Annotated in this window: 36 protein-coding genes and 2 pseudogenes; 19 read left to right on the top strand and 19 right to left on the bottom strand. The window is 73.6% G+C overall.

Annotated elements, in window-relative coordinates; all coding sequences use genetic code 11:
- From ADK60_RS34430 to ADK60_RS34385, 10 genes are all read right to left on the bottom strand, one after another.
- Positions 1-480: hypothetical protein (locus tag ADK60_RS34430; protein WP_053650833.1), on the bottom strand; the 480-nt coding region annotated here is incomplete at its 3' end.
- Positions 477-2,534 (bottom strand): hypothetical protein, encoded by a 2,058-nt coding sequence (locus ADK60_RS34425; RefSeq protein ID WP_053650832.1) that lies wholly within the window; start codon positions 2,532-2,534, stop codon positions 477-479. The genes ADK60_RS34425 and ADK60_RS34430, both read right to left, overlap by 4 nt.
- 5 nt (positions 2,535-2,539) lie before the next feature.
- Positions 2,540-3,364 carry a polysaccharide deacetylase family protein gene (locus ADK60_RS34420; RefSeq protein WP_053650831.1) on the bottom strand — a complete coding sequence of 275 codons (825 nt, stop codon included), beginning with the start codon at positions 3,362-3,364 and terminating at the stop codon, positions 2,540-2,542.
- Positions 3,361-4,401: a glycosyltransferase family 2 protein gene (locus tag ADK60_RS34415; protein WP_063783353.1), complete on the bottom strand. Its 1,041-nt coding sequence runs from the start codon at positions 4,399-4,401 to the stop codon at positions 3,361-3,363. The genes ADK60_RS34420 and ADK60_RS34415 overlap by 4 nt, the downstream gene beginning before the upstream one ends.
- The gene (locus ADK60_RS34410) at positions 4,398-5,909 is read right to left on the bottom strand and encodes a lipopolysaccharide biosynthesis protein (protein WP_053650830.1); all 1,512 of its coding nucleotides are present in this window, start codon (positions 5,907-5,909) and stop codon (positions 4,398-4,400) included. Before ADK60_RS34410 ends, ADK60_RS34415 begins: the two co-directional genes overlap by 4 nt.
- The gene (locus ADK60_RS34405; RefSeq protein ID WP_079008930.1) at positions 5,909-7,207 is read right to left on the bottom strand and encodes a glycosyltransferase family 2 protein; all 1,299 of its coding nucleotides are present in this window, start codon (positions 7,205-7,207) and stop codon (positions 5,909-5,911) included. Before ADK60_RS34405 ends, ADK60_RS34410 begins: the two co-directional genes overlap by 1 nt.
- Complete coding sequence (locus tag ADK60_RS34400; RefSeq protein WP_053650829.1) at positions 7,204-8,529, bottom strand: glycosyltransferase family 2 protein; 1,326 nt, start codon at positions 8,527-8,529, stop codon at positions 7,204-7,206. The genes ADK60_RS34405 and ADK60_RS34400 overlap by 4 nt, the downstream gene beginning before the upstream one ends.
- On the bottom strand, positions 8,526-9,425 hold the full coding sequence (locus ADK60_RS34395; RefSeq protein WP_234371430.1) for a glycosyltransferase family 2 protein: 900 nt from the start codon (positions 9,423-9,425) through the stop codon (positions 8,526-8,528). The genes ADK60_RS34400 and ADK60_RS34395 overlap by 4 nt, the downstream gene beginning before the upstream one ends.
- Positions 9,426-9,819: 394 nt before the next feature.
- Positions 9,820-11,964: a putative bifunctional diguanylate cyclase/phosphodiesterase gene (locus tag ADK60_RS34390; RefSeq protein WP_052709067.1), complete on the bottom strand. Its 2,145-nt coding sequence runs from the start codon at positions 11,962-11,964 to the stop codon at positions 9,820-9,822.
- Complete coding sequence (locus tag ADK60_RS34385; protein ID WP_053650828.1) at positions 11,961-12,767, bottom strand: SAM-dependent methyltransferase; 807 nt, start codon at positions 12,765-12,767, stop codon at positions 11,961-11,963. Before ADK60_RS34385 ends, ADK60_RS34390 begins: the two co-directional genes overlap by 4 nt.
- Positions 12,768-13,022: 255 nt before the next feature.
- On the opposite strand from ADK60_RS34385, the gene ADK60_RS34380 reads away from it, so the two are divergent.
- From ADK60_RS34380 to ADK60_RS34345, 8 genes are all read left to right on the top strand, one after another.
- The gene (locus ADK60_RS34380) at positions 13,023-14,807 is read left to right on the top strand and encodes a glycoside hydrolase family 15 protein (protein ID WP_053650838.1); all 1,785 of its coding nucleotides are present in this window, start codon (positions 13,023-13,025) and stop codon (positions 14,805-14,807) included.
- A gap of 66 nt (positions 14,808-14,873) precedes the next feature.
- Complete coding sequence (locus ADK60_RS34375) at positions 14,874-15,323, top strand: SRPBCC family protein (RefSeq protein WP_045940001.1); 450 nt, start codon at positions 14,874-14,876, stop codon at positions 15,321-15,323.
- Between the two features lie 234 nt (positions 15,324-15,557).
- Positions 15,558-16,856, top strand: coding sequence for an ergothioneine biosynthesis glutamate--cysteine ligase EgtA (egtA, locus tag ADK60_RS34370; protein WP_045940016.1), 1,299 nt, complete (start codon positions 15,558-15,560; stop codon positions 16,854-16,856).
- Positions 16,853-18,298, top strand: coding sequence for an ergothioneine biosynthesis protein EgtB (gene egtB / locus ADK60_RS34365; RefSeq protein WP_079008929.1), 1,446 nt, complete (start codon positions 16,853-16,855; stop codon positions 18,296-18,298). The genes egtA and egtB overlap by 4 nt, the downstream gene beginning before the upstream one ends.
- Positions 18,298-19,035 carry an ergothioneine biosynthesis protein EgtC gene (gene egtC, locus ADK60_RS34360; RefSeq protein ID WP_053650827.1) on the top strand — a complete coding sequence of 246 codons (738 nt, stop codon included), beginning with the start codon at positions 18,298-18,300 and terminating at the stop codon, positions 19,033-19,035. Before egtB ends, egtC begins: the two co-directional genes overlap by 1 nt.
- A gap of 98 nt (positions 19,036-19,133) precedes the next feature.
- A complete protein-coding gene (egtD, locus tag ADK60_RS34355; RefSeq protein WP_053650826.1) occupies positions 19,134-20,105 on the top strand; it encodes an L-histidine N(alpha)-methyltransferase in 972 nt (323 codons plus the stop codon).
- Between the two features lie 145 nt (positions 20,106-20,250).
- Positions 20,251-21,696, top strand: coding sequence for a sugar porter family MFS transporter (locus tag ADK60_RS34350; RefSeq protein ID WP_079008928.1), 1,446 nt, complete (start codon positions 20,251-20,253; stop codon positions 21,694-21,696).
- Positions 21,697-21,813: 117 nt separating this feature from the next.
- Positions 21,814-23,109: a nitric oxide synthase oxygenase gene (locus ADK60_RS34345; protein ID WP_079008927.1), complete on the top strand. Its 1,296-nt coding sequence runs from the start codon at positions 21,814-21,816 to the stop codon at positions 23,107-23,109.
- A gap of 77 nt (positions 23,110-23,186) precedes the next feature.
- Here ADK60_RS34345 and ADK60_RS34340 read toward each other — a convergent pair.
- Positions 23,187-23,813 (bottom strand): annotated as a pseudogene (locus ADK60_RS34340) (TetR/AcrR family transcriptional regulator); the annotation flags it as partial.
- A 206-nt stretch (positions 23,814-24,019) separates the two neighbouring features.
- Here ADK60_RS34340 and ADK60_RS34335 point away from each other — a divergent pair.
- The 4 genes from ADK60_RS34335 (at position 24,020) to ADK60_RS34320 (ending at position 28,843) form a co-directional block, all read left to right on the top strand.
- The gene (locus ADK60_RS34335; protein ID WP_053650825.1) at positions 24,020-25,174 is read left to right on the top strand and encodes an acyl-CoA dehydrogenase family protein; all 1,155 of its coding nucleotides are present in this window, start codon (positions 24,020-24,022) and stop codon (positions 25,172-25,174) included.
- Positions 25,175-25,264: 90 nt separating this feature from the next.
- Positions 25,265-26,452: a thiolase family protein gene (locus ADK60_RS34330; RefSeq protein WP_053650824.1), complete on the top strand. Its 1,188-nt coding sequence runs from the start codon at positions 25,265-25,267 to the stop codon at positions 26,450-26,452.
- A gap of 45 nt (positions 26,453-26,497) precedes the next feature.
- Positions 26,498-27,256 (top strand): beta-ketoacyl-ACP reductase, encoded by a 759-nt coding sequence (locus ADK60_RS34325; RefSeq protein WP_053650823.1) that lies wholly within the window; start codon positions 26,498-26,500, stop codon positions 27,254-27,256.
- A 204-nt stretch (positions 27,257-27,460) separates the two neighbouring features.
- Positions 27,461-28,843 carry a S53 family peptidase gene (locus tag ADK60_RS34320; RefSeq protein WP_053650822.1) on the top strand — a complete coding sequence of 461 codons (1,383 nt, stop codon included), beginning with the start codon at positions 27,461-27,463 and terminating at the stop codon, positions 28,841-28,843.
- A 63-nt stretch (positions 28,844-28,906) separates the two neighbouring features.
- Here ADK60_RS34320 and ADK60_RS34315 read toward each other — a convergent pair whose 3' ends face one another.
- The 3 genes from ADK60_RS34315 to ADK60_RS34305 are packed head-to-tail and all read right to left on the bottom strand — an operon-like array spanning position 28,907 to position 30,200.
- Positions 28,907-29,140, bottom strand: coding sequence for a DUF397 domain-containing protein (locus ADK60_RS34315; protein ID WP_053650821.1), 234 nt, complete (start codon positions 29,138-29,140; stop codon positions 28,907-28,909).
- Entirely contained in the window at positions 29,137-29,322 is a 186-nt protein-coding gene (locus ADK60_RS34310; protein ID WP_053650820.1) for a DUF397 domain-containing protein, read from the bottom strand. Before ADK60_RS34310 ends, ADK60_RS34315 begins: the two co-directional genes overlap by 4 nt.
- Positions 29,319-30,200: a helix-turn-helix domain-containing protein gene (locus ADK60_RS34305; RefSeq protein WP_053650819.1), complete on the bottom strand. Its 882-nt coding sequence runs from the start codon at positions 30,198-30,200 to the stop codon at positions 29,319-29,321. The genes ADK60_RS34310 and ADK60_RS34305 overlap by 4 nt, the downstream gene beginning before the upstream one ends.
- A gap of 505 nt (positions 30,201-30,705) precedes the next feature.
- On the opposite strand from ADK60_RS34305, the gene ADK60_RS34300 reads away from it, so the two are divergent.
- The 3 genes and pseudogenes from ADK60_RS34300 (at position 30,706) to ADK60_RS34295 (ending at position 32,281) form a co-directional block, all read left to right on the top strand.
- Entirely contained in the window at positions 30,706-31,251 is a 546-nt protein-coding gene (locus ADK60_RS34300; RefSeq protein WP_079008925.1) for a DUF6879 family protein, read from the top strand.
- 25 nt (positions 31,252-31,276) lie between these two features.
- A pseudogene (locus ADK60_RS44130) lies at positions 31,277-31,654 on the top strand (transposase family protein); the annotation flags it as partial.
- Between the two features lie 120 nt (positions 31,655-31,774).
- On the top strand, positions 31,775-32,281 hold the full coding sequence (locus tag ADK60_RS34295) for a DUF6624 domain-containing protein (RefSeq protein WP_053650818.1): 507 nt from the start codon (positions 31,775-31,777) through the stop codon (positions 32,279-32,281).
- 477 nt (positions 32,282-32,758) lie between these two features.
- Here ADK60_RS34295 and ADK60_RS34290 read toward each other — a convergent pair whose 3' ends face one another.
- Positions 32,759-33,517: a DeoR/GlpR family DNA-binding transcription regulator gene (locus ADK60_RS34290; RefSeq protein WP_053650817.1), complete on the bottom strand. Its 759-nt coding sequence runs from the start codon at positions 33,515-33,517 to the stop codon at positions 32,759-32,761.
- A 49-nt stretch (positions 33,518-33,566) separates the two neighbouring features.
- Between ADK60_RS34290 and ADK60_RS34285 the strand changes: the two genes are divergently transcribed.
- Positions 33,567-33,950, top strand: coding sequence for an NUDIX hydrolase (locus tag ADK60_RS34285; RefSeq protein ID WP_053650816.1), 384 nt, complete (start codon positions 33,567-33,569; stop codon positions 33,948-33,950).
- Positions 33,947-34,621: an NUDIX domain-containing protein gene (locus ADK60_RS34280; protein WP_053650815.1), complete on the top strand. Its 675-nt coding sequence runs from the start codon at positions 33,947-33,949 to the stop codon at positions 34,619-34,621. The genes ADK60_RS34285 and ADK60_RS34280 overlap by 4 nt, the downstream gene beginning before the upstream one ends.
- Before the next feature lie 33 nt (positions 34,622-34,654).
- Here ADK60_RS34280 and ADK60_RS34275 read toward each other — a convergent pair whose 3' ends face one another.
- On the bottom strand, positions 34,655-35,557 hold the full coding sequence (locus tag ADK60_RS34275; protein WP_053650814.1) for a LysR family transcriptional regulator: 903 nt from the start codon (positions 35,555-35,557) through the stop codon (positions 34,655-34,657).
- Positions 35,558-35,690: 133 nt separating this feature from the next.
- Here ADK60_RS34275 and ADK60_RS34270 point away from each other — a divergent pair, with 133 nt between their 5' ends.
- Both ADK60_RS34270 and ADK60_RS34265 read left to right on the top strand, forming a co-directional pair.
- Positions 35,691-35,984 carry a DUF1330 domain-containing protein gene (locus ADK60_RS34270; protein WP_030392098.1) on the top strand — a complete coding sequence of 98 codons (294 nt, stop codon included), beginning with the start codon at positions 35,691-35,693 and terminating at the stop codon, positions 35,982-35,984.
- 176 nt (positions 35,985-36,160) lie between these two features.
- Positions 36,161-36,649: a hypothetical protein gene (locus ADK60_RS34265; protein WP_053650813.1), complete on the top strand. Its 489-nt coding sequence runs from the start codon at positions 36,161-36,163 to the stop codon at positions 36,647-36,649.
- 114 nt (positions 36,650-36,763) lie between these two features.
- Here ADK60_RS34265 and ADK60_RS34260 read toward each other — a convergent pair whose 3' ends face one another.
- From ADK60_RS34260 to ADK60_RS34250, 3 genes are all read right to left on the bottom strand, one after another.
- Positions 36,764-37,933 carry a DUF6183 family protein gene (locus tag ADK60_RS34260; RefSeq protein ID WP_053650812.1) on the bottom strand — a complete coding sequence of 390 codons (1,170 nt, stop codon included), beginning with the start codon at positions 37,931-37,933 and terminating at the stop codon, positions 36,764-36,766.
- Between the two features lie 269 nt (positions 37,934-38,202).
- Entirely contained in the window at positions 38,203-38,865 is a 663-nt protein-coding gene (locus tag ADK60_RS34255) for a hypothetical protein (RefSeq protein WP_234371431.1), read from the bottom strand.
- A 209-nt stretch (positions 38,866-39,074) separates the two neighbouring features.
- A complete protein-coding gene (locus ADK60_RS34250; protein ID WP_053650811.1) occupies positions 39,075-41,057 on the bottom strand; it encodes a hypothetical protein in 1,983 nt (660 codons plus the stop codon).
- Positions 41,058-41,250 lie beyond the last annotated feature (193 nt).

The raw sequence follows: 41,250 nt of genomic DNA, 5'->3' as shown, positions 1-41,250 counted from the left end.
CGGCGGGCGCCCGCCCGGCCGGCCGTCCCGGCCCGGGCGCGAACGGTGCAGGCGGTGCAGGCGGTGCAGACGCGAACGGTGCGGGCGGCGCGGGAGGTGCTGCGGGAGGTGTCGCGGCAGCAGCGTCAGCACCGTGGTGAGCACCGCGAGCACCAGCACCGCGCGGGCCGCGCCGAAGGAGCCGGTGAAGAACAGCGCCTCCGCGGTCAGCACCGCGAACGCCAGACTCAGCGCGACCACCAGTCCGGCGGCGCTCAGCCGGTCCGGCCCCCGCACCGGCCGGGGTACCGGCCGGGGTACCGGCCGGGGTACCGGCCGGGCCCAGTCCGCGGCCGCCGCGCCCGGGCCGGCCAGCAGGAAGGCGGCCACCACGACGGCCCGCAGCGGCAGGCCGACCGGGAGCAGCTGCGCCGCGACGGCGCACCAGCCGCCCAGCACCGGGAGGAGGCGGGAGAGGGCCCACGGTCGGACGGAGGTCATGGCGTGCTCCCTCCGGCGGGGACGGCCGCGCCGCCCCCGGCGTCGGAATCGGTGTACTGGTAGACCACGGCGTCCTCGTTGGCGTAGACGCGCCGCAGCATGGGTTCGGCCGCCGCCGCGGCCGCCAGGCCCTGGACGGCGGAGGCCGGCAGCAGACCGGTCAGCTCGCAGTCGAGCACCTGGGCCCTGGTGAGGATCAGGTAGGTGGGGCCGCCGGCCGCGTTGGGGGTGGCCAGCGCGCTGCGCAGGGTGTCTCCCGGGGCGGCCGCCAGGTGCCGCAGGTCCTCGCCCGCGGCGTCGCCGAGCACCAGCCGGTCGTGGGTGTCGTAGTTCAGTTCGCCGCCCGGCTCGTTGGCGGTCAGCGAGATGATCCGGGAACCCGCGGGGGTCTCGGCGACGTAGCGCACCGCCGCGACCTCCTGCGGCGTGAAGTAGTTCATCGCCTCCTTGCTGTAGTACCCGAAGAGGGTGCCGCCGAGGAGGCCGAGCAGCAGGACGGCGCAGACGCCGGTCCGCAGCGGGCCGCCGGGCCGGGTGACCGGCCGGGGCGGGGTGCCGGGCGGGAGGGCGCCCTCCGCGGGGGTGCCCGCGCGGTTGCCCCAGAGCAGTGCGGCGGCGAGGAAGGCGGCGGCCGGGAGGGCGAACAGGTAGGCGCGGAACAGCATCTCGCCGTCGTAGGCGTTGGCCAGCAGGACGGCGATCGGCGCCACCAGCAGCGGCAGCAGGCCGACCCGCCGCACCCACCGGTGGCGCAGGGCGCCGGCCAGGGCCAGCAGCAGGACAGCCGCGGTCAGGCCGCGGTCGGCCCAGGAGGCGAGGATCTGGCCGAAGGGTGCCTCGCCGAGCCGGGCGAGGCCCGCGACCGCGTTGTGGTCCGGGGAGCCGAGGGCGGAGATCAGGCCGCTCAGGTTCGCGGACACGAACGGCCGGGCGACGGTGGCGTCCCAGAGGACGGTGAGGCCGACCACGGCGGCCAGCACCGGCAGGACGGTGCGGCGGTTGCGGCGGCCCAGGGCCAGCAGGAGCAGGCTCGCGGCCAGCATGACCGGGGTGAGCTGGTGGGAGGAGACGATCGCGGCGATCAGGACCAGCAGCAGCGCGAACGGTGCCGCCCGCCAGCCGGCCCGCGAGGACGCGTCCAGGACCGTCCCGAGGGCCCGGGCACCCGTGGGTCCGGCAGGTCCGGCGGGGCGGGAGGGTCCGGCGGAACTCGCGGGACCGGCGGCCTCGGACCCGCCCTCGCCCTCCGCCTCGGCCCGGGCCTCCCGGCGCCGCACCGCCAGCCGGTGCACGACCAGGGCGATCACGGTGAGGTGGAGCAGGTAGGCGAGGGCCTGCGGGGAGAAGTAGTCCTGGCCCACCCAGGCGGTCGCGTAGTAGAGCCAGATCCCGCCCCAGACCAGCCGCCGGTCGGTGGTGAAGCTCCGGTAGAGCAGCAGCAGCGGTCCGAGCAGCAGGACGTTGGTGATCACGGGGTACCAGGAGGCGTACCCGAGCACGGAGTCCAGGCCGGTGGCGCGCAGGACCAGCGCGTGCAGCTCGAAGAAGCCGGGCCACTGGTTGTAGACGTCCAGCTTGCCCGCGCCCGGCACCGTCCCGCCGTGCCGCAGCACGGCGTCGATGATCGCGACGTGCTTCCAGGCCCAGGCGTAGCGCAGGGTCGGGTAGAGCAGGCCCGGCGTCGCGTGGATCACCAGGATCAGGGCCAGCACATAGGCGCCCGCCCATCGGTGGCGGACCACCGGGGAGCGCAGCACGGCCACGAAGCCGACGGTGAGCAGGACCGGGGCGGCGAACCAGAGCGGGGGCAGTGCCTGCAGCAGACCGAGGTCGCCCATCCGGGAGAGCCTGGCCTTCGGCAGCGCCAGCAGCCAGAGGGCCAGCGCGGTGGGCAGGGCGCCCAGGGCCACCCAGCCGGACGGCCCGGACGGGGCCGCGGCCAGGGCCGCGCGCAGTGCGCGGGCCCGCCGGGCGGGGGCGGGGCGGACGGTGGTTCGGGGGGCCGGTGTCCGCGGGTCGGGTCGGACGTCTGCACGTTCCGGGGCGTCGGTCACGGCGATCACTCCTGACCGGGGCTCTTCGGCGGCCCGCCGACCGGGCGGCCGAGGGCCGCGCACAGGCGGCGGTAGCCGCGCCACGCCTTGGTGGCGGCGCTCTCGCGGTGGGGCGCGGTCGGGGCGCCCCGGAGCCTGGTCCAGTCGTCGAACACCCGTGGCGGGGTGTCGGCCCGCACCATCAGCCGGGCGATCCGCAGCGGGTCGTCGGCCGGGGAGCTGAAGAGGTTCCCGACCGCGGTGGCGGAGGTGTAGCCGGCCTGGGCGACCTTGCGGCGGACCTCCGCCCCCGAGTAGCCGTGCGGGTAGGCGAAGGAGGCGACCTCGTGGCCCAGCACGTCCTCCAGCTGGCGCTTGCAGCCGACGACCTCGTCGGTGAGCCGGCGGCCGTGGACGGTGTCCATCGGGACATGGGTCCGGGAGTGGGCCCCGATCTCGACGCCGAGGGCGTCGAGGTTGCCGAGCTGGCGCCAGTTCAGCATCGGCGCCGCCGGGAGCAGGCTGCCGCTGCCCCGGCCCCCGGGCGGGTGGAGGGCGCCGGTGGTGACGTACAGGGTGGCGGGCAGGCCCAGGTCGGAGAGGATCGGGGCGACCGTCCAGTAGAAGTCCGCGTAGCCGTCGTCGAAGGTCAGGACGGCCACGCCGGGCGGCAGCGGCGGTCCGCCGCGCAGGGCGGTGACCAGTCGGCGCAGCGGCACCACCCGCAGGCCGCTGTCCCGGATGCGGGCCAGCTGGGCGCGGAACGCGGCGGGGGTGACGGTGTACGGGGCGAGCCAGGACGGCGGGTCCTCGGACACCGCGTGGTAGAGGAAGACCGGGACGGCGTTCACGGGGTGCCCCCGCGGAGGTCGGGGCGCGGCCCGCCGCAGCCGGGAGCGGTGCCCTTGGCGGAGGCGCGGGCCGCGATCCGGGCGACCCGGCCGCGGACCGCCCCGGTGAGGTAGCCGGTGGCGGTGAGGGCGACGCCCGCGCAGAGCGCGCCCGCCGTGGCGGGCCGGCGCCGGGCAAGGCTGCGCAGCAGCGCGGCGGGCACGGTGTGCCGCAGGTAGGCCCGCTCGCTGGCCAGGCCGGCGGCGGCGCCGTCGTACCGGACGACGGCCGCCTTGGAGCACCCCTCCGCCCAGCAGCGGGCGGCGAAGTAGCGGAAGGTGGCGCGGGCCGCCGGCACCCGGTGACGGACGGCCGCGGCCGGCTCGTAGCGCAGGACGGCGCCGGGGTGCTGGGCGGCCAGACGGATGCAGAGGTCGGTCTCCTCGCAGCCGAGCGGGCGGCGCCCGACCCGGCCGAGGTCGGTCCGGAAGCCGCCGGCGGCCAGCACCTCGGCCCGCCGGAAGGACATGTTGGCGCCGATGAGGTTGCGGACCGGGGCCGACCGGACCGGCAGGCCCCGGTAGGAGCAGCCGACCACCCAGTCGAACTCGGGCGGGAACCAGTCGGGGCGGCCGGTCCGCCACCACGGCCGGACGAGGCCGCCGACGCCGAGCACGTCCGGGTCCCGGTAGCCCGCGAGCAGGTGCTCGGTCCAGTCGGGGTCGGCGGCGGCGTCGTCGTCGAGGAAGGCGACCAGGGCGCCCCGGGCCTCGGCCAGGGCGGTGTTGCGGGCGCCGGACAGGCCGCGCCGCTGCCGGTTGGCGAGGATCCGCAGGCCGGTCAGGTGCTCCTGGGCGAGGCGGAGGAGTTCGGGGCAGTGGTCGACGACCAGCAGCAGTTCCTCGGGCGGGCGGCGCTGGGCGTGGACCGAGGCGACGGCGGCGCTGAGGTCGTCCCAGCGCTCGACGGTGTAGGCGCAGATCACCACGGTGAGGTCCGGTGCGGGGCTTTCGGGGGCGCGGGTCCCCTGCCGCGGGCGGATCCGGTCCGGGGTCATGCCGGTTCGCCTCCGTCCGTCAGTTCCGTGTCCGGCCGGTCCGTGTCCGGCCGGTCCGTCGTGCGCAGCCAGCCTCGCAGCACCAGCAGCAGGCCCGCCGCCAGCACGTACTCGGCGATCAGCCAGGCGAGGCCGACGCCGGTCAGTCCGTAGCGGGGCAGCAGGAAGGCGACCAGCGTGATGACCATCGCGCTGGAGGCGACCCTGACCCCGATCATCCAGGGGAGCGCCCGGCGGACCCGGGCCATCTGGATGACCACATTGATCACCGCGACCGGCAGCGCGCACAGCGCCATCAGGCGCAGCACCGTCGTCCCGTGCTCGGCGTAGCCGGGGCCGAAGACGCCGAGGATCCAGCGGGCGCCGACCAGGATGACCAGGACGGCCCCGGCCAGCAGCAGCCCGGTGTGGCGCAGCATCCGCCGGGCGTACTCGGCGAGCCGCCGCGGGTCGCGGGCGCCCTCGACCACCAGCGAGTGGCCCATGCTGAACGTCGCGACGAACAGGGTCTCGGCGATGACGAACGCCAGCGAGTAGTAGGCGCTGCCCTCCGGTCCGAGCTGCGCCAGCACCATCAGCGGAACGACGCTGTAGGCCGCGAAGCTGAAGAGGTTCCCGAGGTAGTCCGCGCCGGCCCAGCGCAGCACCCGCTGCGGGGGTTCGGCGTCGGCGGGCCCGGCCGCCTGGTGGGCGGGCACCGCCCGGCGGAACAGGACGATGTTGGCCAGCCCGATCGAGATCAGCATCGCGGCCGCCCAGGCGAGCATGATGCCGCTGCTGACGGCCAGCACGGCGCAGGCGGCGAGCAGTACGGCCTTGGTGACGGCGAAGACGGCGTTCTCGCCGAGCACCCAGCCGGTCCGGCGGGTGCCGGTGAGCGCGCCGTCCTGGAGCACGAAGACCGAGTAGCCGGCGGTGGCGGCGACGAACGCGACGGCGAGCACCGGTCCGCGCAGGAAGACCAGGTCGGGGGCGATCACCGGGACGAGGAGCAGGAAGCCGACCGCGACCGCGGCGCTGAAGCCGATGCTGATCACGTAGCACCGCAGCACCAGGCTCCTGGTGTGCCGCCCGGCGGCGGGCACGAAGCGGACCAGGGCGTCCCCCAGGTTGAGGCTGCCGAGGGTGGACAGGAACATCGCGGCCGACAGTGCGGCGTAGCTGCGGCCGACCGTCTCGACCGCGTAGTAGCGGGTGGCGAGCAGCCAGAAGAACCCGCCGAGCCCGGCCGCGACGATCGAACTCGCGGCCAGGACGTGCCCGTTGCGCATCAGCGCGTCGGAGCGCGGCCGGCCGTCCGCCGGGCGGAGCGCGGCGCGGGCGCGGGCCGGGAGGGCGCGGGCCGGGAGGGCGCCGCCGGGGAGGGCCGCGCGGACGGCCCGGACCCGGGCCCGCAGCAGGGCGCGGAAGCTGCAGCCGCAGGGCATGGCGACCGGGCACGGGCAGGTCCCGGCCATCGGCCGGCGGCGGCGCGGCCGGGGGCGGGGGTGCTCGACGAGGGAGGCCATCACGGCCTCGGCGCGGTGTCGGCCCGGCGCTGCCGCCGGACACTGCGCAGGTAGCAGAGCGGCCCGTAGAGCAGGCCGAGCAGTTCGAGCCGCCCGAGGTGCGCCATCAGCGGGTCGCGGCGGCCGCCGGCGGGGGTACCCCGGCGCAGGGTCTGCCGGACGCCGCGCGGCACGCGGGCGAGCAGGGCGGCCAGCAGTTCCGGCTGGTGGCGGACCGCGGCGGTCAGGTAGGCGCCGAAGCCGACGCCGAAGCCGAAGACCTGGGTGCTCAGCGCCTCCATCGACCGGCGGTGCGGGTGCCAGACCAGCGCGTCCGGCCGGTAGACGACGGTGCGGCCGGCGATCAGGACCTGGAGGAAGGCGAGCAGGTCCTCGCCGCCGCGGGCGGGGGTGCCGGTGCTGGTCGCCGGGTCGAAGCCGCCGATCTCCCGCAGCAGGTCGGTGCGGAACGCCATGTTGGCGCCGGTGCCCAGCCGCCCGGTGGCGAAGGGGAAGAGCGGGTCCTCGGACGGGTCGAGCAGCGACCAGCTGCGGGCGGTGAAGCCCTTGGCGTAGCCGCAGTACCGTTCCAGCGCGAGCTGGGCGCGGGTGTCGAGTTCGGCGGGCAGCACCAGGCCGGTGACGCAGCCCGCCCGCGGGTCGGTGCGGAAGCCGTCGACCAGCGCGGCGGCCCAGTCCGGGTCTATCAGCAGGTCGTCGTCGGCGAAGGCGCAGATCTCGCCGCGGGCGACCGCGAGGCCGCGGTTGCGGGCCCGGGCCAGGCCGGGCACCGGCTCGTACAGGTAGCGGACCCGGTCGGGGTAGCGCCGTCGGCAGAGCGTCTCGGTGGCCCGGTCGGAGGGGGCGTTGTCGACCACGACCACCTCGGTGTGCCGGTAGCTGCCGGCCAGGACGGCGTCCAGGGAGCGCGGCAGCAGGTCGGTCCGGTCGTGGGTGCAGACGACCACCGTCAGCGGCGGGCCGTCGGCCGGATTGCGGGCCGGCGGGCCGGGGCGGTCCTCCGGGTCGAGGTCACGGGTGACCGCGTCGACCAGCGCGCGGTACGCCGCACCGGGCGCGCCGTCGGCGGCCGGCTCCCCGGTGACCAGGCCGAGCGGGCGGCCGTGGTCGCGGACCAGGGCCAGCACCCGGCCGTCCGGGGTGAACACCCCGCCGCGGCCGGGGCGGCGCAGCACCTCGGGATGCTCCAGGTCGAGTTCGGCGATCGCGACCGGTACGGACGGCAGGACGGTCCGCGCGGACGCGGGGCCGGAGGCAGCGGAGGAGGCGGGAGCAGCGGGGGCGGTCGGGGTGGTCATGAGGATCGGCCTCCGGTCCTGGTGCGGCGTTGCTGCCGGACGGTGCGCAGGTAGCAGAACGGTCCGCGGAGCAGGCCGCGGCGCTCCGTCCGCCGCAGCTCCCGCAGCACCTCGTCGGCCACCCCGTAGCGGGGCCGCGCCGCGGGCCGGTGGGTGCGGTGCCAGCGCCAGAGGCCGTAGGGCAGCAGCCGGAGGATCCCGGCGAGCAGACGCGGCCGGTGGACGACCGCGGCCGTCAGATAGGCGGTGAAGCCGACCCCGAAGCCGTCGACCTGGTGGGCGAGTTCCGCCATGGTCCGCCGGTGGCGGTGCCAGACCAGCGCGTCCGGCTGGTAGCTGACGGTGTGCCCGGCGGTCAGCACCTGGAGGAAGGCGAGCAGGTCCTCGCCGCCGCGGGAGGGGGTTCCGGTCCCGGTCGCCGGGTCGAAGCCGCCGATCGCCCGCAGCACGTCGGTGCGGAACGCCATGTTGGCGCCCATCCCGAACCGGCCGGTGGAGAAGCGGTCCAGCGGGTCCGCCAGACCGTCGCGCAGCGACCAGCTGCGGGTGGCGAAGCCCCGGTTGGGCCCGCTGTACTGCTCCACGACGAACTGCGCCTCGGTGTCGAGTTCGGCGGGCAGCACCAGGCCGGTGACGCAGCCGATCCGGTCGTCGGAGGCGAAGGTGTCCGCCAGGGCGTCCACCCAGCCGGCGTCGGCGATGGCGTCGTCGTCGGTGAAGGCGCAGATCTCGCCGCCGGCGATCGACAGACCGCGGTTGCGCGCCCGGGACAGCCCCGGCAGGGGCTCCCGCACGTAGTGGACCCGGTCCCCGTAGCGCGAGCGGACGAGTTCCTCGGTGGCGTCGGTGGTCGGGGCGTTGTCCACCACGATCACCTCGACGCCGGGGCGTCGGGTGGCCAGGACGGCGTCCAGGCAGCCCGGCAGCAGCGACTCCCGGTCCCGGGTGCAGACGATCACGCTGACCGTGACCGGGCCCGCGGGCACCCGGGCGCGCGCGACCCGACTCGGGCGCGCCGCGGGTGTCGCGGTGGACAGGGCGGGAACGGGGAGTTCCCGGTGGGCGGCGTCGACCAGCGCCCGGCGCAGCGCGGCGGTGCCGCCGGCTGTTCCGGTGGCCGTGACCAGGCCGAGCGGGTGCCCGTGCAGCCGGACCAACGCCAACACGCGGCCGTCCGGGTCGTCGGCCCCGGACCCGCCGGGCGAGCGCAGCCCGCTCGGCTCGTCCAGGTCCAGGTCGACGACCCGGACGGGGGTGTAGAGCGAGTCGCGGGCGGCGGAACGCGGGCAGGCTGCATCGGTGCGCCGGTCGGAGCCCTTCATCGTGGCTCCTCCGCAGGGGCGGTCGCCGAGGGCCGGGCGCCGGGACGCTCGGTGATCAGGGTCCTCAGCACCCGGCGGCCGTCGGCGACGGCATGGAGGTGGGAGCGACCGCTGCGGCGGGGGAGTTCCAGGCTCGGCACCTCGGCGATCCGCAGTCCGGAGCGCAGCGCGTGCGCGATCATCTCGGCCTCGATCTCGAAGCCGGTGGACCGCAGGTCGAGCGCGTCCAGGAAGGAGCGGCGGAAGGCGCAGTAGCCGTAGCACAGGTCGGTGAGGCGCGCGCCGTACAGGCGGTTGGCGACGGTGAGCAGGGCACGGTTGCCCAGCGAGCGGACCCTGGTGAGGTCCAGCGAGCCGCCGCCGCCGATGCAGCGCGATCCTTTGACGAAGTCGTAGCCGTGGTCGAGGAAGTGCAGGAAGTGCGGGATCTCGCCGGGCCACATGGAGCCGTCGGCGTCGATCATGACGATGTACTCGCCGGTGGCGGCGGCGAAGCCGGTCCGCAGGGCGTTGCCCTTGCCGGGGCCCCGCTGGGCGACGCTGCGCACGGTGGGCAGGCAGTGCCGGGCCATCGGGACGGTCGCGTCGCTGGAGGAGCCGTCCACCAGGATGACCTCGTCGACGCAGCGCGGGATCTGCTCGAAGACCCAGGGGATGTTGCGGGCCTCGTTGCGGGCGGGGACGACCAGGCTGACGGTCCGACAGGTGACGACGACGTCCCCGGCCCGGCGCATCGGCCGGGGGCGGGCGGTGTCGTGCTCGGTGTCGCGGTCGGTGGCCCGGCGCAGCGGGTGGCCGTCGTGGCTGTCGTGACTGTCGCGGCCGTCGTGACTGTCACGGCTGTCGTGGCCGTCGTGGCTGTCGGGTCGGGCGCTCGGGGGCGCGGTGGTGCTCATCGAAAGCCGGCCTCTCGGCGAAGAGGTGGTGGGCGGGGCGCCGGACGGACCGGTGGACGGCGGGAACGGCGCGGCCCCTGGCTGTGACGGGTGCGCCCGGCGCGGAGGCGCGGCGCGGCCCGGTGTGACGGGGCGGGCCCGGTGCGGGACGGATGCGCAGGGCTCGGACCCCGGGAGAAAGCCCCGAGGGGGCTGGTCGACGGACCGTGGGACGTCGGGCGACCGCCGGGAACCGGGCGGCCGAAGGGGGTGCGCACCGCTGGTCCCGGACGCCGGGAAAGCGCCGGTCCGTCGTACTGGCGGGGATCCCGCACCAGCGGTGCGGGTACTGCCAGGACCTCATCGTGCGCTCGGTCGCCTCACCACGTCAAGGGTGATTTGTCCGTTTTTTGTACTATTCTCCGTGCGTCACCGCTCGCCCCCGGACCGCGACCGGACGGCCCTGCGGCTCCTCGGCGATCCGTCGGGCGATCTCGGCCGGCCGCACCGGCCGCCCGAAGTGCCAGCCCTGGGCCCAGTCACAGCCGATGACGCGCAGTCGCTCGGCGTCCCGGCGGGTCTCCACGCCCTCGGCGGTGACGGTCAGCCCGAGGGCGTGCGCCATCGACACCAGTCCGCTGACGATCCGCCAGCCGGTCTCCTCGTCCTTGGCCGGGTCGTGCAGGTCACCGACGAAGGACCCGGCGATCTTCAGCCCCGAGACCGGCAGGTCCCGCAGGTAGGCGAGATTGGACCAGCCGGTGCCGAAGTCGTCGACGGCGAGCGAGACTCCCTGCTCGACCAGGCCGTGCAGGGTGCGCAGCGCCTCGTCCTCCGGACCGACCACGGTGGACTCGGTGATCTCCAGCTGGAGCCGGGCCGGGTCCAGGCCGGTGCTGTCGAGGATCCGGTTGAGGTCGCCGACCAGGGCGGCACTGCGGGCCTGGCGGACCGCCAGATTGACGTTGAGCTGCGGCGCGGCGTCACCGAACCGCCGGATCCAGTCGGCGGCCTGACCGCAGGCCTGCTCCAGCACCCAGCGGCCGAGCGGCATGATCAGCCCGGTCTCCTCGGCGGTGGTCACGAACTCGTCCGGGCCCAGCACCCCGAGCTGCGGATGGCGCCAGCGCACCAGCGCCTCGACGGCGGCGAGCCGGCCGTCGGCCAGCGCGTACAGCGGCTGGTAGTCGATGAAGAACTCGCCCCGGTCCAGCGCGGCGGGCATCCGCACCGACACCGCGTAGCGGGAGACGGCGCGGGCGTTCTCCTTGGGGTCGAACAGCGTCCAGCGGCCCCGGCCGGCCTCCTTGGCCCGGTAGAGCGTCAGGTCGGCGGCCCGGACGGCCGCGCCGGGGGTGGTGGTGGAGACCCGGCGCTCCAGCACGCCGACGCTGGCGCCGACGGCGAGCTTGTGGTCGCCGATCAGCACCGGCCCGGCCAGCGCCTTGAGCACCGTCTTCGCGGCGGCCACGGCCTCCTGCTCGCCGCGGCTGTTCTCCAGCAGGACGACGAACTCGTCGCCGCCGAGCCGGGCCACCAGGTGGCCGAGCGGACTGAGCGCGGCCTTCAGCCGGGCCGCGACGGCGGACAGCAGCTGGTCGCCGGTGTCGTGGCCGAGGCTGTCGTTGACCACCTTGAAGCCGTCGAGGTCGACGTAGCAGAGCCCGAACCGGGCGCCCGGGTCCGGGTCCTCGAAGAGCTTCTCCAGCCGTTCGAAGAACGCGGCCCGGTTGGGCAGCCCGGTGAGCGGGTCGTGGGTGGCCTGGTGGCGCAGCCGCTCCTGGAGCCGGTAGCGGTCGGTGACGTCCTCCAGCATCGCGACCTGGTACTGCGGGGTGCCGTCGTCGTCGCGGATCAGCGAGACCGTCAGGTGGGTCCAGACCACCTCGCCGTCCTGCCGGTAGTACGGCTTGTCGAACTGGAAGTACTCGCGCTTGCCGCTGACCAGTTCCTCGTAGACGTCCCAGACGCCGTCGGCGTCCTCGGGGTGGACGAGGTCGCCGACCCGGCGGCCGATCATGTCCTCGGGCCCGGCCCCGAACAGCTCCTGGAGGGCCTTGTTGACGGCCAGGATGTTGCCGTCGGTGTCGCCGATGCCGATGCCGATCGCGGCGCTCTCGAACAGCGCCCGGAAGCGCGCCTCGGACGCCCGCAGTGCCTTCTCGGCCTCCTTGCGGGCGATGTCGGCGGCGGTGCGGATGGCCTCCTGCTCGCGCAGGGTGCGCTCGCGCAGGGCGGCCGCCCAGCCGGCCGCGAACGCGCCGCACAGCGCCGGCCCCCGGCCGTCCGCGGACGGCTGCCGCTGGAGCAGCTCCACCGCGCGGGCCAGCACGATCGGGTCGGTGAACTGGGCCTCGACGAGCTGTGCACCGGCCTCGGCGGCCAGGTGCGGCTCGAACGGGTCCTCCAGCCGGGCGCGGCGGAGCAGCCCGGCGGTCCTGGACACCAGCCGGTCGAGCAGGCCGGGGTGGACCGCCGTGCCGTGGTCACCGGAGAGCAGCCGCGCCCAGTCCTCGTGGAACCGTTCGGCGCCGCTGCTCGGTTCCGGTGCTCCGATCACGGGCGGAACCCCACACCGGCCACCCCGGTCATCCGCTCCGGGTGCTCGCCGACGGCCTCGGGCTGGTCCGGGCGCCACTGCGGCAGGTAGACGACGCCGGGCTCGACGATGTCGAAGCCGGCGAACATCCCGGTGATCTGCTCGACGGTGCGCATCGTCAGCGGCGTGGGCGTCATCCGGTAGAGCCGCTGGTGGTCCTCGGCCTGGTCGGGGCGGCCCTCCAGGGAGGCGTGCGAGAGCACCAGGGCGCTGCCCGGCGGGAGGGCGTCGCGGATGACCGCGATCAGCTTCCACGGGTCGTCCGCGTCCTGGACGAAGTGCATGACGGCGACCAGCAGGACGGCCACCGGCTCGCCGGCCGCGAGCAGGGCGGTCACCTCGGGGCGGGACATCAGGTCGTCGACGTCCCGGACGTCGGCCTGGACGACGAGGCTGCCCGGGTCCTCCTCCAGCAGCAGCCGGCTGTGGGCGACGGCGACCGGGTCGCGGTCGATGTAGACGACCTGGGACTCCGGCCGGATGGCGCGGGCGATCTCGTGGACGGCGCCGAAGGTGGGGATGCCGGAGCCGATGTCCAGGAAACGGCTGATGCCGCGTTCGGCGGTGAACTGCACGGCGCGGCGGAGGAAGGCCCGGTTGGAGCGCATGATCTGCGGCAGCTCCGGCCAGAGGGCGATCGCCTTGCGGGCCATCTCCCGGTCCACCTCGAAGTTGTGCGAGCCTCCGAGGTAGTAGTCGTAGACCCGGGCGGCGTTCGGTTTGTCCAGGTCCGTGCCCTCCGGTACCCAGTTCGGTCGCCGCATCCTCGGGACTCCTTCGTTCCGGTTCCGATGAATCAGTCACCTGCCGTGGCGGCTGAGACTGATGAGACTACAAGCACACAAGATCCTCCCTTGCACGTCGAACGCGTGCAAGCGGAGTGGCATGGTCCTTTTCACGAGCTCGGACGGAGCTGCGGGCGGACCTGCGGGCGGACCCGCGGACGGACCGTGGGCGGACCGTGGGCGGACCCGCGGACGGATCTGCGGGCCCCGCCCGCAGCGCCGAGAATGGAGCCGATGGCCGGACGCATCGAGGACTACGCCCTGATCGGCGACCTGCAGACCGCTGCCCTGGTCGGCCGGGACGGCGCCGTCGACTGGCTCTGCCTGCCCCGGTTCGACTCCCCCACCTGCTTCGCCGCCCTGCTCGGCGACCAGCGGCACGGCGCCTGGCGGCTCGCCCCGGCCGGCGCCGACGCGTGCGCCACCCGCCGCTACCGGCCGGACAGCCTCGTCCTCGACACCGAGTGGCACACCCCCGACGGCCGGGTCCGGATCACCGACTTCATGCCGCAGCGCGGCACGGAAGGACGGCGCCCGCCACGACTGGTCCGGATCGTCGAGGGGCTGGAGGGCGCCGTCCCGGTCCGCGGCGAGCTGCGGCTGCGGTTCAACTACGGGCGGATCGACCCCTGGGTGCGCCGCACCGGGCACCACCGGGTCGCCGTCGCCGGACCCGACTCCGCCTGGCTGCGCGTCCCGCCCGGGGTGCACACCTACGGCGCCGACGGCACCACCGTCTCCGAGGTCACCGTCACCCCTGGCCTCCGCGTCCCCTTCGTCCTCACCTGGCAGCCCTCCCACCTGCGCGCCGCCCCCGGCACCGACCCGGACACCGAACTGCTCACGACCCTCGACACCTGGCGGCGCTGGGCGGCCGGCTGCCGCTACGAGGGCGAGTGGCGGGACGCCGTGCTCCGCTCGCTGATCACCCTCAAGGCGCTCGCCTACGCGCCCACCGGCGGCATCGTCGCCGCCCCCACCGCCTCACTGCCCGAACGCATCGGCGGCCCGCGCAACTGGGACTACCGGTTCTGCTGGCTGCGCGACTCCTCGATGACGCTCTCCGCGCTGCTGCGCGGCGGCTTCCGCGAGGAGGCCGCCGCCTGGCGCCAGTGGCTGCTGCGCGCCATCGCCGGCGACCCCCGCGACCTCCAGGCCCTCTACGGGGTGGCCGGCGAGCGCGTCGTCACCGAGACCGTCGCCGACTGGCTGCCCGGCTACCTCGGCTCGCGCCCGGTCCGGTTCGGCAACGCCGCCGCCGGACAGCTCCAACTCGACGTGCACGGCGAGGTCGTCGACACCCTGCACCTGGCGCTGCTGGCCGGCATCCCGATGGAACGGCACGTCTGGACCCTGCTGCGCGCACTGATGGACCACCTCGAACAGCACTGGCGCGAACCGGACGAGGGCCTGTGGGAGGTGCGCGGCGCGCGGCGGCACTTCGTCCACTCCAAGGTGATGTGCTGGGTCGCCGCCGACCGGGCGGTGCGGCTCGCCGAGGCCACCGGGCTGCCCGCGCCGCTCGACCGCTGGCGGGCCATGCGGGACGCCGTGCACGCCGACGTCTGCGCCCACGGCTACGACCGGCGCCGGGGCGTGTTCGTCCAGCACTACGGCGGGCACGGGCTGGACGCGGCCACGCTGTTCGTGGTCAAGAGCGGCTTCCTGCCGCCCGACGACCCGCGGGTGGTGCGCACCGTCGACGCCGTGCGGGACGGCCTCGACCACGGCGGGCTGGTCCGCCGCTACCGTCCGGCAGCCGGCACCGACGGACTGCCCGGCGGCGAGGGCGCGTTCCTCGCCTGCTCGTTCTGGCTCGCCGACGCGCTCGCCGCGACCGGGCGGCGGGACGAGGCGCGCGAGCTGTTCGCCCGGGTGGTCGGCCTGGCCAACGACCTGGGCCTGCTCTCGGAGCAGTGGGACCCGCACGCCCGGCGCCAACTCGGCAACACCCCGCAGGCGTTCAGTCACGTGGCACTGGTGAACACCGCCTTCGCCCTGGCCGAACCCGGAGGGTAGCCGCCCCGGTGGCCGGAGGGCCCGGCGCCCTGCCGGAGCGGGTCCGGCGCGGACTACAGTGCCCCCGTGGACCTCAACCACTACCGGTTCCGCGGCGTGTGGCGGCTGGCCGCCCCGCCGTCGGCGGTCTTCGCGGCGCTCGCCGACGTCCCCGGCTATCCGCGCTGGTGGCCGGAGATCCTCTCGGTCCGGGAGACCGGGCCGGACCGGGGCGAGGTGCTGGTCCGGGCCCTGCTCCCCTACCGGCTGGTGATCGGGCTGACCGCCGTGCGCCAGGACCGCGCCGCCGGGGTCCTGGAAGCGGCCATGGACGGCGACCTCACCGGCTGGTCCCGCTGGACGGTCGCGGCGGACGGCGCGGGCGGCAGCCTGGTCCTGTTCGAGGAGGACACCCGCCCGGCCAAGCCGCTGCTGCGCCTGCTGGCACTGCCCGCCCGGCCGCTGTTCCGGGCCAACCACGCGGTGATGATGCGGCGCGGGCGGCGCGGCCTGGCGGCCCACCTCGGGGCTCGCTGAAGGCGTCGAAATGGCCCGATTCACCCGTTCGCACCGGCTCTGACCTGCGAGGACACTCCTTCACCAGATGTTTGCGCGGCACTCCCGCATGGTCCGTAGCAGACTGGGCAGGGTAGTCCGGGCCGCACCCGTGCCCCAAGGATGGTGAGTCCGGTGATACCCGTTCGACCGACCGGTCCGACCGACCGGCAGTATCAGACCGACCGGCAGTACGCGGGACCTCCCGCCGATTCGGTGACCCCGCTCACCGAATCCGCCGCGCGCAACCACATGACCGGCGTCTGTTTCAAGATCGGCCCGCCCCGGCTGGTCGGCGTCGAGCTGGAGTGGTTCGTCCACGACGACCGATGTCCCGACGAACCCGTCCCTCCGGAACGACTGCACGCCGCACTGGACGCACTGCCGCTCGGCGGCCCCGACGGGACCTCGCTCCCCTCCGGTGCCCGCCTCACCCTCGAACCCGGCGGACAGGTCGAGCTCAGCTCCCCGCCCGCCGACAGCCTCACCGGCTGCGTCGCCGACACCCGGCGTGACCTCGCCGCCCTGCGGAGCGCCTTCGCCGCCCAGGGCCTGCGCCTCACCGGCACCGGCACCGACCCGCTGGCCCGCCCCCGCCGGATGGTGCTGAACCACCCGCGCTACCTCGCGATGGAGCACCACTTCGACTCGGCCGGACCCTGGGGCCGGATCATGATGACCGGCACCGCCTCGCTCCAGGTCTGCCTGGACGCCGGGGCGGAGAGCGGCCCGCAGGCGCTGGACCGCCGCTGGCACCTCGCCCACCGGCTCGGCCCGGTGCTCGTCGCCGCCTTCGCCAACTCCCCGGTGCTGGACGGCCGCCCCACCGGGCACCGGTCCACCCGGCAGACCGTCTGGTCCCGGATGGACCCCTCCCGCACCCTGGCCCCCGCGCCCGACCACGGCGACCCGCGCGAGGCCTGGACCCGGTACGTGCTGGACGCCCAGGTGCTCTGCGTGCGCCGCCGCGACGGCCTGCCGTGGACCGCGCCCACCGGACTGACCTTCCTCGACTGGCTGCGCGGCGGCGGCGAGCGGCCGCCCACCCTGGCCGACCTCGACTACCACCGCACCACGCTGTTCCCGCCGGTCCGCCCGCGCGGCCACCTGGAGCTGCGGATGATCGACGCCCAGCCCGGGGACGGCTGGATCGTCCCCGCCGCCCTGGTCACCGCGCTGCTGGACGACCCGGTCGCCGCGGACACCGCGCTCGCCGCCCTGGAGCCGCTGGAGCCGCCACCGGGCACCGCCGGTCCGCGCGCGCCGCGCAGCGACGTCTGGCGCCGGGCCGCCGCCCTGGCGACCGCCGACCCCGAGCTGCGCCGCGCCACCCTCGCCTGCTTCGCCGCCGCCGACGCCGCGCTGGGCCGCCTGCCCGGCGCCGAGCGGCTGCGCGCCACCGTCGCCGCGTTCGCCGAGCGCTATCCCGCGCGCGGCCGCTGCCCGGCCGACGACCAGCTGGACGCCCTGCGCTCCGGCACCCGACACACTCCCCCGGAGGAGGCCGCACCATGATCGACGACGCCCGCGCCGACCGCAGCGCCCGGGAGACCCGCCCGCCGTCGCCCCTCCCGTCGGAGGTGCAATCGCCCGAGGCACTGTCGCCCGAGGCCCTGTCCCCCGAGGCCCTGCGGGAGACCATCGCCGCCGAGCTGCTGGCCGCCCGCGCCCGCACCGCCGCGCTCACCGACTGCGTCGAGGACCACGACCTCACCGCCCAACACTCCCCGCTGATGTCGCCGCTGGTCTGGGACCTCGCCCACATCGGCAACCAGGAGGAGCTCTGGCTGCTGCGCAACATCGGCGGCCGCGACCCGATGCACCCGGAGATCGACCCGCTCTACGACGCCTTCGAGCACCCCCGCGCCGAGCGCCCCACCCTGCCGCTGCTGCCGCCCGGGGAGGCCCGCGCCTACGCCGGCGAGGTGCGCGGCCGAGTGCTCGACCTGCTCGCCGCCAGCCCGCTGGAGGGGGCGCCGCTGCTCGACGCCGGGTTCGCCTTCGGCATGATCGCCCAGCACGAACAGCAGCACGACGAAACGATGCTGATCACCCATCAGCTCCGCCGGGGCGAACCCGCGCTGGCCGCCCCGGCGCCCCCGCCCGCCCCCGCCGACGCCGCCGCGCTGCCCGCCGAGGTGCTCGTCCCGGCCGGCCCGTTCACCATGGGCACCGACACCGAGCCCTGGGCGCTGGACAACGAACGCCCGGCCCACCGGGTCGACCTGCCCGCCTACCGGCTGGACACCACCCCGGTCACCAACGGCGCCTACCTGCGGTTCGTCGAGGACGGCGGCTACGACGAGCCGCACTGGTGGACCCCCGAGGGCTGGGCGCACCGGCGGAGCGCCGACCTGACCGCGCCGCTGTTCTGGCGCCGCGAGGACGGCCAGTGGCAACGCCGCCGGTTCGGCGTCCTGGAGCCCGTCCCGCTGGACGAGCCGGTGCTGCACGTCAGCTGGTACGAGGCGGACGCCTACGCCCGGTGGGCCGGACGCCGGCTGCCGACCGAGGCGGAGTGGGAGAAGGCCGCCCGGCACGACCCGGCCTCCGGCCGCTCGCGCCGCTTCCCGTGGGGCGACGGCGCCCCCGGCGCCGAGCACGCCAACCTGGGCCAGCGGCATCTGCGCCCGGCCCCGGCCGGCAGCTACCCGGAGGGTCAGTCCCCGTACGGGGCAAGGCAGTTGATGGGCGATGTGTGGGAGTGGACGGCCAGTGACTTCCGGCCGTACCCGGGTTTCCGGGCCTGGCCGTACCGGGAGTACTCGGAGGTGTTCTTCGGGCCCGAGTACAAGGTGCTGCGCGGCGGCTGCTTCGCGGTGGCGCCGGTCGCCTGCCGGGGCACCTTCCGCAACTGGGACTATCCGATCCGGCGGCAGATCTTCGCCGGGTTCCGCACCGCCGCCGATGTCACGGACACCGCCGACGGCCCCGCCCCCGCCCGGGAGGCCGGCTGATGTGCCGCCACCTCGCCTACCTCGGTGAGCCGGTGTCGCCCCGGGCGCTGCTGGTGGAGCCGCCGTTCGGCCTCCACCGGCAGTCCTGGGCCCCGCGCCTCCAGCAGTACGGCACCGTCAACGTGGACGGCTTCGGCCTCGGCTGGTACGCGGACGGCGACGAGGTGCCCGCCCGCTACCGGCGGGCCGGACCGATCTGGGCGGACGCCTCGTTCGGCGACCTCGCCCGGGTCCTGCGCACCCGGGCACTGCTGGCGGCGGTCCGCTCGGCCACCGAGGGCTGCGCGGCCGGTGAGGAGGCGGCCGCGCCGTTCGCCGCCGGGCGCTGGCTGTTCAGCCACAACGGGGCGCTGGCCGGCTGGCCGGAGCGGACCGGCGCGCTGGCCGCACTGCTGCCGCCCGCCGAACTGCTCGGCCTGGTGGCCCGCACCGACTCGGCCCTGCTGTGGGCGCTCGCCCTGCACCGGCTGCGCGCGGGTGCCGGACTCGGCGACGCGCTGGCCGGCACCGTCGCGGACGCGGCCGGGCACACCACCGGCCGGATGAACCTGCTGCTCACCGACGGCCGGGAGATCGCCGCCACCGCCTGGGGCGACACCCTGCACCACCGGACCGTGCCGGGCCTCGGGGTGGTGGTGGCCTCGGAGCCCTCCGACGACCACCCCGGCTGGGTCACCGTGCCGGACCGGTCGCTGCTGCTGGCCGGACCGGACGGGGTGACCGTCAAGCCGCTCTGAGCGCCGCGAGCACCCTGGGCGTCCTGGGCGTCCTGGGTCTTCCGATCGCCGCACCCCTGGCCAATATCTTCACTTCCTGAACAGAGGATCCGCCTGTCATGAGCACCTTTGATCTCACCCGACTGCTGCCCGCCGACCACTTCAGCACGGCGCTGCGGCACGACGTCCAGTCCGGCCTCACCGCCGAGCCCAAGACGCTGCCGCCCAAGTGGTTCTACGACGCGCGGGGCAGCGAGCTGTTCGAGGAGATCACCCGGCTGCCCGAGTACTACCCGACCCGGGCCGAGCGGGCCATCCTCACCGCCCGGGCCGGCGAGATCGCCGCCGCCACCCGGGCCCGCACCCTGGTCGAGCTCGGCTCGGGCTCCTCCGAGAAGACCCGGCTGCTCCTGGACGCGCTGCGCGACCTGGGCACGCTGGAGACGTACGTGCCGGTGGACGTCAGCGAGAGCGCGCTGACCTCGGCCGGGGAGGCCCTTGCCGACGAGTACCCGGGCCTCGCGGTGCACGGCGTGCTGGCCGACTTCACCGCCCGGCTCGACCTGCCGCCGGCCGGCGGCCCCCGCCTGGTCGCCTTCCTCGGCGGCACCCTCGGCAACCTGCTGCCGCCCGAGCGGGCCGCCTTCCTGCGCGGACTGCGGGCCGCGCTCGACCCCGGCGACTTCCTGCTGCTCGGCACCGACCTGGTCAAGGACCCGGCGGTGCTGGTCGCCGCCTACGACGACGCGGCCGGGGTGACCGCGGAGTTCAACCGGAACGTGCTCAACGTGCTGAACCGCGAGCTGTCCGCCGACTTCGAGCCGGACTCGTTCGCGCACGTGGCGCTCTGGGACCCGGAGCGGGAGTGGATCGAGATGCGGCTGCGCTCGCTCGTCGACCAGACCGTGAAGATCCCGGCGCTGGACCTGCCGGTGAACTTCGCGAAGGGCGAGGAGCTGCGCACCGAGGTGTCGGCGAAGTTCCGCCGGGAGCGGGTGGCCGAGGAGCTGGCCGCGGCCGGACTGCGGCTCTCGGCCTGGTGGACGGACGACCAGGAGCGGTTCGGCCTGTCGCTGGCCCACCCGGCCTGAGCGGACTCGCCCCGACCCCTCATTTGATTGTTCACCTTACTAATCAGCGAAGGCGCTTGAGCGGCATCCCACGTACAACACTTGAACATTGAGGGGTTACGATCTCGGCTACCAAGCTCAGCGTTGAGTACCAGGAGTCAAGATCGTGAGCGTCACCCAGCAGTCCGTGGAGCCCTCGGGGCCCTCGGGGGCGGAGACCGGGCCGGCACCGTCCGGCCGGCTCGGCTTCGTCGTCTTCATCACCGCCGCCGCGGCCCTCGGCGGCTTCCTGTTCGGCTACGACAGCTCCGTGATCAACGGCGCGGTCTCCGGCATCCAGGAGAAGTTCGGCGTCGGCGACGGCGTGACCGGCCTGATCGTCTCCTCCGCGCTGCTGGGCTCGGCCGTCGGCGCCGCCCTGGCCGGCCGGTTCGCCGACCGCTACGGCCGGATCACCGTGATGAAGGCCGGGGCGCTGCTCTTCGCGGTCAGCGCGATCGGCTCGATGCTGCCGTTCTCCGCCTGGGACCTCGCCTTCTGGCGGGTCCTCGGCGGAGCGGCCATCGGCATCGCCTCGGTCATCGCCCCGACCTACATCGCCGAGGTGGCGCCGACCAAGTACCGGGGCCGGCTCGCCTCCTTCCAGCAGGCCGCGATCGTGCTCGGCATCGCGATCTCGCAGCTGGTCAACTGGCTGCTGGCGGACGCCGCCGGGGGCGACACCCGCGGCCACCTGCTCGGCCTGGAGGCCTGGCAGTGGATGCTCGGGATCTGTGTCGTACCGGCCGCCGTCTACTTCGCGCTGGCCTCGACCATCCCCGAGTCGCCGCGCTTCCTGATCGCCGCCGACCGCCTCGACGAGGCCCGCGCCGTGCTCGCCGACATCGAGGGCCGGGACTCCGACACCGAGGCCCGGATCGCCGAGATCCGCGGCCTGATCGACTCCGACCACCGGCCGCGCTTCCGCGACCTGCTCGGCGGCCGGTTCGGCCTGCTGCCGATCGTCTGGGTCGGCATCGGCCTGTCGGTGTTCCAGCAGCTCGTCGGCATCAACGTGATCTTCTACTACTCGTCGATCCTCTGGCAGTCCGTCGGCATCGACCAGTCCAACTCGCTGCTGATCAGCTTCATCGGCTCGGTCATCAACATCCTCGGCACCGTGATCGCGATCCTGCTGGTCGACCGGATCGGCCGCAAGCCGCTCGCCCTGATCGGCTCGGCCGGTATGGCCGTCGCCCTGGGCGCCTGCGCCTGGGCGTTCTCCTCCGCCACCGGCAGCGGGGACGACGTCACCCTGCCCGACCTCCAGGGCACCGTGGCGCTGATCGCCGCCAACGCCTTCGTGCTGTTCTTCGCCCTCTCCTGGGGCGTGGTGGTCTGGGTGATGCTCGGCGAGATGTTCCCCAACCGGATCCGCGCCGCCGCGCTCTCGGTGGCCGCCTCCGCGCAGTGGATCGCCAACTGGGCGATCACCGTCTCGTTCCCGGCGCTCTCGCGCTGGAGCCTCTCCGCGACCTACCTCGCGTACGCGCTGTTCGCGGCGCTGTCGATCGTCTTCGTGGCGAGGTTCATGAAGGAGACCAAGGGCGTCCGGCTGGAGGACATGGGCTGAGCCCGTCCCCCTTCGATCGGCCCCCGCACCCTAGCGCTTGGACGCAGGGAGCGGGGGCCGAATCGTTCACTCTCTGCGGCGGGCCGGGCACCTCCGGTTTCCTTACCGGCAGGAGGGATGTCCTTGATCTTCGACCGGCTACGCACCCGCAGCATTCGCGGCGACCGCGGTGACCGAACCGACCGCGGCGACCGAACCGACCGCGGCCCGCGGCGGGTCACCGCCGCACCCGTCGGCGCCTGCCCCTATTCGCACGGCCACGTCCACGGCCACCTGGTGCCCGAGGAACCCCCGGGCACCGCCGCCCCGGAACCGGCCGACGACGACCACTTCACCGACCCCCGGCAGGCGGCCGAGTTCGTCCGGCAGTTCCACCGCGAGCAACCCGCCGCCGGCGACGCCGCCGCCCGGGTCCGCGCCGTGCTCGACGAGATCGACCGCACCGGCACCTACGAGCACACCCCCGCCGAACTCGCCCACGGCGCCCGGCTCGCCTGGCGCAACGCCGCCCGCTGCATCGGCCGGCTGTACTGGCGCAGCCTGGTGGTCCGCGACCTGCGGCACCTCTCCTCCGCCGACGACATCGCCGCCGAGTGCTTCGACCACCTGCGCACCGCCACCAACGGCGGGCGGATCCGCCCGGTGGTCTCGGTGTTCGCCCCCGACCGGCCGGGCCGCCCGGCCGCCCGGATCGTCAACCAGCAGCTGATCCGCTACGCCGGGCACCCCGGCCCGGACGGCGGCTGGACCGGTGACCCGGCCGGTGCGCAGCTCGCCGCCCGGGCCCGCGACCTCGGCTGGAAGTGCGGCGAGGAGCCCTTCGAGGTGCTGCCGCTGCTCGTCCAGGAGCGGCCCGGTGAGCGGCCCGAATGGTACGAACTGCCGGAGGACACCACCCTGGAGGTCCGGCTCTCGCACCCCGAGCACCCGTGGTTCGCCGAGCTCGGCCTGCGCTGGTACGCGGTACCGGCGATCAGCGACATGACGCTGGAGATCGGCGGCGTCCGCTACCCGACCGCGCCGTTCAACGGCTGGTACATGGGCACCGAGATCGGCGCCCGCAACCTGGCCGACGCCGACCGCTACGCGATGCTGGCCACCGTCGCCGAGCGGCTCGGCCTGGACACCTCCCACGAGCGCACCCTCTGGCGGGACCGCGCGCTGGTGGAGCTGAACGTCGCGGTGCTGCACTCCTTCCAGGAGGCCGGGGTGACGATCGCCGACCACCACACCGAGTCGGAGCGCTTCCTCAAGCACGTCGCGCAGGAGAAGCGGCTCGGGCGGCCGACGCCCGCCGACTGGAGCTGGATCGTGCCGCCGGTCTCGGGCGGGCTGACGCCCGTCTACCACCGGTACTACGACCCGGTGGACCCCGAGCTGCGGCCGGCGTTCGTGGCCCGCGAGCCCTGGTGACCGGTCTGCTCCAGCCGTTGGCCACCGGTCGGCGAACCCTGCTGACCGGCCTGCGAGCCCTGGTGACCGGCGGATCCCAGTCGTTCGAAGCGCAGCTCCAACCCGTCGAGCAGCGCCTCCAGCCCCGTCTCGAAGGCGCCCTCGTCCACGGCCGTCCGGTGCTCGGCCAGCCGGTGCGCCTCGCCGAGGTGGGGGTAGTCGGCCGCGTCGTACAGCCCGGCGTCCTCCGGGAAGCCGGCCGCGAAGGAGGCCAGGGCGGAGCCGGTGACGAAGTAGCGCATCAGCGCGCCGATCCTGGTCGCCTGCCCGCGCGGCCAGCCCGCCTCGACCAGGCAGCCGAAGACGGCGTCCGCCAGCCGCAGCGCGTTCGGCCGGCGCCCGGGGCCCTGGGCCAGCACCGGGACGATGTTGGGGTGGGCGGCGAGCGCGGCCCGGTAGGAGCGGGCCCAGGCCCGCAGCGCCTCCGGCCAGGGCGCGCCGGTGCCGAACATCGACAGGTCGACTTCCCCGATCACCCCGTCCACGACCGCGTCCAGCAGTTCGTCCTTGGTGGCGAAGTGGTTGTAGAGGGACGGCCCGCTCACCGAGAGCTCGCCGGCCAGGCGGCGGGTGGAGAGCGCGGCCAGGCCCTCCTGGTCGACCAGCCGCAGCGCGGCGCCGACGATGCGCTCGCGGTTGAGCAGGGGGGTGCGCGGGCGGGGCATCGGCGCGGCTCCTCCGGTGGGTGTTCGCGGTCGGGTGGGTGTTCGCGGTCGGGTGGGTGCGTCCGGCCCGACCGGTTCGTCCGGTCGGGTGGGCTCGGTGCGGGGCGGGCCCGATTCTGACAGGTCCCCCTTCCCAGGAGGCCTCGCCCGGGGCTACAGTCCCGGTAAAACTTGCAGCGCTAGTTTAACCGGATTGGTCGCTCGCCATGGATCTGGAGCTCTCCGAGGAACAGGCCGCCGTCCGCGAGCTCGCGGCCTCCTTCACGGACCGCGAGATCGCCCCGCACGCCGCCGCCTGGGACCGCGCCGAGTCGGTGGACCGCGCGATCATCGGCCGGCTGGGCAAGCTCGGCTTCCTCGGGCTGACCCTCCCCGAGGAGTACGGCGGCAGCGGCGGCGACCACCTCGCCTACTGCCTCGTCCTGGAGGAACTCGGCCGGGGCGACTCCGCCGTGCGCGGCATCGTCTCCGTCTCGCTCGGCCTGGTCGCCAAGTCCGTCAACGCCTTCGGCACCGAGGAGCAGAAGCGCCACTGGCTGCCCCGGCTCACCTCCGGCGAGGCGCTCGGCTGCTTCGCCCTCACCGAGCCCGGCACCGGGTCCGACGCCGCCAACCTCACCACCCGGGCCGTCCGCGACGACGACCGGGGCGACTGGCTGCTCAGCGGCACCAAGACCTTCATCACCAATGGCACCTGGGCCGACGTCGCCCTCGTCTTCGCCCGCACCGGCGAGCCCGGCCACCGCGGCATCACCGCCTTCCTCGTCCCCACCGACCTGCCCGGCTTCACCCGCACCGAGATCCACGGCAAGCTCGGCCTGCGCGGCCAGGCCACCGCCGAACTCGCCTTCGACGCCGTCCGGGTGCCCGACAGCGCCCGGCTCGGCGAGGTCGGCAAGGGCTTCACCGTCGCCATGGCCGCCCTCGCCAAGGGCCGGATGTCCGTCGCCGCCGGCTGCGTCGGCATCGCCCGGGCCTGCCTCGACGCCGCCGTCCGGTACGCCGGCGAACGCGAGCAGTTCGGCGTGCCGATCGCCTCGCACCAGCTGGTGCAGCAGCTGCTCGCCGGGATCGCCGTGGACGTCGAGGCCGCCCGGCTGCTCACCTGGAAGGTCGCCGACCACATCGACCGCGGCCTGCCGTTCGCCACCGAGTCCTCCGTCGCCAAGCTCTTCGCCAGCGAGGCGGCGGTGCGGGCCGCCAACAACGCACTCCAGGTGTTCGGCGGCTACGGCTTCATCGACGAGTACCCCGTCGGCAAGTACCTGCGCGACGCGCGGGTGATGACCCTCTACGAGGGCACCAGCCAGATCCACCAACTGCTCATCGGGCGCGCGCTCACCGGCGTCAACGCCTTCTGACACCCACGCCCTCCGACCTTTACGCCTTCTGACACCCCAGCGGGGACACCCCTCCCCCACCACCACCCTCCCAGAAGGAGATCCGCCGTCGTGCGTCCCGTCTACTTCGCCGCGGCCCGCCGCACACCCATCGGCCGGCTGCGCGGAGCGTTCGCCGCGGTCCGCCCGGACGACCTCTCGGCCACCGTGCTGCGCGCCCTGCTCACCGACCTGCCCACCCTCGACCCGGCCCGGATCGACGACGTCTACTGGGGCGCCGCCAACCAGGCCGGCGAGGACAACCGCAACGCGGCCCGGATGGCCGTCCTGCTCGCCGGACTGCCCGACAGCGTGCCCGGCGCCACCGTCAACCGGCTCTGCGCCTCCGGCCTGGAGGCGGTCACCATGGCCGCCCGGGCGATCGGCTCCGGCGAGGCGGACGTGGTGCTGGCCGGCGGCTGCGAGTCGATGACCCGCGCCCCCTTCGTCCTGCCCCGCCCCGACGAGGCGCTGCCGCACCGGATGGAGACCTTCGACACCCGGCTCGGCTGGCGGCTCACCAACCCGCGGATGGCCGAACTCCACGGCGTGCTCTCGATGGGCGAGACCGCCGAGGAGGTGGCCGGCCGGTACGGCATCACCCGGGAGCGGCAGGACGCGTTCGCGCTGCGCAGCCACCAGCTGGCCGCCGCCGCGCGCAAGGACGGCCACTTCGACGCCGAGCTGATCCCGGTCGAGCGCGCCGACGGGGTGACCGTCGACCAGGACGAGTCGATCCGCGAGGACACCAGCCTGGAGAAGCTCGCCCGGCTCAAGCCCGCCTTCCGCCCCGAGGGCACGGTGACGGCGGGCAACGCCTCGCCGATGAACGACGGCGCGGCCGGGCTGGTCCTGGTCAGCGAGGAGGCGCTCGGCGAGTTCGGCCTGGAGCCGCTCGGCCGGTACGTGGCCGGGGCCTCGGCGGGCGTGCACCCGGACGTGATGGGCATCGGACCGGTCCCGGCCACCCGCAAGGTGCTCGCCCGGGCCGGCTGGACGCTGGCGGACGTCGCGGAGGCCGAGCTGAACGAGGCGTTCGCGGCGCAGGTGCTGGCCTCGGTCGACCAGTTGGGGATCGACCCCGAGCTGGTCAACCCGACCGGTGGCGCGATCGCGCTCGGCCACCCGCTCGGCGGCTCCGGCGCCCGGATCCTCACCACCCTGCTGCACCGGATGCGCCGTACCGGCGGCCGCCGCGGCCTCGCCACCATGTGTGTGGGCGTCGGCCAGGGCACGGCGGTGCTGGTCGAGTCCGCCTGACGGCCCGAACTCCTTTTGTCCTTTCCACTCTTGAGGAGCAGCACCATGACGCGTTTCGCAGGCAAGGTCGCCGTCGTCACCGGCGGCGCGCAGGGCATCGGCGCCGCGACGGCGCGCCTGCTGGCCGAGGAGGGCGCGACGGTGGCCGTCGTCGACCTCTCGGCCGAACGGGCGGCCGGCACCGCCGAGGAGATCACCGCCAAGGGCGGCACGGCCCGGGCGTACGGCTGCGACGTGGCCGACTACGACGCCGTGGAGGCGGTGTTCGCCCGGATCGCCGAGGACCTCGGCGGTCTGCACATCCTGATCAACAACGCGGGCATCACCCGGGACAACCTGTTCTTCAAGATGCCCAAGGCCGACTGGGACGCCGTCCTGACGGTCAACCTCACCAGCGCCTACAACTGCAGCCACGTGGCGCAGAAGTACATGGTCGCGCAGAAGTGGGGCAAGATCGTCTCGCTCAGCTCGCGCTCCGCGCTGGGCAACCGGGGCCAGGCCAACTACGCCGCTGCCAAGGCCGGCATCCAGGGCCTGACCGCGACGCTCGCGATCGAGCTGGGCCCGTTCAACATCAATGTGAACGCCGTCGCCCCCGGCTACATCGCCACCCCGATGACCGCCGCGACGGCCGAGCGGGTCGGCTCCACCGCCGAGGACCACCAGGCCGAGGTGTCCGCCCGTACGCCGCTGCGGCGGGTCGGTCAGCCGGAGGAGGTCGCCTCGGTGGTCGCCTTCCTGGCGAGCGAGGAGGCTTCCTACGTCAGCGGCCAGACCCTGTACGTCAACGGCGGGGCGCGCTGACACGCCGGTGATGATCTGACGATATGTCAGGGAACCGTCCCCGGTGCTGGGTTACCTTCACCTGGGACGGTCTTGACCTTTTCCGGTGGCCGGTAACGACCATGCCGACAGTATGAAATGACTATGGCATGATCATGCGGCAGTCGATGGGATGGCCCAACCGACCCGACCGATCCCGGCCGGGCCCACGTCCCAAGGAGTCCCATGGGCAGCCCCCGCACCCTCCGCCGCGCCCTGGCCCTGCTCGCCGTCGGGGCCACCGCCCTCACGGCCGGCACCGTCTCCACCGGCTCCGTCGCCTCCCTCGCCGCGGGCACCACCACCGCGGGCACGCCGACCGCCGCCGGCGTCCACGTCCGGCCCGCCTCGGCCGGCCATGTCAACGCCCTCGGCCGGACCGCGCCGCTGTCCACCTCGGACTGCGTCAGCCAGCTCGGCATCCACTGCTACTCCCCGCTCCAGTACCGCGAGGCCTACAACCTGAACTCCCTCTACAAGGAGGGCGTCACCGGCAAGGGCCGCACCATCGTCATCGTCGACTCCTTCGGCTCGCCGACCATCCAGCACGACCTGGAGGTCTTCGACAAGCAGTGGGGCATCCCGGACACCCAGGTCGAGATCATGAAGTGGGGCAACGTCCCGCCCTTCGACCCCACCAACCCCGACCACACCGGCTGGGCCGGCGAGTCCACCCTGGACGTCGAGTACGCGCACGCCGTCGCCCCGGACGCCCACATCATCCTGGTCGAGACCGGCGTCGCCGAGACCGAGGGCACCACCGGCCTGCCCGAGATGATGGACGCCGAGCAGGCGCTCATCCGCTCCGGCCGCGCCGACGTCATCTCGCAGAGCTTCGGCGCCACCGAGAACACCTTCCCCGGCTTCGACAAGGGCGACTTCAAGTCGCTCACCGACCTGCGCTACGCCTTCAAGGAGGCCGCCGCGCACGACGTCACCGTCCTCGCCTCCTCGGGCGACAACGGCGCCACCGACGCCCAGGAGAACGGCTCGGACCTCTACCCGTACAAGGTCAACTCCTGGCCGTCCTCGGACCCGCTGGTCACCTCCATCGGCGGCACCCAGATGACCCTGGACGACGCAGGGAAGCGCACCGCGCCGGACAAGGTCTGGCACGACGCCTACGGCGCGGGCGGCGGCGGCGTCTCCGGCGTGTTCGACCGGCCGCTCTACCAGACCGGCGTCGCCAAGGTCACCGGCAACCACCGCGGCACCCCGGACATCAGCATGAGCGCCGCCGTCGACGGCGGTGCCTGGACCTACGAGTCCTACGACCCCACCCGCGCCGGCTGGCACCTCACCGGCGGCACCAGCGAGGCCGCGCCGATCTTCTCCGGCGTCGTCGCCCTCGCCGACCAGCTCGCCGGCCACCGCCTCGGCCAGCTCAACTGGCGCCTCTACGGCCTGAACCTGCTCCCGAACCAGTGGAGCGGCATCACCGACGTGACCACCGGCGACAACTCCTGGGACACCGTCACCGGCTACCAGGCCGCCAAGGGCTACGACCTCGCCAGCGGCCTCGGCACCATCGACGCCGGCCGCTTCGTGCACGCGCTCGCGGGGCGGTAGTACCTGACCCAACGCGGCGCGGCCGTCCACCGATTGGCGGACGGCCGCGCTGTGCTGTGCCCGTCAGACCGACTGCGCGAACTCAACGAAGGAACGCCAGGCGGTCGGGGAGAAGGCCAGGCGGGGACCGGACTTGTCCTTGGAGTCACGCACCAGGACTGATTCCGTGGTCTCGGCGACCTCTACGCAGTCGCCGCCCTCGTTGCCGCTGTAGCTGCTCTTGAACCACACCTCGACGCAAGCGCCGCCCTCGCCACCACTGTGGCTGCTCTTGAACCACACCGGATCGCCGCTCATCGGACCGACCTCGCGAACTCGACGAACGAGCGCCAAGCATTCGGCGAAAAGGCCAGCTTCGGACCGGACTTGTCCTTCGAATCACGCACCAGGACCGTGTCAACTACCTCGGCGACCTCGACGCAGTTGCCACCCTCGCCGCCGCTGTGGCTGCTCTTGAACCACACCAGATCGCTGCTCATCGCTCTCCCAGCATCTTCTCGATCAAGGACAGGGAATCCTGCGGAGAGTGCGCCTGCGCCCTGAGGGTGCCGTACCGCACGTTCAGGAAACGGACTTCCTCCGCATCCGTGATGAGCCTACCGTTCGTCTGGACCTCCATGTAGCCGGTCTGCGGGCGCCTCTTCGGGGTGATCACGGTGAACGAACCGTCCATACCTGCATTCTCGGCCCGGTCCATCGGCATGATCTGAAGCGTCATACCACGGGTGTCTCCGATCTCCAGGAACCGTTCGAGCTGGCCTCTGTGCACCTCCGCCCCGCCGAGACGCCGATGCAGTACACCCTCGTCAATCACCCAGCTGAAGACCGCGCGGGGCCAACGGGCGAGGATTTCCTGCCGCGCCATCCGAGCTGCCACCCGGATCTCGACCGTCTCCTCCGCCAGCAACGGCTGTCGCATTCGAAACACCGCGCGGGCATACTCCTCAGTCTGGAGCAGCCCAGGCGCCAAGTAGGAACTCCACTCATGGAGTTCGAGAGCTTGTGACTCCAGGCTGGCGTAGTTCCGGAACCACTCCGGATGCCGCACCCGCGCCTTGGCCTTCGCCTTCTCGATGTCGTCCGCGGCGGCGATCAGCAGCCCCCTGCCGTCCAACAACCGCTCCGACGACTCCAGCAGCTCCCGCTGCGGCGTCCGCTTCCCCTGCTCCACCGCGCCGATCAGGCTCTCGGTGTAGCCGACCTCCTTCGCGAACTGCTTCTGCGTCAGCCCCGCGTGCTCACGCAGGACCTTGATCTGCTGGCCGATCGCATGCAGGAAGTCCGAGACCTCCGACAGGTCCTCGTCCAACTCCGGCCTCGCGTCGCCACTCTCGCCGCCGCCCCGAACCTCGGCCATCTCGGCCTCCCCTGGTCTCCGGTCACACTCACGTCGCACTGTCCGCATCTGCACGGGCACACACCGTGCCCACCGGACGCACCGTCAGCGTAGGCGTGCGGAAGTCCGTCCACCCCCGAACTCCGAACTCCTTCTCGACCCTCAGAGCCCGACAATCGCCCCACGCTCCCCTTCCAGCCCGAGGGGCGCACCACCTCCCATTCCTGTGCGAAACGTCCAACTCCCCTGCCACGAAAGAACGTCGACTCACCCAGACACCGCCACGAAGGCAGCACCACCACCAGGCGCACATGAGGGCGCAGCCCCGGGCCGCACCTCTCCCCCACCCCCGCACGCCGGGCGCGCACCACCCTGCTCCACCTCGGCCCGCTGGGGTCCGGAGGACATTCGAGAATCAGCGCCCGAGCCTGCCCACTCCCGTGTCGTCCTGGATCCCCGACCGACAGTGAGGGCAGCAACTGCGAGCCAACGACTGCGGTACGCCGGAGGCAACTCCCCGCGAGACGTGGACCGGGAGCCGACGCTGATCAGCTTCAACGAGTTCGACGGCGTGTTCGAGAACTTCGAGCACACGGCCTTCCGGCTGGAGACCCGCCGCAGGTACCGGTCCGACGAACAGACGGAGACCTACCGCCGGTTCACTGCCGGAAAGGCGCCGGGATGGGACCTGGAGGACCCTTGGTGCCTCTCGCGCCGCGAGCAGGTGGCTCGCGGCAAGCGGTTCGAGCGAGTGAGGATCATGGACAGCCCGCCCACTCCGGGACAGCGGTACCTGCTCGACAACGCCGGGCGAAACAGTGCCGTGGGCGAGGACATTCGCTGCCTCTGGCGCGCCGACGCCGATCACCTCGGCCTTCCGCAGGAAGACACCTGGCTCTTCGACTCGCGGGTCATCGCCCTGTTGCACTTCGACTCCGACGACGATCTGACCGGCGTGGAGCTGATCACCGACCCGGTTCAGGTGGCTCGTGCCTGCCAGGTACGCGACGCTGCCTGGCACTTCGCCACCACGTACCGGGCGTTCCTCACCGAGGTACCGTCCGACGTCTGAGCCGACCCGACGATCCCTCTACCGGTGGCAGCGGCCGCAGTGCGATCTGCAGGCCGTGCCGGCCGTCGCCGACACTCAGGGGCGGGTGGACTTGAGCATGGTCAGCATCGACTCGACCTCATGCCGTGCTCACCAGCACGCAGCCGGGGCTCCGCACAAAGCACCCCGGGTCCCGAGAAAAAGATCAACGCCTCGGCAGCACCGCCCAGATGAGGGACCCGGGCGCTCCCGGGGCGATCTGACGAGCAAAGTCCATCTGGCCGGGGAGCGCCGCAATGAGGTCGAGCGCACGATCAATCGCTTGAAGCACTTCCGCGCCGTTGCGACGCGCTTCGACAAACAGACCCACGTCTTCCACGGGACTGTCAGCGTTGCGTCGATCCGGCTCTGGCTCTGTGAGTAGATCAAGTATCCCAAGATCCGGGCGTGTCTGTCACCGTCCTGCGGGAGGAGATTTTGTCGTGGTTTGCACACCTAAGGTTGCGGATGACCAGCGAGAAATTCGATCTGACTTGGAGTCGGGATGGCATCTGACGTTGCCGCAGTGGCTGCGGAGCTCAACATGATGGTCACGGCCGATCACCAGGCCGCGCGCAATGCGAACAGCGACGACCCGGTGGAGCAGTTGGCCTGGCGGCGCTTGACCGCGCAGCACGCGGACCGTCTCAGCGAGATCATGGACTTGCACGGATGGCCGACCGCGGAACTGGTCGGTGCGGAAGCGGCCCGGGCCGCGTGGCTGATCGCGCAACATGCCGACCGGCAGCTCGACGTTCAGCGGCGCGCGTTGCGACTGATGGAGCTGGCGGTGACCGACGGCACCGCCAGCCCGCGAGATCTTGCCTTCCTACGGGATCGCACGCTGGTGAACGAGGGGCGGGAGCAGATCTACGGCACGCAGATCGCCGGCGTGAGGGACGGCTCGCCGATCCCGTGGCCCTGCGAGGAACCCGAGCACATGGACGAGCGCCGTGCAGAGGTGGGAATCCCACCCTTCGCCGAGTACATCGCTCAGTTCTCCATCGCCTGACGCCCTGGAAACCGGCGGATCACGCTGACGCCTGGTCCGCCGGACAGGCCCCAGTGCTGCATCGGACATTCTCTGCCCGATGGCAAGGGATTGCCCCGAGGGCTGGTGGGAGAGTTCGGGACACATGCTTCGCAATGGAACACACAACCCAGATCCCCTTCCCGCCCATGAGGTCGCCAAGGTTCTGGGGATGTCCGCAGCGGACGTCAGGGTCATTGTCGGACTCGACGACGGCAGTGCGCAGTAACTGCCAGGCGTGGCACCACGATCCGGAGTCGGCACGCCTTCGAACGACGCCCGCCTTGGTGATCAACAGTGCGGAGGTAGTTGTCGGCGGCGCTGCCCTCGGACCGTGGAGCGGTCGCCGGGGCCGTGGTCGGAGTGGGAAGTCGGGCGGTCCGACTTCCCACTCCCGATGCCACCGACCACCCCGGAGCGGGCAACGACACACGTCCGCCAGCAGGTGCACACCAGGGGTCAGTCGGCCGGCAGGACTTCCACTCCGAGCGCCTTGAGTTCCTCGACGACTGCGTCATGGGGGTCGGCGTCGGTGATCAGTCCGCTGACCTTCTCCCAGGGCAGGACGCGGAACCGCGAGGCGGTACCGATCTTCTCGGAGGAGGCGAGGATGTAGGTGTCCGCCGCCCGTGCGGCCAGGGCGCGCTTCATCGCGGCCTCCTCGGCGTCGGCGGTGGTCAGCCCCGCTTCGGGGTGCACTCCGGTGACGCCGAGCAGGCAGAGGTCGGCGGAGACCTGCTGCGCGGCCTCGACCGCGGCGGCGCCGCAGGCGACCGCCGAGTGCTTGAAGATCCGGCCTCCGAGCAGGAAGAGCTCCGCCTGCGGGTGGTCGAGCAGGGCTGCGGCGATCGTCGGGCTGTGGGTGATCACGGTGCAGGCCAGGTCCTGCGGGAGTGCCCGGGCGACCGCGAGGGCGGTGGTGCCGCCGTCGAGGATCAGCGTGCCACCCGGGGGCACCAGGGCGGCGGCCACGGCGGCGACCTTCCGCTTGCCGTCCGGGGCCACACCCTGCCGGGCGGCGTAGTCCACCACCGCCGGTGAGGCGGGAAGCGCGCCGCCGTAGACCCGCTGGCACAGTCCGTCCGCGGCGAGGTCGCGCAGGTCGCGTCGCACGCTGTCCTCGGAGATTCCCAGCTCGGCGGCGACGTCCTTGGCGACGATCTTGCCCTCTCGGGCCAGCAGGCCCAGCAGGTGTTCACGCCGTTCAGCAGCCAGCATCCGCATTCTCTCCTGTTCTTGCACGTTTCTGCATGTATCGTAGCGCTCCATGACCGACAAGCCCATGCTCGTCCTGATCGCCGGTCCCTACCGCTCCGGCACCGACGGCGACCCGCAGGCCATGGCCGCCAACCTCGCCCGCCTCGAAGCCGCCGCCTGGCCCGTCTTCGCCACCGGCCACCTGCCCGTGATCGGCGAGTGGATAGCCCTGCCCGTCCTGCGCTCCGCCGGCGCGGGCCCCACCGACCCCCTCGCCGACCAAGTGCTCCACCCGACCGCCGACCGTCTGCTCGCACACTGCGACGCCGTGCTGCGCCTGCCCGGCGACTCGGTCGGAGCCGACCAGGACGTCGCCACCGCCCGCCGCCTCGGCCTGCCCGTCTACCGCGACGTGACCGAGATCCCCCGCCGCGCCCCGCAGGAGACCACGTGACCGGCCGCCCCGGCATCGACGCCCCCGACCACCGCGGCCGCACCGGCCTCGACCGGGCCGGACACGGCCTGAACCGCAACCCCGACATCCGGGTCCGCGAGGTCGAGCTCACCTCCCAGGGCTGGCACGTCCTGCGGCGCACCACCTTCGACTACCGCCGCCGCGACGGACGCTGGGAGACCCAGCAGCGCGAGACCTACGACCGCGGCAACGGCGCCGTCGTCCTGCCCTACGACACCGGACGCGGCTGTGTCCTGCTCACCCGCCAGTTCCGCTACCCGGCGTACGTCAACGGCCACCCCGACGGCATGCTCGTCGAAGCCGCCGCGGGCCTGCTCGACGCGGACGACCCGCCCGCCGCCGTCCGACGCGAGAGCGCCGAGGAGCTCGGCGTCACCCTCGGACCGCTCACCCACGTCCTCGACGCCTACATGAGCCCCGGCTCCGTCACCGAACGCCTCCACTTCTTCGCCGCCCCCTACACACCGGCCGACCGGACCGGTCCCGGCGGCGGACTCGAGGAGGACGGCGAGGACATCGAAGTCCTCGAACTGCCCTTCGCCCAGGCCCTCGCCATGACCCGCGACGGACGCATCACCGACGGGAAGACGATCCTGCTGCTGCAGTGGGCGGCCCTGGACGGACCCTTCGCTCCGGCGGGCGACCACTGACAGCTCCACAGCTCCCGCTCGGCCCCTGGCGCGTCAGCCCGGCAGCCAGTGCAGCTCGTGCGCCAGGGCTTCGGCGACGGCACGGATGCGGCGGTGCAGCGGCGACTGCTCCTGCGGGAGGACCAGGTGGATCGTCAGGCCGGGCGCGCCTCGCAGTGGTCGCCAGGTGAGACCGGCCGGTTGTGCCGTGAGCGCGGCCTCTCCGGCCGGGGCGAGGGTGACCCCGTCGCGCAGGTCGCGCTGGGACATGTCGAACGAGACGGCGGGCGTGTGGAGCCGGGGGTGCGGTCGGATGTCCCGGAACAGCGCGGACAGCTGATCGTGGACCACGGGGTTGGCCGCACGGTCCGGGAGTCGCAGCGGATACGCGGCCGCGTCGGCGATCTCGATCTCCGGCTGTTCGGCCAGCGGATGGTGCTGCGCCAGCTGGACCCCGACCCGCAGACGCCGCAGCAGGAGCCGGCGCACGCCACGGCCCGGCTGTTCACCGCGGGTGATCCCGGCATCGATGCGGCCGTCGGCGACCGCGGGGGAGATCTCCGGTGTCGCCATCGGGACCGCGCCGACCTCGAGTCCGCTGTTGCCGTGGATCAGCCTGTCCACCAGGGCCGGTGCCGTCCCGGCCCCGGTGCTGAGGCTGTATCCGATGCGCAGCGTGCCCAGTTCACCGGCCGCCGCGCTCCGGGCGGTGTCCCATGCCCGGTCCAGCGCCGCCAGTGCGGACGGCGCGGACTCCGCCAGAGCCGCACCGGCCGTGGTCAATTCGACGCTGCGCGTGTTGCGGACCAGCAGGGCCGTACCGAGTTCCGACTCCAACCGGCGCATCCGGGCGCTGAGTGCGGGCTGTGCGACACCGATCCGTGCGGCCGCCCGGGTGAAGTTCAACTCCTTTGCCAGCACCAGGAAGTACCGCAGGCTCACGGTGTCCGGCGCCAACGTGGCCTCCCCGCCGATTGATAACGATCCGTTCTGAGGCTATCCCGAACCGGTCTTTCCCTCGGCCGCACATCAAGCCCTAGCCTGCGGACATGACGAGTCGGACGTGTCCGGCCGAACACAGGAGGTTTCCGTGGCCAAGGGCTACTGGGTCAGTGTCTACCCCGCCATCTCCGACCCCGAGGGGCTGACCGCCTACGACAAACTGGCCCGCCCGGCCGTCCTGGCCGCCGGCGGGCGCGTCCTGTCCCGTGGCAGTCGGGTCCTCGCCCACGAGGCCGGAATCACGCAGCGTGCCGTTCTGGTCGAGTTCGACAGCTTCGACCAGGCCGTCGCGGCATACGAGAGCGAGGAATACCGGAAGGCACTGGCGGCCCTCCCCGACGGCTACGAGCGTGACTTCCGCATCGTCGAAGGCACCGACTGACCGGCGGGACGGCCGACACATCATTGGGAAGTCGGCCGGTCCGACTTCCCACTCCGAGGGCCCGCCGGGCGGCGGCCGTCCGGGAAGACGGCCAGCACGCCGGCCCGCGCTCGAGGAGAACGTGCACCGCCCACCCCTTGCGAGTCGGGGACAAACCACCCTGGTTGGATAAAGCTATGAACAGCCACCAGGAATCAGGTCTCTCGAAGAGCGTCTGGAGCGATGCCGACTTCGAGGACATGGGCTGGCACGACGCCACCATTCACGGTCTGTACGTGCAGCAGACGGATGACATCCTGCCGCGGCTGCTGCTCGACCTCGACTACATCGTGCGCTGGGTCCACCCGGTGAAGCCGGCGAAGAGCTTCTCCTTCTGGACCGCCCCCGCGACGCTCGTTTTCGAGGAGGTCTGGGACCTCGAGGGCGACCTCGGGTTCAAGGGCACGCACCCGGAACTGGAGATCGCCGACATACACCGGCTGGTGCCGGACGACGGCAAGCAGGACTGGCCGCAATGGCACATCGAAGGCCACGCCTTCGACCTGAAGTTCCGCGCGTCGGGCTTCCGCCAGTACTTCCGGCAAGCCCCGCGGCTCACGCCGGGCCCGGTCCTGCCCGCCGCCGAGCGCGGCGGTTGCAGCTTCACCGAGGTCGGCTTCGGCTGAGCGGGTTCGTACCGCACCTTCGTGGAGCGTGAGCCGAAGGGGCACGGGCCGGTCCCTCGGGGATGCTGCCGGAGTGGGAAGTCGGGCGGTCCGACCTCCCACTCCGGAGCCCGGTCAGTCGGTCGTCGTCGCTGCCAGGACGGCCAGGCGGCGGCGGTCCTGGGACAGTGCCAGTACGCCCAGGTCCCAGACCACCCGGTGGAACCATGGAGTGTCGGCGCCGAAGCGGTACCAGGTGCAGGACCGGACGTGGGCCTCCACCGCGCTCGCCGGGGCGTCCGAGGGCGCCCCGGCGAGCGCGGCGAGGGAGCGCCAGGCGTGGAGCCGTCCGTAGGCGCCGTAGCAGCCCGAGTCGTACGCGCCGCCGGTGGAGGAGGCGGCGAACAGGAACCGCCAGACCTCGGCCGCTTCGACGGGGACCACCCCGAACGCGGTCTTCCGCCCGGGCTTCGGCAGCTCCCCCAGGTCCGTCAGGCAGTCCAGGCCCAGCGCGACGAGCGCACCGGGCAGGGCGTCGGGCTCCAGGGGCTCCGGGAAGGCGAAGGTCCGCGCCTCGACGCGGCCCTCCGGCTCCTCCGGGTGCTCGGCCCAGTTCGCCACCGCCGACGCCATGGCTCGGGCGGTGGCGACGGCCGTCGTCTCCATCGCCGCCACCGGCGCGGTTTCGAGCAGGGGTGCCGGGTGGCGCTCCTCCGGGTCAGGGTAGGGGAACCCGCAGTTGCTGCCGTCGACCGAGTAGGCCGGCAGATCCGGTTCCCGTTCCGGCTCCGCCGGCACCAGCGGCAGCGCGGCCAACGGGTGGTCGCGCCAGTGCGGGGAGGTCGCCCACGAGGCGATGCCCGGGGTCTCCGTCACCGGGACGCCCCGGAGCACCAGTTCGTGCAGCAGGCAGGCCCGCAACTCCTCGGAAGCAACGGCCTTCTCCTCGTACACCGCAGCGAGGTCGGCGGGCCGTTGGCAGGACGCCAGCAGCGAGGCCACGTAGCGGTCGTGCTCCGGATCGTCCGGCCTGCCCGCGGCGAGCAGCCGCAGCAGCTCGCCGATGTGCCCGGGGCCTCGGGTCACCGCCAGCAGGCGCACCAGGTAGTCGAAGAGGTCGTCGAACGCCGCCGATGCGTCGGAGCCGGCCGGCATCGAGCGGTGCCGCAGTGCCAGCCCGATGCCGAGGTCCGCCACGAAGGCCGCCCCGTCGCGCCGAAGCCGACGGCGGGCCGTCCGCTCCAGCATCCGGGCATTCCGGCTGGTCATCGGCAGGGTCAGGAGCTTCGTCAGCTGTTCGTCCACGGCGGAGGAGCATAGACGGCCGCCGTTCCGTGGACTCCGGGTTTTCCCTCGGCGTCGAACGGACAGACGGCCGCGGTCCGTCGGCACGCGGGCCGGGGGCGCCCACCGGCGGTGGTCGGCACGGGCCGGGTCCCCGGGTCTTCGGTCTCCGGGTCTCGGGTCCCCGGGTCTCGGGTCCCCCGGGTCTCCGGTCTCCGGTCTCCGGTCTCCGGTCTCCGGTCTCCGGTCTCCGGTCTCCGGTCTCCGGTCTCCGGTCTCCGGTCTCCGGGTCAGCCGAACTCGGGGAGGTCCGGCCTGCCCACCCGCAGCGGAAGGGGATTGTGCAGCCTGGCAACGTACCGCCGGTACGCCCGGGCCTCGGCCGAGGTGCCGTGGACGGCGTCGTGACGGTCGGGGAACACCGCGCCTCCCGCGTCCAGCGCGCTGGTCCTGGTCCCGAACTGGTTGCCCTGCAGGCGGCCGGTCACCAGGCTACGCCGGTGCCAGGGGATCAACCTGGACGACCGGCCGGTCGCCACCGGACCGCAGTTGACCTGGAACCACAGCTCGCGCCCGTTGCCGAACAGGACGACGCTCTCGCGGAGGTCGCGCACATCGGTGTACACGTCGAAGTCCCAGTCGCCGGCGGCTCCGCCCGCGGCGTGGTGCCCGCGGAGGCGATGCATGAACCGGGGCAGGTCGACGGTCGCGCCGAACGGGACCACCGCGTCGGCATAGGGCTCGCCGGCGATGAAGTGGATTCTGAACTCCAGGCCGTACAGACGCCCGTGGACCTTCCTCCGGACGTAGATCGAGAACGTGTCCGCATCGCCGTGGTTCCAGCGGTCCGCATCACGGATGCGCTCGCTCAGGTACTCGAACGACAGCGTCTCCCGATCGACCAACAGGCCGGGGATCCGGTCGGTCGAGCCGTGGAGCAGGTAGAGGCACATGAGGTCCACCGGATGGGTGTCGCGCGCCGTCCGCGTGAGGAATCCCTCGGAAAAACCGTCCCGCACTCGACTCCTCCAGCCTTCGCGCCCGCCACCGGCTCCAGGATCCCGCATCAGGAGCCGCTTGACCGCAGTCGTCATCGGGGCATGCGGCCGGTGGGCGCCGGCCGCCTGGACCAGGTGTCCGCAGACACCTGGCCGACCACTCGTCAGGACGGGTCGGAGCCGGTGGCGGCGAGGGTGGCGAGGTGGCGCTCGGCGGCGCGGAGTTTGCGGCCGTCGGGGCCCGGGAGGTGGGCGCGCAGTTCGATGATCTCCGGGGCGATCCGCAGGGCCTCGGCGCGGTCCGGGATCGCCCGCCAGCAGGCTTCCGCGTTGGTCGCCGCGTGCTGGGTCTCCGGGTGCTCGGGCCCCTCGCTGCGGAGCAGGGTCAGGGCGACCTCGCGGTAGATGCCGGCGGCCTCGGCCGTCCGGCCGGCGAGCCGGGACACGTGGGCGCGGACCTGCCGGACCTGGAGGACGGGGGCGGAGACCGGGCCGTGCTCGGCGATCGCCTCCAGTTCCAGGGCGAAGGCCAGATCGGTGGCGGCGGCGTGGTCGCCCGCGTCGGCGCTGCGGACGATCCGGCCGATCACCTCGCGGTAGTCGGCGCGGGGCTCGGAGCGGTCCGGCGCGGGGGCGGGTTCGGGGGCCGGGGCGGGCGAAGGTGCGGCCTCCGGCTCGGGCTCCTCGGTGGCGTCCTCGGGCTCGGTGTCCTCGGGCTCGGCCTCGGTGGGCGGCGCGTCCGCCGGGGTGGCGTCGGTGGGTTCCGGTTCCTCGACGGGCTCGGGCGCAATCTCGGGCTCGGGCACGACCTCGGCCTCGACCTCGACCTCAGGCTCCGCCGCCGGCTGCCAGGCACCCGCCTTCCGCAGGTCGACCGGGTGCGGCGGGAGCGGCGGGGTGGGCGGTACGCCGGGCTTGAGCAGGTTCACCGGCCCCTCGGACGGCCGCTCAGGGGCGGTAGTGACCGGGGCGGCGGCGGCCGGCTTGTCCAGGGTGACGGCCGGTCGGGGCCCCGGCACCGCGTCCTGCGGGACGGCGGCGTCCCGGGGCGACTCGCCCCAGGGCCGGTCGTCCCAGGTGACCTCGTCCGGCGCGGCCGGGCGGGGCAGGACGGCGGCCGGGCTCGGGGCCTCGTACGGGGCGTACTCGGTCGGTGCCCCCTCGCCGCGCCGCGCGGTGTTGCGGAAGAACGGGCGGTCCGGGGCGTGCGTGCTGACCACGATCACGTCCGGGCGGAGCACCGAGTAGACCTGGTGGCGCAGCTGTTCCGGCGCGAGGACGGCCTCGCCGCCCGGACGGCCGCCGTGCAGGGCCTCGATCAGGGCGCGGGTGAAGGTGCCGATCTGGTCCGGGTCGGGGCTGACCACCGCCCACAGCGGCAGTCCCTCGCTGAGCGACGCGAGGTCGCCCTGGAGCAGCGACCAGGCGTTCTGATCGGCGCTCAGGTCGGCGACGACCAGGGTCTGCCACTCGGCCGGGCGGTGCCGCAGCTCGCCGGCGATCGACTGCCAGGCGAGGCCGTCCTGACGGATGCTGCCGGGCTTGGAGTCGCGCAGGGTGAGGTGGAGCTGGCCGCCGCGCTTGTCGGCGAGCAGGTGGCCGCCGAAGTGGACGAGCAGCGGTCCGGGGTGGCGGGCGGCGGCGCGCAGGTGGGCGAGCACGGTGTGCGGGTCGCTGGCGCCGGGGAGGTGCACGGCGTCGACGGTGTCGGCGGCCAGCAGCACCTGCGGGGAGACGGCGGCGAGCATCGCGGACAGCACCGGGGCCTGGGCGGGGCCGCCACGGCCCCAGGTGCGGCGGCCGGAGGAGCCGTAGCCGCCCTCGACGACCAGGATCCGGCCGCGCGGGCCGCTGCCCAGGCCGCCGCCGATGCCGGGCAGGCCGTGCGCGGGGGTGGCGCCGGGGAGGGTGAACGGCAGCGGCGTCGCGCCGGCCGGGGCCGGGACGACGGGCGCGCCGCCCATGGCGGGCATGCCGGTGACGGTCCATCCGGTGGACGGCGCGGGCGGTCCGGCCACCGGGCCCGGGGCGGGCTGCGGGGCCGGGGGCTCGTAGAGCGCGGCCGGGCCGGGCGGGTGCTCGTCGTAGGCGTTGCGCGCGGACCTCGGCGGTACGGCGTCCTGGGGGCCGGGGCCGGCGTCCGTCACGGGGTCAGGACCTCCGGGGACCGCCGTAGTCTCCGCCATTTCCAGGTCACCGCCCCGCCCCGCCGCTGAGCGGCGTTCTGCTGCCTCGTACCCCGTGTGGCGCCTGTCACCACACATGGGCGCCACCCTACGAGATCGGGTGATGCCGGAGCCAGGCCGGGTGGGTGAACAGGGCTCCACGCCGGGGCTCCGC

Origin of the sequence: Streptomyces sp. XY431 (genome assembly GCF_001279805.1) — a bacterium.
Classification (GTDB): Bacteria; Actinomycetota; Actinomycetes; order Streptomycetales; family Streptomycetaceae; genus Kitasatospora; species Kitasatospora purpeofusca.
The sequence above is the reverse complement of the archived record's forward strand: the minus strand, read 5'-3'. Positions and strand labels throughout refer to the sequence as shown.

Coding starts and splice junctions, on each gene's coding strand:
- ADK60_RS34415 (WP_063783353.1), bottom strand. CDS start 4,401: ATGACCCCGGACCGGATCCGCCCGCGGCAGGGGACCCGCGCCCCCGAA.
- ADK60_RS34410 (WP_053650830.1), bottom strand. CDS start 5,909: ATGGCCTCCCTCGTCGAGCACCCCCGCCCCCGGCCGCGCCGCCGCCGG.
- ADK60_RS34405 (WP_079008930.1), bottom strand. CDS start 7,207: ATGACCACCCCGACCGCCCCCGCTGCTCCCGCCTCCTCCGCTGCCTCC.
- ADK60_RS34400 (WP_053650829.1), bottom strand. CDS start 8,529: ATGAAGGGCTCCGACCGGCGCACCGATGCAGCCTGCCCGCGTTCCGCC.
- ADK60_RS34395 (WP_234371430.1), bottom strand. CDS start 9,425: ATGAGCACCACCGCGCCCCCGAGCGCCCGACCCGACAGCCACGACGGC.
- ADK60_RS34385 (WP_053650828.1), bottom strand. CDS start 12,767: ATGCGGCGACCGAACTGGGTACCGGAGGGCACGGACCTGGACAAACCG.
- ADK60_RS34380 (WP_053650838.1), top strand. CDS start 13,023: ATGGCCGGACGCATCGAGGACTACGCCCTGATCGGCGACCTGCAGACC.
- egtB (WP_079008929.1), top strand. CDS start 16,853: ATGATCGACGACGCCCGCGCCGACCGCAGCGCCCGGGAGACCCGCCCG.
- egtC (WP_053650827.1), top strand. CDS start 18,298: ATGTGCCGCCACCTCGCCTACCTCGGTGAGCCGGTGTCGCCCCGGGCG.
- egtD (WP_053650826.1), top strand. CDS start 19,134: ATGAGCACCTTTGATCTCACCCGACTGCTGCCCGCCGACCACTTCAGC.
- ADK60_RS34345 (WP_079008927.1), top strand. CDS start 21,814: ATGTCCTTGATCTTCGACCGGCTACGCACCCGCAGCATTCGCGGCGAC.
- ADK60_RS34335 (WP_053650825.1), top strand. CDS start 24,020: ATGGATCTGGAGCTCTCCGAGGAACAGGCCGCCGTCCGCGAGCTCGCG.
- ADK60_RS34325 (WP_053650823.1), top strand. CDS start 26,498: ATGACGCGTTTCGCAGGCAAGGTCGCCGTCGTCACCGGCGGCGCGCAG.
- ADK60_RS34320 (WP_053650822.1), top strand. CDS start 27,461: ATGGGCAGCCCCCGCACCCTCCGCCGCGCCCTGGCCCTGCTCGCCGTC.
- ADK60_RS34315 (WP_053650821.1), bottom strand. CDS start 29,140: ATGAGCGGCGATCCGGTGTGGTTCAAGAGCAGCCACAGTGGTGGCGAG.
- ADK60_RS34310 (WP_053650820.1), bottom strand. CDS start 29,322: ATGAGCAGCGATCTGGTGTGGTTCAAGAGCAGCCACAGCGGCGGCGAG.
- ADK60_RS34305 (WP_053650819.1), bottom strand. CDS start 30,200: ATGGCCGAGGTTCGGGGCGGCGGCGAGAGTGGCGACGCGAGGCCGGAG.
- ADK60_RS34295 (WP_053650818.1), top strand. CDS start 31,775: ATGGCATCTGACGTTGCCGCAGTGGCTGCGGAGCTCAACATGATGGTC.
- ADK60_RS34290 (WP_053650817.1), bottom strand. CDS start 33,517: ATGCTGGCTGCTGAACGGCGTGAACACCTGCTGGGCCTGCTGGCCCGA.
- ADK60_RS34285 (WP_053650816.1), top strand. CDS start 33,567: ATGACCGACAAGCCCATGCTCGTCCTGATCGCCGGTCCCTACCGCTCC.
- ADK60_RS34265 (WP_053650813.1), top strand. CDS start 36,161: ATGAACAGCCACCAGGAATCAGGTCTCTCGAAGAGCGTCTGGAGCGAT.
- ADK60_RS34255 (WP_234371431.1), bottom strand. CDS start 38,865: ATGTGCCTCTACCTGCTCCACGGCTCGACCGACCGGATCCCCGGCCTG.